Annotated in this window: 45 protein-coding genes and 2 pseudogenes (2 of these 47 cut by a window edge); 24 read left to right on the top strand and 23 right to left on the bottom strand. The window is 66.6% G+C overall.

The features are described from left to right. The 5 genes from SLQ33_RS10455 to SLQ33_RS10475 form a co-directional block, all read right to left on the bottom strand. Positions 1-770 carry the 5' portion of an aminotransferase class III-fold pyridoxal phosphate-dependent enzyme gene (locus SLQ33_RS10455; RefSeq protein WP_319453747.1) on the bottom strand. 2215 nt of this gene lie to the left of the window's left edge, so only the first 770 of its 2985 coding nucleotides appear in the window; it begins with the start codon at positions 768-770; its stop codon lies beyond the left edge, outside the window. Between the two features lie 51 nt (positions 771-821). After that, positions 822-2309, bottom strand: coding sequence for an APC family permease (locus tag SLQ33_RS10460; RefSeq protein ID WP_319453748.1), 1488 nt, complete (start codon positions 2307-2309; stop codon positions 822-824). 72 nt (positions 2310-2381) lie between these two features. Further along, positions 2382-4115 carry an NAD(P)/FAD-dependent oxidoreductase gene (locus tag SLQ33_RS10465; protein WP_319453749.1) on the bottom strand — a complete coding sequence of 578 codons (1734 nt, stop codon included), beginning with the start codon at positions 4113-4115 and terminating at the stop codon, positions 2382-2384. Then, a complete protein-coding gene (locus SLQ33_RS10470) occupies positions 4115-4471 on the bottom strand; it encodes a hypothetical protein (RefSeq protein ID WP_319453750.1) in 357 nt (118 codons plus the stop codon). Before SLQ33_RS10470 ends, SLQ33_RS10465 begins: the two co-directional genes overlap by 1 nt. A 48-nt stretch (positions 4472-4519) precedes the next feature. Further along, entirely contained in the window at positions 4520-5953 is a 1434-nt protein-coding gene (locus SLQ33_RS10475) for a gamma-aminobutyraldehyde dehydrogenase (RefSeq protein ID WP_319453751.1), read from the bottom strand. A gap of 744 nt (positions 5954-6697) precedes the next feature. On the opposite strand from SLQ33_RS10475, the gene SLQ33_RS10480 reads away from it, so the two are divergent. Then, the gene (locus tag SLQ33_RS10480) at positions 6698-10213 is read left to right on the top strand and encodes a DNA-directed RNA polymerase subunit beta (protein WP_319453839.1); all 3516 of its coding nucleotides are present in this window, start codon (positions 6698-6700) and stop codon (positions 10211-10213) included. 43 nt (positions 10214-10256) lie between these two features. Next, complete coding sequence (locus SLQ33_RS10485; RefSeq protein WP_319453752.1) at positions 10257-14207, top strand: DNA-directed RNA polymerase subunit beta'; 3951 nt, start codon at positions 10257-10259, stop codon at positions 14205-14207. Positions 14208-14331: 124 nt separating this feature from the next. Here the strand turns inward: SLQ33_RS10485 and SLQ33_RS10490 are convergent, their stop codons facing one another. Next, positions 14332-14958: a TetR family transcriptional regulator gene (locus SLQ33_RS10490; RefSeq protein ID WP_319453753.1), complete on the bottom strand. Its 627-nt coding sequence runs from the start codon at positions 14956-14958 to the stop codon at positions 14332-14334. 113 nt (positions 14959-15071) lie between these two features. Here SLQ33_RS10490 and SLQ33_RS10495 point away from each other — a divergent pair, with 113 nt between their 5' ends. Beyond that, positions 15072-17852: a carboxymuconolactone decarboxylase family protein gene (locus SLQ33_RS10495; protein ID WP_319453754.1), complete on the top strand. Its 2781-nt coding sequence runs from the start codon at positions 15072-15074 to the stop codon at positions 17850-17852. 90 nt (positions 17853-17942) lie between these two features. Here SLQ33_RS10495 and rnhA read toward each other — a convergent pair whose 3' ends face one another. Next, positions 17943-18413, bottom strand: a complete 471-nt coding sequence (rnhA, locus tag SLQ33_RS10500; RefSeq protein ID WP_319453755.1) for a ribonuclease HI — start codon at positions 18411-18413, stop codon at positions 17943-17945. 35 nt (positions 18414-18448) lie between these two features. Beyond that, the gene (locus SLQ33_RS10505; RefSeq protein WP_319453756.1) at positions 18449-19081 is read right to left on the bottom strand and encodes a glyoxalase; all 633 of its coding nucleotides are present in this window, start codon (positions 19079-19081) and stop codon (positions 18449-18451) included. Between the two features lie 276 nt (positions 19082-19357). Between SLQ33_RS10505 and SLQ33_RS10510 the strand changes: the two genes are divergently transcribed. Together SLQ33_RS10510 and SLQ33_RS10515 are read left to right on the top strand one after the other, a co-directional pair. Beyond that, positions 19358-22288: a protein kinase domain-containing protein gene (locus SLQ33_RS10510; protein WP_319453757.1), complete on the top strand. Its 2931-nt coding sequence runs from the start codon at positions 19358-19360 to the stop codon at positions 22286-22288. Between the two features lie 77 nt (positions 22289-22365). Further along, positions 22366-22761 carry a VOC family protein gene (locus SLQ33_RS10515; protein WP_319453758.1) on the top strand — a complete coding sequence of 132 codons (396 nt, stop codon included), beginning with the start codon at positions 22366-22368 and terminating at the stop codon, positions 22759-22761. Between the two features lie 86 nt (positions 22762-22847). Here the strand turns inward: SLQ33_RS10515 and SLQ33_RS10520 are convergent, their stop codons facing one another. Both SLQ33_RS10520 and SLQ33_RS10525 read right to left on the bottom strand, forming a co-directional pair. Further along, entirely contained in the window at positions 22848-23231 is a 384-nt protein-coding gene (locus SLQ33_RS10520; protein WP_319453759.1) for a DUF2255 family protein, read from the bottom strand. A gap of 10 nt (positions 23232-23241) precedes the next feature. Beyond that, positions 23242-24276: a zinc-dependent alcohol dehydrogenase family protein gene (locus SLQ33_RS10525; RefSeq protein ID WP_319453760.1), complete on the bottom strand. Its 1035-nt coding sequence runs from the start codon at positions 24274-24276 to the stop codon at positions 23242-23244. Between the two features lie 183 nt (positions 24277-24459). On the opposite strand from SLQ33_RS10525, the gene SLQ33_RS10530 reads away from it, so the two are divergent. After that, complete coding sequence (locus SLQ33_RS10530; protein ID WP_319453761.1) at positions 24460-25221, top strand: acyl-[acyl-carrier-protein] thioesterase; 762 nt, start codon at positions 24460-24462, stop codon at positions 25219-25221. A gap of 116 nt (positions 25222-25337) precedes the next feature. Here SLQ33_RS10530 and SLQ33_RS10535 read toward each other — a convergent pair whose 3' ends face one another. Both SLQ33_RS10535 and SLQ33_RS10540 read right to left on the bottom strand, forming a co-directional pair. Then, on the bottom strand, positions 25338-26012 hold the full coding sequence (locus tag SLQ33_RS10535) for a cutinase family protein (RefSeq protein WP_413467623.1): 675 nt from the start codon (positions 26010-26012) through the stop codon (positions 25338-25340). A gap of 76 nt (positions 26013-26088) precedes the next feature. Then, a complete protein-coding gene (locus SLQ33_RS10540; protein ID WP_319453762.1) occupies positions 26089-27303 on the bottom strand; it encodes an MFS transporter in 1215 nt (404 codons plus the stop codon). Between the two features lie 100 nt (positions 27304-27403). On the opposite strand from SLQ33_RS10540, the gene SLQ33_RS10545 reads away from it, so the two are divergent. After that, on the top strand, positions 27404-28570 hold the full coding sequence (locus tag SLQ33_RS10545; RefSeq protein ID WP_319453763.1) for an ROK family protein: 1167 nt from the start codon (positions 27404-27406) through the stop codon (positions 28568-28570). On the opposite strand, the gene SLQ33_RS10550 is transcribed toward SLQ33_RS10545, so the two are convergent. Continuing rightward, complete coding sequence (locus tag SLQ33_RS10550; protein WP_319453764.1) at positions 28554-29429, bottom strand: LLM class flavin-dependent oxidoreductase; 876 nt, start codon at positions 29427-29429, stop codon at positions 28554-28556. The two genes, SLQ33_RS10545 and SLQ33_RS10550, sit on opposite strands and share 17 nt — an antisense overlap. A 52-nt stretch (positions 29430-29481) precedes the next feature. Here SLQ33_RS10550 and SLQ33_RS10555 point away from each other — a divergent pair, with 52 nt between their 5' ends. Further along, positions 29482-30678, top strand: a complete 1197-nt coding sequence (locus SLQ33_RS10555) for an MFS transporter (protein ID WP_319453765.1) — start codon at positions 29482-29484, stop codon at positions 30676-30678. Here the strand turns inward: SLQ33_RS10555 and SLQ33_RS10560 are convergent. Beyond that, on the bottom strand, positions 30639-31865 hold the full coding sequence (locus SLQ33_RS10560) for a diiron oxygenase (protein WP_319453766.1): 1227 nt from the start codon (positions 31863-31865) through the stop codon (positions 30639-30641). The genes SLQ33_RS10555 and SLQ33_RS10560 overlap by 40 nt on opposite strands. Positions 31866-31933: 68 nt before the next feature. Here SLQ33_RS10560 and cobF point away from each other — a divergent pair, with 68 nt between their 5' ends. Continuing rightward, a complete protein-coding gene (gene cobF / locus SLQ33_RS10565; protein WP_413467624.1) occupies positions 31934-32734 on the top strand; it encodes a precorrin-6A synthase (deacetylating) in 801 nt (266 codons plus the stop codon). Here the strand turns inward: cobF and SLQ33_RS10570 are convergent. Then, positions 32679-33860, bottom strand: coding sequence for an alkane 1-monooxygenase (locus SLQ33_RS10570; protein ID WP_319453768.1), 1182 nt, complete (start codon positions 33858-33860; stop codon positions 32679-32681). The genes cobF and SLQ33_RS10570 overlap by 56 nt on opposite strands. A gap of 235 nt (positions 33861-34095) precedes the next feature. Here SLQ33_RS10570 and SLQ33_RS10575 point away from each other — a divergent pair, with 235 nt between their 5' ends. Then, positions 34096-35742: a GMC oxidoreductase gene (locus tag SLQ33_RS10575; protein ID WP_319453769.1), complete on the top strand. Its 1647-nt coding sequence runs from the start codon at positions 34096-34098 to the stop codon at positions 35740-35742. A gap of 6 nt (positions 35743-35748) precedes the next feature. Here the strand turns inward: SLQ33_RS10575 and SLQ33_RS10580 are convergent, their stop codons facing one another. Continuing rightward, positions 35749-36405: a helix-turn-helix domain-containing protein gene (locus SLQ33_RS10580; protein ID WP_319453770.1), complete on the bottom strand. Its 657-nt coding sequence runs from the start codon at positions 36403-36405 to the stop codon at positions 35749-35751. 1 nt (position 36406) lies between these two features. Then, complete coding sequence (locus tag SLQ33_RS10585; protein WP_319453771.1) at positions 36407-37408, bottom strand: NAD-dependent epimerase/dehydratase family protein; 1002 nt, start codon at positions 37406-37408, stop codon at positions 36407-36409. Positions 37409-37515: 107 nt separating this feature from the next. Here SLQ33_RS10585 and SLQ33_RS10590 point away from each other — a divergent pair, with 107 nt between their 5' ends. The 4 genes and pseudogenes from SLQ33_RS10590 (at position 37516) to SLQ33_RS10605 (ending at position 39169) form a co-directional block, all read left to right on the top strand. Next, entirely contained in the window at positions 37516-37917 is a 402-nt protein-coding gene (locus SLQ33_RS10590; protein WP_319453772.1) for a phage holin family protein, read from the top strand. Positions 37918-38004: 87 nt separating this feature from the next. Next, positions 38005-38280 carry a hypothetical protein gene (locus SLQ33_RS10595; protein WP_319453773.1) on the top strand — a complete coding sequence of 92 codons (276 nt, stop codon included), beginning with the start codon at positions 38005-38007 and terminating at the stop codon, positions 38278-38280. Between the two features lie 25 nt (positions 38281-38305). Then, positions 38306-38548 (top strand): annotated as a pseudogene (locus SLQ33_RS10600) (DNA-formamidopyrimidine glycosylase family protein); the annotation flags it as partial. A 147-nt stretch (positions 38549-38695) separates the two neighbouring features. Further along, positions 38696-39169 (top strand): zinc finger domain-containing protein, encoded by a 474-nt coding sequence (locus tag SLQ33_RS10605; protein ID WP_319453841.1) that lies wholly within the window; start codon positions 38696-38698, stop codon positions 39167-39169. Here the strand turns inward: SLQ33_RS10605 and SLQ33_RS10610 are convergent. Continuing rightward, on the bottom strand, positions 39162-39713 hold the full coding sequence (locus SLQ33_RS10610; protein WP_319453774.1) for a chorismate mutase: 552 nt from the start codon (positions 39711-39713) through the stop codon (positions 39162-39164). The genes SLQ33_RS10605 and SLQ33_RS10610 overlap by 8 nt on opposite strands. 83 nt (positions 39714-39796) lie before the next feature. On the opposite strand from SLQ33_RS10610, the gene SLQ33_RS10615 reads away from it, so the two are divergent. Both SLQ33_RS10615 and SLQ33_RS10620 read left to right on the top strand, forming a co-directional pair. Further along, positions 39797-40546 (top strand): SDR family oxidoreductase, encoded by a 750-nt coding sequence (locus tag SLQ33_RS10615; RefSeq protein ID WP_319453775.1) that lies wholly within the window; start codon positions 39797-39799, stop codon positions 40544-40546. Between the two features lie 60 nt (positions 40547-40606). Beyond that, positions 40607-41968, top strand: coding sequence for a cytochrome P450 (locus SLQ33_RS10620; RefSeq protein WP_319453776.1), 1362 nt, complete (start codon positions 40607-40609; stop codon positions 41966-41968). 59 nt (positions 41969-42027) lie between these two features. Here the strand turns inward: SLQ33_RS10620 and pgi are convergent, their stop codons facing one another. Continuing rightward, entirely contained in the window at positions 42028-43695 is a 1668-nt protein-coding gene (gene pgi, locus SLQ33_RS10625; RefSeq protein ID WP_319453777.1) for a glucose-6-phosphate isomerase, read from the bottom strand. Positions 43696-43744: 49 nt separating this feature from the next. On the opposite strand from pgi, the gene SLQ33_RS10630 reads away from it, so the two are divergent. From SLQ33_RS10630 to modA, 3 genes are all read left to right on the top strand, one after another. Beyond that, complete coding sequence (locus SLQ33_RS10630) at positions 43745-45193, top strand: NAD-dependent succinate-semialdehyde dehydrogenase (RefSeq protein ID WP_319453778.1); 1449 nt, start codon at positions 43745-43747, stop codon at positions 45191-45193. A gap of 146 nt (positions 45194-45339) precedes the next feature. After that, positions 45340-45747, top strand: coding sequence for a helix-turn-helix transcriptional regulator (locus tag SLQ33_RS10635; RefSeq protein ID WP_319453779.1), 408 nt, complete (start codon positions 45340-45342; stop codon positions 45745-45747). Then, positions 45744-46520 carry a molybdate ABC transporter substrate-binding protein gene (modA, locus tag SLQ33_RS10640; RefSeq protein WP_319453780.1) on the top strand — a complete coding sequence of 259 codons (777 nt, stop codon included), beginning with the start codon at positions 45744-45746 and terminating at the stop codon, positions 46518-46520. Before SLQ33_RS10635 ends, modA begins: the two co-directional genes overlap by 4 nt. A 9-nt stretch (positions 46521-46529) precedes the next feature. Here modA and SLQ33_RS10645 read toward each other — a convergent pair. Further along, positions 46530-46808, bottom strand: a pseudogene (locus SLQ33_RS10645) (chorismate mutase); the annotation flags it as partial. A gap of 222 nt (positions 46809-47030) precedes the next feature. Here SLQ33_RS10645 and pcrA point away from each other — a divergent pair. After that, positions 47031-49343: a DNA helicase PcrA gene (pcrA, locus tag SLQ33_RS10650; RefSeq protein ID WP_319453781.1), complete on the top strand. Its 2313-nt coding sequence runs from the start codon at positions 47031-47033 to the stop codon at positions 49341-49343. A 3-nt stretch (positions 49344-49346) separates the two neighbouring features. Here the strand turns inward: pcrA and SLQ33_RS10655 are convergent, their stop codons facing one another. Then, complete coding sequence (locus SLQ33_RS10655) at positions 49347-49913, bottom strand: hypothetical protein (RefSeq protein ID WP_319453782.1); 567 nt, start codon at positions 49911-49913, stop codon at positions 49347-49349. 31 nt (positions 49914-49944) lie between these two features. Then, positions 49945-50955 (bottom strand): M23 family metallopeptidase, encoded by a 1011-nt coding sequence (locus SLQ33_RS10660; RefSeq protein ID WP_319453783.1) that lies wholly within the window; start codon positions 50953-50955, stop codon positions 49945-49947. Between the two features lie 310 nt (positions 50956-51265). On the opposite strand from SLQ33_RS10660, the gene sucC reads away from it, so the two are divergent. The 3 genes from sucC (at position 51266) to SLQ33_RS10675 (ending at position 55027) form a co-directional block, all read left to right on the top strand. Continuing rightward, a complete protein-coding gene (gene sucC / locus SLQ33_RS10665) occupies positions 51266-52429 on the top strand; it encodes an ADP-forming succinate--CoA ligase subunit beta (protein ID WP_319453784.1) in 1164 nt (387 codons plus the stop codon). Between the two features lie 14 nt (positions 52430-52443). Continuing rightward, positions 52444-53346 (top strand): succinate--CoA ligase subunit alpha, encoded by a 903-nt coding sequence (gene sucD, locus SLQ33_RS10670; RefSeq protein WP_319453785.1) that lies wholly within the window; start codon positions 52444-52446, stop codon positions 53344-53346. A 145-nt stretch (positions 53347-53491) separates the two neighbouring features. Then, positions 53492-55027 (top strand): acetyl-CoA acetyltransferase, encoded by a 1536-nt coding sequence (locus SLQ33_RS10675; RefSeq protein WP_319453786.1) that lies wholly within the window; start codon positions 53492-53494, stop codon positions 55025-55027. A 312-nt stretch (positions 55028-55339) separates the two neighbouring features. Here the strand turns inward: SLQ33_RS10675 and SLQ33_RS10680 are convergent, their stop codons facing one another. After that, positions 55340-56188: an LLM class F420-dependent oxidoreductase gene (locus SLQ33_RS10680; protein ID WP_319453787.1), complete on the bottom strand. Its 849-nt coding sequence runs from the start codon at positions 56186-56188 to the stop codon at positions 55340-55342. 319 nt (positions 56189-56507) lie between these two features. Between SLQ33_RS10680 and SLQ33_RS10685 the strand changes: the two genes are divergently transcribed. After that, positions 56508-57671, top strand: the 5' portion of a protein-coding gene (locus SLQ33_RS10685) for an NAD-binding protein (RefSeq protein WP_319453788.1). Its footprint extends 588 nt past the window's final position; only the first 1164 of its 1752 coding nucleotides appear in the window; its start codon is at positions 56508-56510; its stop codon lies off the right edge, out of view.

Here is a 57671-nt window from a genome sequence, read left to right on the forward strand (position 1 = left end):
TAGGCCGTGGCGACGGCAAGCTCGGCGACGCGCACGGTGTAGAGCGCGTCGCCCAGATCGAGCACGCCGCTGATGGCCTGCCCGCCCGCGGGATCGCGCTGCACCAGAAGGTTGGAATCGTTGAGATCTTGGTGCGCGACACCGGGGGGCAGGTTCGGCAGCAGGGGCGCCACGGTGTCGAACCACCGCATCACCGCGTCGATGTCGGCCCGTCGATCCGGGTCGGTCACCGCGTCGATGCTGCTATCCACGACCGACCGGGCCCGACGCATGTCCCAGTCGTGCGTGATGGGTGCATGCGGTTCCGCCATCGTGGACAACGCCGTCGACATCCGCCCGGCGAGTTCGCCGAGCTCGATGAGCAGTCCGTCGGAATGCTCATCGGCCTCGGCTAGCGGCGTGCCCGGCAGCCAGGTGAGCACACGGATCATCCTGTCGCCCTGGCTGGTTGGCACGATCGCGCGCAAGTCGCCGTCGGTCGTCGGGATGAGTCGCGGCAACGGCAGCTCCGGTGCCTCGAGATGTAGGTGGGCGAGGATCTGCTGGTGCCAGGTCGCGGTCTCGAGGTCGGTGTCCGGAAGCGTGGACACTTTGATCAAGTAGTGCCCGCCGTCGACGCCAGTCACCCTGAGGTTCTGGTCGAACTCACCACCGAGCGTCACGGCGTCACTGACCTCAAGCCCGAACATGGTGTGCACCAATGTCAGTGCCTCGTCCGTGTCGAGCGGCTGTGCTCGGCGTAGATCGATGGCGCCGTCGGCGGCAGACATCTGAGTTCCCTTCGATTTGGATCCGGATCGCGGCGTTGCGGCACCGTGAGGTCAGGCGACGCGATCCCCAAGGGTCGAATTCAGCCGGTCGTACCGCTCCGGCGAGCGGACCTTGATGACGTAGGCGCCGACGACGCCGAGGGCCAGTGAGGCGAACAGCATCACGGTGAACATCACTTGAAGCCATCCGCCCGCACCCAGCAGTACGTCCATCCCGGTGATGGCGTACCAGAGGAACGGCAGCAGGCCTGCGGTGCCGAGCAGCGGCGCGATGAAGGTGTTCCACGGCCGCTTGTCGACTCCTGAGCGCCGGAAGAACACGAAGATCGCGACGCTGGCGATGGTCTGCAGCAGGATGATGCCGGCCGCACCGACGCCGGTCCACCAGGTGAAGAGCGTGGTGTACGGGTCGAGCCCGAGCGCCGCGAAGATCACCACCACGACCGCCACCATGGCGATCTGCACGTAGCAGGCCAGCGCGGGCGACTTCCGGGTCGGATGGGTCGTTCCGAGCCGCGACCAGATCACGCCTTGGCGGCCAAGGGAGTACAGGTAGCGGGCCACGTTGTTGTGGAAGGTGAGAATGGCGGCGAACAGGCTGGTGATCACCAACAGCTGGAAGGCCTCGGTGCCCGCTCTGCCGAGGATGTCGTCGCTGACGGCGAACACCAGATTGCCGGACTCGGTCTCGGCCAGGCTGACGACGCTGTCGACACCGACGGCGTTGACGATCAACCAGGCGGTGACGGCGTAGAAGACGCCCATGAAGATGACCGCCGCGTAGGTGGCGCGGGGCACCGTGCGCTTGGGATCCTTGGCCTCCTCGCCGTAGATCGCGGTGCCCTCGAATCCGATGAACGATGCGTGCGCGAACATCAGCGCAACGCCGATTGCGCCTGCGAACACCGCGGACGGGGCGAACGGTTCGAACGAGTACTCGCTGATCGGGGTCGGGCTGTTGAACAGAATGCCGACGTTGAGGATCAGGATGATCGCGGTCTCCAGGGTGAGTAGCACCGCCAGCACGCGCGCGCCCGCGTGGATCTGCCGCACTCCGAGGAACAGTGCCGCGCCCATCGCCAGGAATGAGAATACCCACCATGGGATCGCGGGTCCAGTGTGCTTCTCGACGAATTCGGCTGCGTAGTAGCCGAATCCGCCGATGACGCCGAGTTGGATCGCGTTGTAGGCGAAGATCGCCAGTGATGCCGACCCAAGGCCGAGCGGTCGGCCAAGACCGCGGGTGATGAATGCGTAGAACGCGCCGGCATTGGTGATGTGCTTGCTCATCGCGACGTATCCGACCGCAAAGAGGGTGAGCACGGCGGCCACCACGACGAAGGCACCTGCGATGCCGACGCCGTTGCCCGATCCGATGATCACCGGGAACAACGCCACTACCACGGTCAGCGGTGCGGCCGCGGCGACGACGAAGAAGACGATGCCGAGCACGCCGATTTGGTTGCGCGCCAGGGACGCCGAACCGTCGGGCGAATCCTTGACCGTGGCCAGTGACTGGGGATCTTCCTGGTGGAGCATGGTAGAGCCTTTCGAGCGGCGGGTTTCCTACGGTGATGGAGCGGGCGACGATGCCGGACGGGTGCGTAATACCTAGCGGTGCGGGGTGTTTCGGGAACTCTCACTTCTGGCCGCGAACTTGACGACCTTGCGGAACGCTGGGGTCGAGGCGACGGTGTAGCCGAGCTTCTTGCCTGCCTTGGTCTCCATGACGCGATCGATGACGCCTGCTCTGGGTGGGCGCGCGACCACCCGGTCTGCGGTGGGCGCGGGGGTGCCGTTCAGGTCGGCGACGACCACCTGTGCGGCGTTGTGCCCGCTGGCACCCATCACGCCGCCACCGGGATGGGTCCCGGAGCCGCACAGGTAGTAGCCCTTCACGGGTGTGCGGTAGTCGGCGAGCTCGGGAGTGGGTCTGGCGCTGAACAGTTGGTCGAAGAACATCGCGCCGTGGAAGATGTTTCCGCCCGTCAGGCCGTAATCCCGTTCGAGGTCCTTGGGCGTGATGATGACGCGATCGACGATGTGGTCGCGCAGGTTCGGTGCGTAGCGGTACAGCACCTCCTGCACTCGGTCGGCCCACTCGTCTCGGATGGCGTCCCAGTCGGTGCCGTTGAGTGTGAACGGAAGCTGTTGCACGCCAAGGGTCATGGTGTGCAACCCTGCTGGCGCCAAGGTCTCGTCGTGGGTGGACTGGATGACCGCCTCGATGACGAAGTCGTCGGGGATCTCGCCACGACGCTCTGCCTCCCAGGCGCGCTCGAAGTTCTCGATCGATGCGCCGAGGATCGCCTGGGCCTGATGCTGCGGGCCCTCGACCCCGGCGGGGAAGCCGATGTAGTCGGGCAGCTCGTCGATCAGAAGGTGGATGCGGGCCATCGAGCCGCGCGCGTCGTAGTTCTGAAGCTTGGTGGTGAGCTTCTGGTCGAGGGTGCCTTCAGGTAGCAGCGTCAGCATGGAGCGCTGCGGGTCGGCGTTGGAGACCACCGCGCGCGCCATGATCACTTCACCACTGGCGAGCTCGACACCCGTTGCAGTGCCGGACTTCACGACCACCTGGCGCACCGGCGCGTTGAGCCGGACCTGGGCGCCGTACGCCTCTGCGCTGCGGGCCAGCGCCTGGGTGATGCCACCCATGCCGCCCTTGACGAAGCCCCACTGGCCGAGCGTGCCCTTGAACTCGCCGACCGAGTGATGGCCGTAGACGTAGCTGGTTCCCGGGGTCGACGGGCCACCCCAGATCGAGATCATGCCGAAGAACGTGAACAGGCCCTTGATGTGCTCCGAGGTGAAGTACCGGTCGAGCAGATCCTTCGTGGACAGCAGTACGAGTTCGTTGAAGAGGTCCTCCGCGCCCGCGGCCTCGAACGCCGCCACCACCTGTGACCGACTCGGCGGCGGAGCCAGGAGGAAAGGCGTCAGGATCGACGCAAACTTCTTCACCCTCAGGCCGAAGTCGAGGAACGCCTGGGCATCCGCCTTGGAGAACCTCTCGAGCTCCTTGAGCATGCGGTCCATGTCCTTCCACATGAATAGGTGGCTGCCGTCGGGGAAGATGCTGATCTCACTGGCCTCGGTCTGATACATCTCCAGTCCGTACTTCTCGAGTTCCAGTTCGGCGATGATCTCGGGCCGCAGCAGGCTTGCGATGAAGGCGCACGACGACCAGGTGGAGCCGGGAATCAGCTGCTCGCTGGTGCAGGCGCCGCCGACGACGTCGCGGGCTTCGACGACGAGCACCTTCTTGCCAGCCCTGGCCAGGTAGCCAGCGGTGATGAGGCCGTTGTGTCCGGCTCCGACGATGACGGCGTCGTAGGTCGTGGTCACTAGTTGTCTCCGATGATCGGTCGGGTGAAGTAGGTGCGGACGGAGTTGGGATCGACGAGCTTGTTGAAAGCCTCCATCACCGGTTCGAACGCGGGGTCGTTGTCGCGCAACTGTTCCCAGGTTGGCCAATCGGACACCCGCATCACTTCGACGATGTCGGCGGGCGCCCCGTCGGGCTGACCGACCACGCGGTAGGCGTCGAATCCCGTCACGACGTCACCGAAGGCGAGGCAGGTGGGTCGGTCGACCTCGTTCGAGAATCGTTCGAACTCGGCCGGGTCGACGCCGGGCAGCATCGAGAAGAGGTTGATCGCAGTCACTCCGAACGGTGCTGCCGCGGGGTCTGGCTGGGTCATGGCGTCTCCCGTATCTCCAAGAACCTTTGTGGTAGTGATGAATTCGGATCAGGTCGCGAAGTTGATCATGATGTGCTTGATTTCGGTGTACTCCTCGAGGGAGTAGATCGACATGTCGTTGCCGTGTCCGGACTGTTTGAACCCGCCGTGCGGCATCTCCGAGACGATCGGCAGGTGGTCGTTGATCCACACGGTGCCGAACTGCAGCTTGCGGGCGGCCCGCATGGCGCGGCCGACGTCCTTGGTGAACACCGAGGCGGCCAGGCCGTATTCGACGTCGTTGCCCCAGGCGAGGGCTTGTTCCTCGGAGTGGAATCGGGTGGTGGTCACCACGGGGCCGAAGACTTCCTTCTGCACGATCTCAGAGTCCTGAGCAGCGTCGGTGACCAGCGTCGGCTGGTACCAGAAGCCGGGGCCCGCTCCCAAGCCGCCGACGGACAGCGAGGCCGGACCGGATTCGGTTGCGCGATCGACGAATCCGGCGATCCGGTCGCGTTGCTTGGCCGAGATGACCGGTCCCATCTCCGTCGACTCGTCCTGCGGTTCGCCCATGGCGACTTTGGAGACCGCGCGGGTCAGTTCGGTGACGAACTCGTCGTAGATGCCGTCTTGGACGTAAACCCGCGAGGCGGCCATGCAGTCCTGACCGGAGTTTCCGTAGCCGCCCTCGCAGATCTTGGTGATCGCCAGCTCGGCGTCGCAGTCGTCGAACACCAGAACCGGTGCCTTGCCGCCGAGTTCGAGGTGCAGGCGCTTGAGGTTGTCGGATGCGGCGCGGGCGACAACCTTGCCCGTGGCGGTGTCGCCGGTCAGCGAGGACATCCGCACCCGCGGATGGGATACCAGCGCCTGACCGACGGTGTCGCCGTGACCGGTAACCACGTTGAAGACGCCCGGCGGGAACAGGTCTGCGGCCAACTCGGCGAGCCGTAAGGCGGACAGCGGGGTCTGCTCGCTCGGCTTGAGCACGAGCGTGTTGCCTGTCATCAGCGCGGGACAGATCTTCCAGATCGCCATCACCAGCGGGAAGTTCCACGGTGCGACGCTGCCCACCACGCCGAGTGGGTCGCGTCGGATGATGCTGGTGTGGGTGGGGGAGTACTCGCCTGCCGCCCGACCTTCGAGCACTCTGGCGGCGCCTGCGAAGAACCGCATGTTATCCACGCCGAACGGGACCTCGTCGCGGGCGACGCCGATCGGCTTGCCGACGTTGCGCGATTCCAATTGCGCGAACTCCTCGGCGTGCGCCTCCAGCCGGTCGGCGAGTTTCAGCAGCAGCGCGGCGCGATCACCCGGTGTGGTGGCCGCCCACGCGTCGAACGCTTGCTCGGCCGCGGCCACTGCCTTGTCGACGTCGGCCGCAGCGCCGCGGGACACGGTGGCGAACTGCTCGCCGGTCGCAGGGTCGACGACCGGCTCGGTGGCGCCGTCGATGGCAGGTACGGCTTCGCCTGCGACATACATGAGGTGAACGTCAGTCATTGCGTGGTCTCTCCACTGGTGCCCGATGCTCGGCTCGAAGGAGGGAGACAAGCTCGAACTGTTCTATTGTTCAACAATTGATATGAGGAACTTAAGCACAGTGTGATGTGCGACGCAAGACGATTGCGGGACGCTGTTGATCCGAAGGTCGCGACCGGGCCCGGCGGTGCCGATACCCGCTCGAAGATGTGAAACCGAGCGAAACGGCGCCGGTGTCACCATCCCCACCGACACGGGCGCCGACCCACACGCTTACGTGTTGCCCGCGCCTCCGGCTCAGCTGTCCATCTTCGATCTCATCTTCAACGCGGTGCTGGACGCAACGCCCAGCCTCGTCGTCGCGCCGTGCGCCGCCGACCCCAGCGGCATGCTGAGCGAGTACACGGCTGAAGTCTTTACGGAAAACTCCACACAAAACGCGGCGCTATCTCTTGACGGACGGAGCCAAACGGGTCAATCTGTTGGGCAGCATGTATGCACGGGTTGAAGACGCCAGCCAGCGCCTTGTTTACTTTTGCGTGCGGTAGTTGAGGAATGCGCCGTCCTGCGCTATTGTTGGACGTTGCGCTGGCTGCATCCTGCCCACCTCACCCGCACTTGACACCGTAGTCCTAGCCTGAGCTCTGCTCAGTGACCTAGTCGTGTGCCGCGTGTGCGGAGGTTCGGACTGGAGAACGCCAGCCGAATCGACGCAGATAACGCGGCATGCGGACCGGCCTGGCCGGCACCGGATGGTCGCACCAGGTGCTGGAAGGACGAATCTTGGCAGTCTCTCGCCAGATCAAGTCAGTAGATACCAACAACCCCGTTCCGGGAGCACCCAACAGAGTCTCCTTCGCCAAGCTCCGCGAACCCCTCGAGGTTCCGGGGCTGCTCGACGTGCAGACCGACTCGTTCCAGTGGCTCATCGGTTCGGACCGGTGGCGTCAGCGGGCAGTCGACCGCGGTGACGTCGACCCCAAGGGTGGCCTCGAAGAGGTTCTCGAAGAGCTGTCGCCCATCGAGGACTTTGCGGGCACGTTGTCGCTTTCGTTCTCGGATCCGCGCTTCGACGAGGTGAAGGCACCCGTCGACGAGTGCAAAGACAAGGACATGACGTACGCGGCCCCGCTGTTCGTCACGGCCGAGTTCATCAACAACACCACCGGTGAGATCAAGAGCCAGACGGTCTTCATGGGCGACTTCCCGATGATGACCGAAAAGGGCACCTTCATCATCAACGGCACCGAGCGCGTCGTCGTGTCGCAGCTCGTCCGTTCGCCCGGTGTGTACTTCGACGAGAACATCGACAAGTCCACCGAGAAGAACCTGCACAGCGTCAAGGTGATCCCCGGCCGCGGCGCGTGGCTGGAGTTCGACGTCGACAAGCGCGACACCGTCGGCGTCCGCATCGACCGCAAGCGCCGCCAGCCCGTCACGGTGCTGCTGAAGGCGCTCGGCTGGACCAACGAGCAGATCGTCGAGCGGTTCGGCTTCTCCGAGATCATGATGGGGACGCTGGAGAAGGACAACACCGCGGGCACCGACGAGGCGCTGCTGGACATCTACCGGAAGCTGCGCCCGGGCGAGCCGCCCACCAAGGAGTCGGCGCAGACCCTGCTGGAGAACCTGTTCTTCAAGGAGAAGCGTTACGACCTGGCCCGCGTCGGCCGCTACAAGGTGAACAAGAAGCTCGGCCTGAACGTGGGCCAGCCGATCACCAGCTCGACGCTGACCGAAGAGGACATCGTCGCCACCATCGAGTACCTGGTGCGGCTGCACGACGGTGACAAGACGATGACCGCCCCCGGCGGCTCCGAGGTGCCCGTCGAGGTCGACGACATCGACCACTTCGGCAACCGTCGCCTGCGTACGGTCGGCGAACTGATCCAGAATCAGATCCGCGTCGGCCTTTCTCGCATGGAGCGCGTCGTGCGCGAGCGCATGACGACTCAGGACGTCGAGGCGATCACTCCGCAGACCCTGATCAACATCCGTCCCGTCGTGGCGGCGATCAAGGAGTTCTTCGGGACCAGCCAGCTGAGCCAGTTCATGGACCAGAACAACCCGCTGTCGGGGCTGACCCACAAGCGTCGCCTGTCGGCGCTGGGTCCCGGTGGTCTGTCCCGTGAGCGTGCCGGCCTCGAGGTCCGCGACGTGCACCCCAGCCACTACGGCCGCATGTGCCCGATCGAGACGCCGGAAGGCCCGAACATCGGCCTCATCGGCTCGCTGTCGGTGTACGCGCGGGTCAACCCGTTCGGCTTCATCGAGACGCCGTACCGCAAGGTGGTTGGCGGCAAGGTCACCGACGAGATCGTGTACCTGACCGCCGACGAGGAGGACCGCCACGTCGTGGCGCAGGCCAACTCGCCCACCGACGACAACGGCAAGTTCACCGAGTCGAAGGTCCTGGTCCGCCGCAAGGGCGACAAGGGCGACGAGGTCGAGTACGTCTCCTCGGAAGAGGTCGACTTCATGGACGTCTCGCCGCGCCAGATGGTGTCGGTCGCGACGGCCATGATCCCGTTCCTCGAGCACGACGACGCCAACCGCGCCCTGATGGGTGCCAACATGCAGCGCCAGGCGGTTCCGCTGGTGCGCAGCGAGGCCCCACTGGTGGGTACCGGCATGGAGTTGCGTGCCGCGATCGACGCCGGTGACGTCGTCGTCGCCGACAAGACCGGTGTCATCGAGGAGGTCTCGGCCGACTACATCACGGTGATGGCCGACGACGGCAGCAGGCACACCTACCGGATGCGCAAGTTCGCCCGCTCCAACCACGGCACGTGCGCCAACCAGCGCCCGATCGTGGATGCCGGGCAGCGCGTCGAGGCTGGCCAGGTGCTCGCTGATGGCCCGTGCACCGAGAACGGCGAGATGGCGCTTGGCAAGAACCTGCTCGTCGCGATCATGCCGTGGGAGGGCCACAACTACGAGGACGCGATCATCCTCTCGCAGCGCCTGGTCGAGGAGGACGTGCTTACGTCCATCCACATCGAGGAGCACGAGATCGATGCCCGCGACACCAAGCTGGGCGCCGAGGAGATCACTCGGGACATCCCGAACGTCTCCGATGAGGTGCTGGCCGATCTCGACGAGCGCGGCATCATCCGCATCGGCGCCGAGGTCCGCGACGGCGACATCCTGGTTGGCAAGGTCACGCCGAAGGGCGAGACCGAGCTGACCCCGGAAGAGCGGCTGCTGCGTGCCATCTTCGGTGAGAAGGCCCGCGAAGTTCGCGACACCTCGCTGAAGGTGCCTCACGGTGAATCCGGCAAGGTCATCGGCATCCGCGTGTTCTCTCGCGAGGACGACGACGAGCTGCCCGCCGGCGTCAACGAGCTGGTCCGCGTGTACGTGGCCCAGAAGCGCAAGATCTCCGACGGCGACAAGCTCGCCGGACGCCACGGCAACAAGGGCGTCATCGGCAAGATCCTGCCCGTCGAGGACATGCCGTTCCTTCCGGACGGCACGGCCGTCGACATCATCCTGAACACGCACGGTGTGCCGCGACGGATGAACATCGGCCAGATCCTCGAGACGCACCTGGGCTGGGTCGCGAAGGCCGGCTGGAACATCGACGTGGCCGGTGGCACGCCCGACTGGGCCGCCAACCTGCCGGAGGGGCTGTTGTCGGCCGAGCCGAACAGCATCGTCTCGACGCCGGTGTTCGACGGTGCCCGCGAGAACGAGTTGCAGGGGCTGCTCAGTTCGACGCTTCCGAACCGCGACGGCGACGTCATCGTCAACGCGGACGGCAAGGCCGAGCTCTTCGACGGCCGCAGTGGCGAACCGTTCCCGTACCCGGTGACGGTCGGCTACATGTACATCCTGAAGCTGCACCACTTGGTGGACGACAAGATTCACGCCCGCTCCACCGGCCCGTACTCGATGATCACCCAGCAGCCGCTGGGCGGTAAGGCGCAGTTCGGTGGCCAGCGGTTCGGCGAGATGGAGTGCTGGGCCATGCAGGCCTACGGCGCGGCCTACACGCTGCAGGAGCTCTTGACCATCAAGTCCGACGACACCGTCGGCCGGGTCAAGGTCTACGAGGCGATCGTCAAGGGCGAGAACATCCCCGAACCCGGTATTCCGGAGTCGTTCAAGGTGTTGCTCAAGGAGCTTCAGTCACTGTGCCTCAACGTTGAGGTGCTGTCGTCGGAGGGTCAGCGCATCGAAATGCGCGACAGCGACGACGAGGATCTGGAGCGTGCCGCCGCCAACCTGGGAATCAACTTGTCCCGCAACGAGTCTCCGTCCGTCGAAGACCTCGCCTAGTAATTACTGATTTACGAAATCCCGCAAGGGGAAAGGGAGTTACGTGCTCGACGTCAACTTCTTCGATGAACTCCGCATCGGCCTGGCCACCGCGGACGACATCCGTACGTGGTCCTTCGGCGAGGTAAAGAAGCCGGAGACCATCAACTACCGCACGCTCAAGCCAGAGAAGGACGGCCTGTTCTGCGAGAAGATCTTCGGACCTACTCGCGACTGGGAGTGCTACTGCGGCAAGTACAAGCGCGTCCGCTTCAAGGGCATCGTCTGTGAGCGCTGCGGCGTCGAGGTCACTCGCGCCAAGGTGCGTCGCGAGCGGATGGGCCACATCGAACTGGCCGCGCCCGTCACGCACATCTGGTACTTCAAGGGCGTCCCGTCGCGCTTGGGCTACCTGCTCGACCTGGCGCCGAAGGATCTCGAAAAGATCATCTACTTCGCCGCCTACGTCATCGTCGGCGTCGACACCGAGATGCGCCACAACGAGCTGTCCACGCTCGAAGCCGAGATGGTCGTCGAGAAGAAGGCCGTCGAGGACCAGCGTGACCTCGACCTGGCTGAGCGCTCGCAGAAGCTCGAGGCCGACCTGGCCGAGCTCGAGCGTGATGGCGCCAAGTCCGACGTGCGCCGCAAGGTGCGCGACGGTGGCGAGCGCGAGATGCGCCAGCTCCGTGACCGGTCCCAGCGCGAGCTCGACCGGCTCGACGAGATCTGGACGACGTTCACCAAGCTGGCCGTCAAGCAGCTCATCGTCGACGAGGTGCTCTACCGCGAGCTCGTCGACCGCTACGGCGAGTACTTCACCGGCGCCATGGGCGCGGAGTCGATCAAGAAGCTCATCGAGAACTTCGACATCGACGCCGAGGCCGAGTCGCTGCGCGACACCATCAAGAACGGCAAGGGCCAGAAGAAGCTCCGTGCGCTCAAGCGGCTGAAGGTCGTCGCGGCGTTCCAGAGCAACAGCAACTCGCCGCTCGGCATGGTGCTCGACGCCGTTCCGGTGATCCCGCCGGAGCTGCGCCCGATGGTTCAGCTCGACGGTGGCCGCTTCGCCACCTCGGACCTGAACGACCTGTACCGCCGCGTGATCAACCGCAACAACCGTCTCAAGAGGCTGATCGACCTCGGTGCACCCGAGATCATCGTCAACAACGAGAAGCGGATGCTGCAGGAGTCGGTGGACGCGCTGTTCGACAACGGCCGTCGTGGCCGGCCCGTCACCGGGCCGGGCAACCGTCCGCTGAAGTCGCTGTCCGATCTGCTCAAGGGCAAGCAGGGTCGGTTCCGTCAGAACCTGCTCGGCAAGCGCGTCGACTACTCGGGCCGTTCGGTCATCGTCGTCGGCCCGCAGCTCAAGCTGCACCAGTGCGGTCTGCCGAAGCTGATGGCGCTCGAGCTGTTCAAGCCGTTCGTGATGAAGCGTCTGGTCGACCTGAACCATGCGCAGAACATCAAGAGCGCCAAGCGCATGGTCGAGCGTCAGCGTGCACAGGTGTGGGACGTGCTCGAAGAGGTCATCGCCGAGCATCCCGTGCTGCTGAACCGCGCACCAACGCTGCACCGGTTGGGCATCCAAGCCTTCGAGCCGCAGCTGGTGGAGGGCAAGGCCATTCAGCTGCACCCGCTGGTCTGCGAGGCGTTCAACGCGGACTTCGACGGCGACCAGATGGCCGTGCACCTTCCGCTGAGTGCGGAGGCGCAGGCCGAGGCCCGCATCCTGATGCTGTCGTCCAACAACATCCTGTCCCCGGCATCGGGTCGGCCGCTGGCCATGCCCCGTCTGGACATGGTGACTGGGCTGTACTTCCTGACCACCGAGATCGAAGGCGACACAGGCCAATACGTGCCTGCCGCCAAGGATCAGCCGGAGTCTGGTGTGTACAGCTCGCCGGCCGAGGCCGTCATGGCCGTCGACCGTGGCGCACTCTCGGTGCGCGCCAAGATCAAGATCCGGTTGCTGCAGCAGCGGCCGCCGTCCGAGCTCGAAGCCGAGCTGTTCGGCGACGAGGGCTGGAAGCCGGGCGACGCCTGGACGGCCGAGACAACGCTGGGCCGGGTCATCTTCAACGAGCTTCTGCCGAAGGGCTACCCCTTCGTCAACCTGCAGATGCACAAGAAGGTGCAGGCGTCGATCATCAACGATCTCGCCGAGCGCTACCCGATGATCGTCGTCGCGCAGACCGTCGACAAGCTCAAGGACACCGGCTTCTACTGGGCCACGCGTTCGGGTGTCACCATCGCGATGTCCGACGTGCTGGTTCCGCCGAACAAGGCGCAGATCCTCGACGGTTACGAGGAGAAGGCCGACGTCATCGAGAAGAAGTACCAGCGTGGCGGGCTCACCCGTGAGGAGCGCACCGACGCGCTGGTGACGATCTGGAAGGACGCGACCGAAGAGGTCGGCGAGGCGCTGCGTGAGCACTACCCGTCGGACAACCCGATCATCACGCTGATCGACTCGGGTGCCACCGGTACGTTCAACCAGACGCGCACGCTCGCGGGCATGAAGGGGCTGGTGACCAACCCGAAGGGCGAGTTCATCCCGCGCCCCATCAAGTCCTCGTTCCGTGAGGGCCTGACGGTGTTGGAGTACTTCATCAACACCCACGGTGCTCGAAAGGGCTTGGCCGACACCGCGTTGCGTACCGCCGACTCGGGTTACCTGACCCGTCGTCTGGTGGACGTCAGCCAGGACGTCATCGTCCGCGAGCACGACTGCGAGACGGAGCGCGGCGTCAACGTCACGCTCGCCGAACTGCAGGGTGATGCTCTGGTGCGCGACGCGCACATCGAGACCGCCGCCTACGCCCGGACGTTGGCCAGCGACGCGGTCGACGCGAAGGGCAACGTCGTCGTCGAGCGTGGCCACGACATCGGCGATCCCGCGATCGACGCGCTGCTTGCAGCGGGCATCAGCGAGGTCAAGGTGCGCTCGGTGCTGACCTGCACGACGGGCACCGGCGTGTGTGCGATGTGCTACGGCCGTTCGATGGCGACGGGCAAGCTCGTCGACATCGGCGAGGCCGTCGGCATCGTGGCGGCGCAGTCCATCGGCGAGCCCGGCACGCAGCTGACCATGCGTACCTTCAAGCAGGAAGGTGGCGTCGGCGAGGACATCACCGGTGGTCTGCCTCGCGTGCAGGAGCTGTTCGAGGCCCGCGTGCCCCGCAACACCGCTCCGATCGCGGACGTGACGGGTCGGGTGCGCCTCGAAGAGGGTGAGCGCTTCTACAAGATCACCATCGTCCCCGACGATGGTGGCGAGGAAGTCGTCTACGACAAGCTCTCGAAGCGTCAGCGCCGCAAGGTGTTCAAGCACGACGACGGTTCCGAGCGCCTGCTGTCCGATGGTGACCACGTCGAGGTCGGCCAGCAGCTCATGGAGGGCTCGGCCAACCCGCACGAGGTGCTCCGCGTCCAGGGCCCCCGCGAGGTGCAGATCCACCTCGTCAAGGAGGTCCAGGAGGTCTACCGCGCTCAGGGTGTGTCGATCCACGACAAGCACATCGAGGTGATCGTCCGGCAGATGCTGCGTCGCGTCACCGTCATCGATTCGGGTTCGACGGAGTTCCTGCCCGGCTCGCTGACCGAGCGTGCCGAGTTCGAGTCCGCGAACCGTCGCGTGGTGGCCGAGGGTGGCGAGCCCGCCGCAGGCCGTCCGGTGCTGATGGGTATCACGAAGGCATCGCTGGCCACGGATTCGTGGCTGTCGGCGGCGTCGTTCCAGGAGACCACGCGAGTCTTGACCGATGCGGCGATCAACTGCCGCAGCGACAAGCTCAACGGTCTGAAGGAGAACGTGATCATCGGCAAGCTGATCCCGGCCGGTACTGGCATCGCCCGCTACCGCGACATCCAGGTGCAGCCCACCGAAGAGGCCCGGGCTGCGGCGTACACGATCCCGTCCTACGAGGATCAGTACTACAGCCCGGACTTCGGTCAGGCTGCTGGTGCCGCCGTGCCGCTGGACGATTACGGATTCAGCGACTACCGCTAGTCACCTTTCTGCGCGAGCAGAGGTAGAGGGCCCTCAATCATTGCGATTGAGGGCCCTTTGCGTCGTCTGGTGCGTGGCCGTCCGTGGCGGCAGGGCATGTCCGGATTCCGGAGCCATTGTCCAACTACGCTTTTCGGCGCGATGCCGTGCCCGCGCGCGCTCGCCCCGAGGCTTCGTAGCCCGCAGTCAGCCAGTACACGGTGCGGTCGAGGCTGGGAACGATGTCCGTGATCTGCAACTCGCCCGCCGCGAAGCGACCCAGCAGGCCGTAGATCACCGTGGTGAGAATGTTCTCGAGGTCGCGGACGAACTCGTCGTCGACGTCAGCAAGTACCGCCATGAACGACGGAACGGCGATGTCGAGTCCGCGGCGAAAGAGCTCGTCCCCACCCGGTGCGGCCCTGGCGCGGGAGAATGCCGTGAGCATCGCGGGATGCTGCTCCCACGGCTTGAAGATGGTGCGCAACAAGCGCGTCAACCCTTCGTAGACGGACTCGCCTGCCGGACGTGATTGGTTGACCAGGCCGGAGTAGCGATGCTCGTCCATCCAGCTCTGCAACGCGGCAAGAATCAGCTCGTCGCGGGTGGTGTAACGCTTGTAGATGGTGGCTAGCGAGGTCCGCGCCCGGCGTGCCACCTCACGCAATTGGACCGCGTCGTACCCCTCGGTTTCGAGTAGTTCGGCGACGATGTCGAGAATGCGGTCACGCTGCGCCGTCTGGTCCTTGCGGTCCGTTTCGACCTCGACCATCTCAGAATCCCCCCTTGCCGCATTTGAGTAACCCGGTTACCCTACCCGGTGTAACACAGTTACTCAGATCACATCGCGGTTCGCATGTGACGGGCGCAACGGAGCGAGGATCGATGAGTTCACTGGACGGCAAGGCCGCATTGATGACCGGAGTGGCCACGGGGCAGGGGCGTCGTCACGCCAAACGCCTTCACCACGCGACCGGGTCTTGCGGGCAGTGGCTTCGCGCGGGGGCAGTAGCGTTCGGGCTGGGTGTCGCCATCACGGCGGGAGCCGGTGTCGCCTCTGCCGACACCTCGGACGGCGGCAGCGACTCGTCGGGTGCTTCGGCGTCGGGCAGTTCCGCGTCTCAATCGGGTGGCTCGGCGTCGGGGAGTTCCGCGTCTCAATCGTCGGGTGGCAGCGACCCCGAACCGTCGGGTGGTTCGACATCGGGAACCGCGACGGCTCGATCATCGGATGGCGACTCCGAACCGTCGGGTGGTTCGACATCGGGGACCGCCACGTCTCAATCATCCGTGCAGCGAACAACTTCCGCGGCTTCGGACGAGGACCGCGATGATGACACCGATTCGGACGATTCCGCCGGCGAAGTCGATGGTTCCGAGGTCGAGACCGCCGTCGACGCTTCCGCAGCCGATGTCGAAAGTACCGGAGGCGCCGTTCACAGCGCCGCTGACCCGATCGTCGCCACGCCCGTGCCGACGGTCTCACCGGATCGTCCGGTTGCGCGGAATGCCACGGACCCCGCGACGTTGCCGATCGCGCTGTCAGCCGTAGTAGTGCCGACGGCGCCGAGCACCCCTGCTCCCGCGGCCGGACTGCTGGTCAACTCGCTGTTTGCCGTGGGTGGGCGTTGCGGTCTGATCTGCGACGGTGCGGATGGCACGCAGGCCAACCCGAACGGCATCGGCGGTGGCTGGATTCTCGGTAGTGGTGGTAGCGGCTGGGTAAGCACCGAGGTGGGTGTTGCCGGCGGTGACGGCGGGCACGGCGGTCTGCTGTTCGGCAATGGCGGCGCCGGCGGCGCAGGCGGCCTTGGTGCTGCCGGCGGTACGGGCGGCAATGCCGGTCTGCTGGGCGGTCAGGGCGGCAATGGTGGAGCTGGTGGGGCCGGACTGAATGGCGCCGCCGGCGTGACCGGAGTCAACGGCGGTCGCGGCGGTGGTGGAACCGCGGGCGGTAGTGGTGGTGCCGGTGGCAACGGTTCATTGCTGTTCGGCCGTGGTGGTGATGGCGGTGTCGGCGGCGCCGGCGGCATCGGTGGTGCCGGTGCTCACGGCATCGACGCAGCCATGAACAGTGACGAGGACGGCGGCCCCGGCGGTGCCGGTGGTGCCGGCGGGATTGGCGGCGTTGGTGGTGCCGGTGGGCAGGGGTCGTTGTTCTTGGGCCTTGGTGGTGACGGCGGTGACGGCGGTGCGGCCGGACGCGGCGGTGGCGGTGGCTACGGCGGCACGGGCGGGGCAACCGTCATCACCAGTGCAGGAAGTCCGACCGTCGATAGCGATGCGGTGGGTGGCGCGGCCAGTGCCGGTGGCGTGGCCGGCTTGGCGGGTGCCGGGGGGATCGGCGGGTCCGCTGGTCTGCTCGGCCAGGCCGGCTCTGCCGGCATCAGCGGTGCTCCCGCCGCCGCGGGCGCTGCCGGTGGCGCCGGTGGCGCCGGCGGTCTGTTTGGTCGGCTGCCGGAGCTTGATCTGGAAACCGCAACTCCCGCGCAGAAGGCACTGGCCGCTCAGATGCAAGCCATCAATGCCGCGCTAAAGGAGCGTTTCGGTGACCTGTTCACGGATGGTGACGACCTCATCGGCCCGCTCAACGCCTACCTCTACGACCCGACCATCGGAGCGGCGGTCTACAACCTCAGCAACACCCTCTCAGCGGCGACGGTTCCCATTCAGATCAGGGAGATCGTCATCCTCGCGGCAGGCGGGCTGTGGGGCTCGGAGTTCGAGATCTATGCGCATCAGAAGGTGGCGCGCTACTTCGGCGTTCCCGAGGATGCGATTGCGTCGTTGGCCAGTGGGCAGGCGCCGGTGGGACTCACCGGGAACCAGCTGATTGCGGCGCAGTTCGTGCAGGAACTCGTCTCGACCTACCGTGTCAGCGACGAGCTCTACCAGGCCGCTGAGGCGGCGTTCGGGCCGACAGGTGTCGTCGACATCATCCACGTCGCGGGCGCGTACCTCGGGGTGTCGTTGTTGCTCAACGCTTTCGAGATACAGGCGCCAGTGGTGGTCGGTCTGCCGGGTGTGCCGGCGACGCCAGCACCCCTGGTCGATATACCGGCAGACGGCGAAAACGGTTTGGGTGGTCGGCTGCCAATGCTCGATCTGGAAACCGCAACCCCGGCGCAGCAAGCACTGGCCGCTCAGATGCAAGCCATCAATGCCGCGCTAAAGCTGCAATTTGGTGACCTGTTCGGGAGCGTGGACGAGCTCGTCGGCCCGCTCAACGCCTACCTCTACAACCCGGTCATCGGAGCGGCGGTGTACAAGCTCAGCAACACCCTCTCAGCGTCAAGCCTTCCCATCCAGATCAGGGAGATCGTCATTCTCGCGGGCGGCGGACTGTGGGGCTCGGAGTTCGAGCTTTATGCGCACGAGAAGGTGGCGCGCTACTTCGGCGTTCCCGAGGACGCGATTGCGTCGTTGGCCAGCGGGCAGGCGCCGGTCGGACTCACCGGAAACCAGCTGATTGCGGCTCAGTTCGTGCAGGAACTCATCTCGACCCGTCAGGTCAGCGATGAGCTCTACCACGCCGCCGAGGCGGCATTCGGGCAGACAGGTGTCGTCGACATCATCCACGTTGCGAGCACGTATCTCGGGGTGTCGTTGTTGCTCAACGCATTCGAGGTGCCGGATCTATCCGAGGTGGGATCACCCGCGCCGTAGGCGAAGGCCCCGAGACCGATCAAACGAATGCCGCCCCGGCACCAGACGGGGCGGCATTCGCGGCTCTCGCTCCGCCGCAGGAGCGAGAGGTCATCCGGCGGCGTCGATCGCTTCCTGCATTCCGCGGGTCGCTAGTTCATCGGCCAACTCGTTGTCGGCGACACCGGAATGCCCCTTCACCCAGAACCACTCGACCTGATGCCGCGCGCAGGCCGCCTGGAGCCGTTGCCAGAGGTCGACGTTCTTCACCGGCTGCTTCGCGGCGGTCTTCCAGCCGTTGCGTTCCCAGCCGAGCACCCACTTGGTGATGCCGCTACGGACATAGGTGCTGTCGGTGTACAGGTGCACCAACACCGGCCTGGTGAGCGCCTCCAGCGCCATGATCGGCGCGGTCAACTCCATCCGGTTGTTGCTCGTCTCGCCGGACTCGCCACCGCACATCTCGCGGACGTGTTGACGGTGGCGCAGGACGGCCCCCCAGCCGCCAGGGCCGGGGTTGGGTCTGCACCCGCCGTCGGTGTGGATGACTACGGCGTCCTCGCGGTCTGCGGCGTCGGTCATGGGCCGAGAATAGGCACTGAGGTCGAGCAGTCGGCTCAGCGACGCGCTGAGATCATCGCCGACCGGACCGACATCCCAAACTCGCGATGCCGCAGCGTGGTGATGCGGCGTCCGGGCTGCACCGCGTCCTTGACCGGTGACGTGCGGTCACCGAAGAACGAGGCAGTCGCGTCGAGGTCCGCGACGACGTACGTCATCCCCCAGAGCGTGGACGGCCCCTCGCTCGCCGTCTCCGGCGAACCGACGACCTCGACGATGACCTCCCCCAACCGGAAGAAGATTTGGCGGATCGGTCGTCCGCCGAGTTCGCCCATCCGTTCCCGGCGCGGGTCCACGCCGACGGCGGCCAGTGACTCGACCGTCCGACCCAGGTCAGGTGACAACAGCACGACGTGGTCGATCGCGATGACGCCGTTCGGGTGCGTCGCCGGCGCGGCAGGGACATCGTCGGACCGCGTTGTAGGGACGCCGTCGAGGTCGTCGATCGAGCGGTCAGGCGGCAGGCCCCGCAACGACCACCCGACGATGCCGGTGCCGGTGTCACGCCCCACCAGCCGGATGCGAACGCCCCCGATCCGGCAGACGGCATCGGAATCGACGCTGAACCCGGCTCGCGTCCACGCGTCCGCTGGATCAGCGACCTCGAACTCGGCGACGGTGATGGTCATGGATGCGGCGTTCCCAACCTCGGGGTCATTGATACGGCTTGCCGAACGTACTCCGTCCCAGACCGATACGCGGAGTTGGTCGGCGACGGTACTCGATTCACGAATCAGCCTCGAACGCCTTGAACAACTGCAGAAGCGGGTGATGTTGGGCCAGCCCGAACAGCGGCCATCCGATCGTTTGCGAGCTGCGGCCACGAAGTGCAAACCCATGTCCCCGATGCCTTTGCTCGGTACCTTTGGAGCGAAGGTCCGCATTTCACGGAGGGCGGCTGCACCATGGCGGGTGGGATAGCGTCTGAGCTGGCAGCCGCCGGGTTCGAGGGCGCCGTCGAAGTCGGCCGGGGCGGCAGCGGGGTCGTGTTTCGCTGCCATCAGCGGTCGCTCGGTCGCAGCGTCGCGATCAAGGTGCTTTCGTCGGATCTCGACGATGATGAACGGGAACGCTTTCTGCGTGAGGGCTACGCGATGGGTTCGCTTTCCGGCCACCCGAACATCGTGAACATCCTGCAAGTCGGCGTGACCGAGAGTAGCCGGCCGTTCCTCGTAATGCCTTATTGCGCAGTGGGTTCCCTCACCGAGCGAGTACACCGAGAGGGCCGTATCCCTTGGCCGGAGGCGTTGCACATCGGAGTCAAGCTGTGCGGGGCGCTGGAAACCGCGCATCGGACGGGCACCCTGCACCGCGACATCAAACCTGCGAACGTGCTCGTCAACGATTACGGCGAGCCGCAACTGAGCGACTTCGGGACCGCGCGGATCGCCGGCGGGTACAAGACCGAGACGGGGTACTTCACCGGCACCCTCTCCTACACGGCGCCAGAGGTGCTCGCAGGCAATCCGCCGACCGTCGCGGCGGACGTGTACTCGCTCGGCGCCACGATTTACTCGCTGATCGCCGGAAATCCTCCGCACGAGCGCAAGCCCGACGAGGACCTGATCGCGCACTATCTGCGCATCACCTCGACACCCGTCCCGGACCTGCGTCCTACCGGAATTCCGGCCGATGTTTGCGCCGTGATCGAGAAGGCGATGTCTCGTGAGCCCGGTGACCGGTACGCGTCAGCGGACGAGTTGGGCCGCAGATTGCAGACGGCGCAACGGAACAACGGATTGACGGCGGATCCGATGGCGCTCAGTGAGCCAAGTGGTCATCCGGCTCAACTCGACAGCACGCAAGCGATGCCGTCGGAGTCGCACGCGCAAGCGGTTGCCGATTCGGCCGACGGCACAGCAGTGTCCGCGTCGCCGCCGACGGCGGGCATGTTGGCGCAGAATCCCGCGCCGACCGGTACGCCGAGAAACCGTCAGCGCAAGCGGGTAGTGATTGGCTCACTCGCCGTGGTAGCGGCGCTGCTTCTGGTGATCAGCGGTGTCTTCATGGCCACGTCATCGCGCGACACCCGCAGTGACGAAGCCGCCCCGAGTCAACCAAGTCGACCGACCGCTGAACCGCCGACCGCTCAACCGCCGCCCGCTTGGCAGCCGGTCGCGGACGCACGCGTCGCGCGCGAGGCGGTGGCGGCCACCCAGGCCGACGGCACGATCTGGATATTCGGCGGCACGGATCCCAACAACCGGGTGAGCGGGGATCACGAGGGCTTCGACCCTGCGATCGACAGCTGGAAGGCCGGCGAGCACCTACCCGTCCCAGTGCAGCACGCGATGTCAGTCACATGGAAGGGCACCCCGGTGGTGCTCGGCGGCTGGCGCACCGAAGGCGCAAATTCGAAGGTTGCGACGGACCGCGTGTGGCGGGTGGTCAACGGTCACTGGGCCGAGCTGCCGCCGTTGAGGCAGCCACGGGCGGCCGCGGCGGCGGCCGTAGTGGACGACCGCATCATCGTCACCGGTGGTGTGGACGCCAGCGGCGAGCTGCTGAACGACACCGAGATCTTCGACGGCACGTCGTGGAAGCCTGGTGCCGCCATGCCGACTGCCCGGCAGCTGTTGGGCGCGACGTCAGACGGCAAGCTGGTGTACGCGGTGGGTGGCACCGACGGAACCGCCGACCTGGCCGCTGTCGAGGCATACGATCCGGCCGCGGACACCTGGACACCCATGCCCGCGCTTTCGAAGGGGCGCAGCGACTTCGGCGTGGCAGTCACCGATGCACGGCTGGTGGTAGTCGGCGGCACGTCCTCGGGAGAGGTCCTCAAGAGCGTGGCCGCGCTCGATCTCACCACGGCGACGTGGACAGAGCTGCCCGACATGGCCACTGCCCGCCACGGGTTGGCCGTCGCCGCCGTCAGGAAGACCGTGTATGCCATCGGCGGGTCGACCGCTGTTGCCGATGGCCAGGTCACGTCGTCGGCGGAAGCGCTGAAGCTGGCGCCGCGCAGACCCCAACCCGCGGCGCAGTGGCGGCCGCTACCCGACGCACCGACCGCGAGGTTGATGATGGCGTCGACCGTGCTCGACGGGAAGATCTGGATCGCGGGCGGCATGCGCGAAGGCGAGACGCTCCAAACGGTGGAGAGTTACGACGCGCGCACGGATAAGTGGCAAACGCAACCACCGCTGCCGATTCCCCTGCACCATGCGACGGCGGCGGCGTACCGCGGTGAGATGGTCGTCATCGGGGGTGCCAGCGACACCCTCGCGGACGCGTCGAACAGAGTCTTCGCACTCCGCGACGGACAATGGGCAGAGCTACCGCCCCTCCAACATGGCCGGGCCGCGGCGGCGGCGGCCGTCGTCGGCGACAAACTCGTCGTCGTCGGCGGGCAGAACGACAAGCAGCTCGTCGCGCAGACCGAGGTGTTCGACGGGCAGAAGTGGACGCAGGCCGCCGACCTGCCGACCCCGCGCGAACACCTGGCCGCGGTGTCAGACGGTAGCTACGTGTACGCCCTGGGCGGGCGAAATCTGAGCGCCGACGAGAACTCGGCGGCCTTTGAGCGGTTCGACCCGGAATCCGAAAAGTGGGAGAAGCTCGCGGCGATGCCGACTCCGCGCGGCAGCTACGGCGCCGCGTTCATCGACGGCCGCATCGTCGTCGTCGGCGGCGAGGAACCGACGCGCGTCCTAGATACGGCCGAGATGTACGACATCTCCAACGGCACGTGGACCACCTTGGCGGCAAAGGGAACTCCCCGTCACGGCCAAGTGGTGGCTGCGGTTGGCTCCACCGTGTACTGCATCGGGGGCGCCGGCCGGCCCTCACATGAAGGGCCCATCGCCACCGTCGAGGCGCTCGACTTCACGTAGTGCCGCTGTCGCGCAGGGCAGCGATCGTGACGGCCCCGCGCCGGAACGTGGCCGGCTCCCGGACTAGCGTCGACCCTATGCTCGACCACGTCATCCTGGCGGTGAGCGACGTCGCTCGCTCCGTCGACTTCTACACCGCGACACTCGCACCGCTGGGTATCACGATCCGGGCCGACTACGACGGAACCGACGGCCCGCCGGGCCATCCGGATCTGAAGGGCTTCGGCAAGGACGGGCGGATGATCTTCTGGCTGCGCCAGGGCGAGGTCGGCGATCCCTCGACGCGCATCGGCTTCGTGGCTGACGGTCAGGCAGAGGTGGATGCCACCTACGCCGCCGCCATGGCCGCGGGCGCCATCGACGACGGTCCGCCAAGCGCGCGAGTCTATTACGACCCCCGCTACTACGCCGCCAACGTCTTCGACCCGGACGGCTACAGCCTCGAATTCGTGTACAAGAGTTGGCAGCACTGAGCGTCGGGACTCAGCGCTCGATCATCTCCATCTGCGCCTCGTCGTGATTGCGCTGGGCGGCTTCACTGAGCGTCGGCATCGCGTTCCTAATCGGATTGGTGGGGAACCAGTTTCAGCGTCGTCGACCGAGCCGTCGCGCTGGTGATCGATTCGACCGGCCCCGCATAGTGGCCGTACTTGCTCCGGTACGCGGCGTCGATCAGGTCGTCATCGGCGGGCGCGCTGCCGTCGACGAAGTCGACGTCCGCCGTGGCGTGCCCGGCGCTCAACTGACCGCGGTGTTGGACCTGGACGCCGCGAAACCACGAGGCGTCCGGTCCGTTCACGGAGCGGGTGTAGAGCTCGTCGCCGACCCGCACCGCCCACACGATCACCGGCGTCCGCAGCGAGCCGTCGCGGCGCATCCCCGCCACGCGCACCTCCTGGGCGTCGCCGTAGCGCGCGAGGTCGTCGGCCGTCCACGTCGTCATTTGAATTCTCCTAGGGCTGGATCAGGACTTTGAGGGATTCACGTTCGGCCATGGCCTTGTACCCATCCGGCACCTCGTCCAGGCCGACGGTGCGATCGAACACCTTGCCCGGCTGGACGGTGCCGTCGAGGATGTCGGGCATCAACTCCTCGATGTAGGCCCGGGCCGGGGCGGCCCCGCCCGTGAAGGTGACGTTGCGGAACACGGTGTCGAAACCGAGTGGGCCCTCGGTGTACTGCGGCACGCCGATCCGGCTGATCGCGCCGCCGGACCGGACGATCTTCACCGCAGTCTCGATGGACGGCAGGGTTCCGACGCACTCGAGTACGGCGTGGGTGCCGTCGCCCCGGGTCAGTTCCAGCACGCGTTCGACGCCCTCCTCGCCGCGGGCGGCGACGATGTCGGTCGCGCCGAACTCGCGGCCCAGGTCGGTCCTGGTGGTGTGCCTGCCCATCAGGATGATCTGCTCCGCGCCGAGGCGTTTCGCCGCGACCACGCCGCAGAGTCCGACGGCTCCGTCGCCGATGACGGTCACGGTGTGGCCGGGCTTCACCCCAGCGGTGACGGCGCCGTGGTGACCGGTGCAGTACACGTCGGACAGCGTCAGCAGCGACGGCATGAGCGCCGAGTCGGGCGCGACGGGAAGCTTGACCAGCGTGCCCTGGGCCTGCGGCACGCGGACCGCCTCGCCCTGTCCGGCGTCCACGCCGGGCTCACCCCATCCGCCGCCGTGGCGGCAGGCAACCTGCAGTCCTTCGGTGCAGAAGTCGCAGGTGTTGTCCGCCCACACGAACGGGGCGACGACCAGGTCGCCTGCGGCGAAGCCGGTGACCTCGGAGCCGACCTCCTCGACGATGCCGATGAACTCGTGGCCCATGCGGCGGCCCTGCTCGGTGGCGGGCATCGACTGGTACGGCCACAGGTCGCTTCCGCAGATACAGGCGGAGGTGACGCGCACGATGGCGTCGGTGGGGTTCTGCAGGACGGGGTCGGGCACCGTTTCCACGCGTACGTCGCCAGCCTCATACATGACGGTTGCTCTCATGGGAACCAGTCAACGTCGGTTCGCTGTGACGTGGCAGTGACTGTCGTTCCAGGTAACCGCAGTACCTCTCACGGGCTGCTCACGCTTCTGGCGTCCGACAGGATTAGGACGCTCGCCCAAGCCGTGCATTACCGTCGGTATCGCATTCACCCGTCCGGGGTGAAGCGCGACGAAGGAGCATCCGTGCCATCAGGGCAGGTCGACGAAGCCCACGAGCCGCTGAGCCCGTTGCCGGAACGCGGCTACGTCTACCGCACCGGATGGAAGCTCCTCACGGGCGACATCGACTCGAATCTCAACGCCAGGCTCGACGGGGTGGCGCGCTACATCCAGGAAGTGGGTGCGGAGCACCTCTACGACGCCGGGTTCGCAGAGATTCACCCGCATTGGATCGTGCAGCGCACCGTCATCGACGTCATCGAGCCGATCGAATGGCCAAGCGACATCGCCTTCCAGCGCTGGGCCGCGGGCATCTCGACGCGGTGGTGCGCGATGCGAGTCCGGCTCGACGGCTCCGAGGGCGGCCGTATCGAGACCGAGGGCTTCTGGATCAACATGAACAAGGACACGTTGACGCCGTCGCTCGTCACCGACGAGTTGTTCGAGCGCTTCGCGACGACCACGGAGAACACCCGGCTCAAGTGGCGACCGTGGCTGCCCGGACCAGCGTCCGGCGACGCGGTCACTCCGTTTGCGTTGCGCCACACCGATATCGATCACTTCCGGCACGTCAACAACACCGTGTACTGGCACGGTGTGCACGAGGTGCTCGCTCAGTACGCCGACGTCGTCGGGAGTCGCTACCGCTCCGTCGTCGAGTACCGCAAGCCGATCCAGTACGGGGAGGCCGTGGAGCTCCACTCGACGGTTCGCGACGGTGACGTGCGGTTCTGGTTCGTCGTCGACGGCGACGTCCGGGCGGCAGGGCTGTTGCGCAACCTGTAGTGGCCGAACGCCGAAGGTACGGTTGTTGCACACATCGCTCGAGTAGAGCCGTAAACAACCGTACTTTCGGCGAGCCTTCCACCGCATCAATTGATCAGTCGATCGGCGTCGTTGGTCTAGACCCGGCCGGCGACGTACGTAGCGGCCTGGTCGACCATGCCGTTGGACGTGTAGCTCGTATGGGCGGCGCCGTCATCGCCGTTGGAGCAGATCGGATCGCCCGGCGCGCATAGCTCGATGGTCTTGCCCGCGTACAGCGGCCCGACGTTGACCGGCGGAGAGTCGATCGCCTGCATGAACTGCGGGTCCGGCTTACCCCACAGTGCGACCGCCGCGACGTGGTCGGCCACGTCGGCAGGCATCGGCTTCGGAACGTCGGCGGGATCGACGCCACCTGGCACCGCGTTCGCCGTCACGAAGCCGATCACGGCCGCGCCCTGCGAGTATCCGGCGAGTACCAGCTTGGTGTTGGGGCAGTTGGCCGCGGTCTGCTCGATGTGGTTGCTCGCGTCCCTGATGCCGTCGACCGCGGTGGGGAAGTCGATGCTCGCCGGGTAGACGACGGCGTACACACCGAGCGTCTTGCCGCCGAGCTTGGAGCGCAACGCTTTGGCGAAGTCGTCGCCGATCCCGCCGAGGCCCTGAGGGGTGAACGTGCCGCGCGCGAACACCGCTTCGACGTCGGGGCAGGGTGCGGCTGAGGCTGCTGGAAGGCTGGCGGGCGAGACCAGAACTGTCCAGGTGGTCACCACCGCGACGGCGCAAAGTCGGGCAAGGCCGTGTGTGGTCACGGGTCCATGCTGGCACAGGCGGGAGAATTCACTGGTGAGTTCTCGGGCCTGGCCCTCACTCGCCGATCACCTCGCGCTAGACCCGTGACTTGCGCTGCAGCACGACGGACACCGTCAACACGACGATTCCCGCCACGGCGAGCAGCGCGCCAGCAGCGGCGGGAGCGGTGTAGCCGTAACCGGCGGCGATCACGATGCCACCAACCCAGGCGCCGGTTGCGTTGGCGATGTTGAGGGCCGAGTGGTTGAGCGCGGCGGCCAGCGTCTGGGCATCGTGCGCGACGTCCATCAACCGCGTCTGGAGTGCCGGACCGATCGCCGAACCCGCTGCGCCGATGAGGAAGAGCCCCGCCATCGCCGTCCACGGGTTGTGCGCGGCCAGTACGAAGAGCGCCAGCACGACGCCCAACGCGGAGATCGAGACGTACAGCCCGCGGAGCACCGAGATGTCCGCCATCTTCCCGCCGACGAGGTTTCCGATCACCATGCCGAGACCGAAGACCATGAGCGCCAAGGGAATCAGTCCGCGTGAAAGGCCTGCGACGTCGGTCAGCGTGGTGCTGACGTAGGTGTACACGGCGAACATGCCGCCGAATCCGACCATGCCGACCAGCAGCGCGAGCCACACCTGGACGCGCTTGAGCGCGCCGAGTTCGGTCACCGGGCTGGTGACGTGCATCGCGCGCATATTCGGCAGCCAGAACCAGAGCGCCGTCAAGGTGACGAGTCCGACCGCGACGACGAGGCCGAACGCGGCGCGCCAGCCGAAGGATTGGCCGAGCCACGACGCGACGGGCACCCCGACGACGGTCGCGACCGTGAGGCCGGTCAGCACGTGGGCCACGGCCTTGGCCCGATTCTGCGGGCCCATCAGGTGGGCGGCCACCAGCGCGGCGATGCCGAAGAACGCGCCATGTGGAAGGCCCGCGACGAATCGGGCGGCCATCAGCGTGCCGTACGTCGGGGCGAAGACGCTGACCAGGTTGCCTAGCGTGAAGACGACCATCAGGCCCAGCAGGAGCGTCTTGCGCTCCATGCGCGCGGTCAACGACGCGATGAGCGGGGCGCCGACGACCACGCCGAGCGCGTACGCGGAGATGACGTGACCGGCCGTCGGCTCGGTGACGCCCAGGCTCGAGGCGATGTCCGGCAGCAGGCCCATTGCGACGAACTCGGTGGTGCCGATGCCGAACCCGCCGAGTGCCAGCGCGAAGACCGCCAGCCAGCGCACCGACGGGGCGGGCGAGACGACGGACTGCGGGCGGGTGTGCCGGTCCAGGGTTCGAGTCACGGGCTCAACGGTAGAGCTACATATGCCCGATCGCAAAGTGACTTTTGTATTTCGACGGCCAAAGTGGCGCAGCTTACGATTTGCGTGTTCAATCGATCACATGGCCAGTGTCGGCGACGTCTTCACCCTGATCCGGGAACTGCGTGACACCACGCGCGCCGAACTCGGTCAGCTGACGGGTCTGTCGCGCACTGCCGTCGCGGCCCGGGTCGGGGCCTTGGTCGAGGTCGGGCTCGTCGCCGAGAGCGAGCGGGCCCCGTCGACCGGCGGCAGGCCCGCCACCATGCTGACCTTCGACGCCGACGCGGGCGTCGTGCTGTGCGTGGCCATCGGGATCAGCCGCACCCGCATGGCGGTGTGCAACCTAGCCGGCGAAATCGTGGCCACGTCCGACATCGATCAGGAGGTCGCACTCGGACCCGACGACCTCATGCCCGACGTGGTGAAGCGGCTCGACGTGCTTCTCGAGGACTACCGCGACGTTGCGGTGTACGGCGTGGGGCTCAGCCTGCCCGGCCCCGTGGACCGCGATCGCGGCTGTAGCCGCGACTCACCCATCCTGCGGGGCTGGGACGGCGTGGCATTGCGCCCGTACTTCGAGGACCTGCAGGCACTTTCGGGTGTTCCGGTGCTGCTCGACAACGACGCGAATGCCATCGCGCTCGGCGAGCGTGGCGGGGAATTGCAGGGACTCGACGACCTGTTGGTGCTCAAGGCCTCGACCGGGCTGGGCGCGGGCATCATCGCGGGCGGCGCGCTACAGCGCGGTGCCGCGCAGGCGGCCGGCGAGTTCGGGCACAACAAGATCGCTGCGGCAGAAGGACTTCCGTGCCGATGCGGTGACACCGGCTGTCTGGAGGCGATCGCTGGCGGCTGGGCGTTGGTGCATCAGTTGCAACGGCAGGGGCGTTCGGTCCGCCACATGCGCGACGTCGTCGAACTCGTCCATGCAGGTGATCCGGAGGCGCGTCGGTTGGTCCGCGACAGCGGTCGACACATCGGCGAGGTGATCGCGGCCGCGGTCAACCTGCTCAACCCCGCGGTGCTCGTCGTGGCGGGGGACATGGCGGCGGCCTACGACGTCTTCGTCGCCGGTCTTCGGGAAGCGTTGTACCGCAACGCCACTGCGATGGCCACGCGGGAGCTTCAGGTGGTGCCTGCCGCCAATGGCGGGCACTCGGCGGTGGTCGGCACCGCGGCGATGGTGCTCTCCGACGTGCTCAGCGCACGCGCGGTCGACCAGCTGGTGGTTATGCCTTCGCGATGACGTTCTCCGCGAACCACTCCAGGTTGCGGATCTTGTCGTCGAGCGGCTCGGTGTCGGTGCCCATGATGTAGGGGATGCGGAAGCCGACGATGACGTCGGTGACGCCCTTGTCCTCGAGTCGCTTGACGCCGTCGAGCGTGAAGCCGTCGATCGAGATGACGTGGATCTCGAACTCTTCGGCGAGGCCGATCCGGTCCTCTTCGTCCCGGTACTTCTGCAGTTTGGCGAGCAGCGGGTCGAGTTCGGTGGGGTCGCCGCCGCCGTGCATCCAGCCGTCGTTGCGGGCGGCGCGTCGCAGCGCGGCGTCGGCGTGACCACCGACCAGGATCGGAACGGGCTTCGTCGGGGCGGGCGTCATCTTGAAGCTGGGGATGTCGTAGAACTCGCCGTGGTATTCGAAGTAGTCGCCTGACGTGAGGCCCCTGATGACGTCGATGCACTCGTCCATCCGCTTGCCGCGCTTGGCGAACGGCACGCCCATGATCTCGTAGTCCTCCGGCCAGGGGCTGGTGCCGACGCCAAGGCCGAGTCGGTTGTCGAACATCGCCGCCAGCGAGCCGGCCTGCTTCGCGACGAGCGCGGGCGGCCGGATCGGAAGCTTGAGCACGAAGATGTTGAAGTGCAGCTTCGTGGTGACCGCGGAGAGCGCACCGATCAGCGCGAACGATTCGATGAACGACTTGCCGTCGAGGAATTCGCGATTTCCGTCCTCGGTGTACGGGTACTTCGAGTCCGACACTTCGGGGTAGGCGATGCTGTCCGGAATGGTCATCGCGTGGTATCCGGCCTCGTCGGCGGCCTTCGCCAACGGGATGTAGTACTTGGGATCGGTCATGGCTTCCGCATAGGTGAACCGCATGCGCCCGATACTAGAACACGTTCTAATTTTGGAAGTAGGAACGTCCGGCATTATGGGCCGCGTGCGCAGACCCTGGCTCACCCGGAACGTGCGCGTGCTCTCGGCCGTGTCGTTTCTGCAGGACACGGCCAGCGAGTTGCTCTACCCGCTGCTGCCGATCTACCTGACCGCGGTGCTCGGTGCGCCGCCCGCCGTCGTCGGTGCCATCGAGGGCGCGGCCGAGGGCGCGGCGTCGCTGACCAAGCTCGCCTCCGGTCCACTCGGTGACCGGTTCGCCCGCCGCCCGCTCATCGCGACAGGCTACGGGCTGGCAGCACTCGGCAAGGTGATGGTGGCGGCCTTCGGCGCATGGCAGGGCGTCCTCGCGGGGCGCGTGGTCGACCGGCTCGGCAAGGGGCTGCGCGGCGCCCCGCGGGATGCGTTGTTGGTGGCCGACGTCGACGACGCCGCCCGCGGGCGGGTGTTCGGGTTCCACCGCGCGATGGACACCGCGGGCGCCGTGGTCGGACCGCTGTTGGGCTTGGTGGGCTACGAACTGCTCGACCACCAGATCGCGCCGCTGCTGTGGGTCGCCGTCGTGCCCGCGGTGCTCAGCGTCGCGCTGGTGTTCCTGGTCCGCGAGCCGCGCCGCGTCGTCACGGCGGTCAGGGCGGGCATCTTCTCCCGGGTGCGCGACCTCCCCGGCGGATATTGGCGAGTGGCGGTGCTGCTCGTCGCGTTCGGCGTCGTCAACTTCCCCGACGCGCTACTGCTGTTGCGGCTCAACGAGATCGGCTTCTCCGTCGTCGAGGTGATCCTGGCCTACGTCGGCTACAACGCGGTCTATGCGCTGTCGAGCTACCCGGCGGGGCTGCTCGCGGACCGCATTCCGCGACCCGCCGTGTTCGGAATCGGGTTGGTGTTCTTCGCCATTGGCTACGGCGGACTCGGGTTGACCGACGACAAGCTGAGCTCTTGGCTGCTGATCGGGGTTTACGGGTTGTTCACGGGATTCACCGACGGCGTTGGGAAGGCGTGGATCTCGTCGTTGGCCGGCAAGGACGTCCAAGCGAGCGCGCAGGGCGTCTTCCAGGGTGCGTCGGGCTTCGCGATGCTGATCGCCGGTGTGTGGGCGGGCCTGCTGTGGGGCGCGGACGGGACGCTGCCGCTGTTGATCTCGGGTGCGGTCGGCGCCGTGTTCGCCGTCGCACTATTGGGGCTGGCCTGGCGTCAGGCGAAGGGCGGCGCGCCCATTCCAGTCACCGAGTAGCCGCCCTGCGGCGTGCGCTCGGCGATGCGTGCCGCGGCGGTGCGGCCGTTTGCCGTCAGCAGCGCCTCCGGCCGCTTGAGCACGTCGTCGGGCAGTGCGCCGAAAACCGTTCCGCGCCAGTGGTACTTGCCGTCGATCGGATCGACGTGGCCGGTGAGCCGCACCCGGACGGAATGGTCGTCGTCGGCGACCCGGAGGTTGGCGGGGCCGTCATAGAGCTCGGAGAAGTCGTCGGCAACCGCCGCGGACGAGGGTGGCACCGGTGCCGCAGGCGGCAGGAATCGCGTGCGCCGCCACATCCGGCGCGCGATCGGACCCATCAGCCCGACCTCGTCGAGGAAGGCGGCCAGCGGCGCGAAGCCCATGCTCTGAACCTCGTGGCGGTGCGGGCTGCGCCGCGCGATCCGACGTGCCTGGCGGGCGGGCAGCCCGGTACGGCGGTAGGGCACCTTGTTGGTGAACAGGAACCGGAAGAAGTACCCGCCGACGCCGTTGAGGTTGGCCACCCACCACCGGTTGAGCCGCGGCATGTCCCCGACGCGCCCGCGCACGCCGTCGCGCGCGAACTGGATGTGCCGGGCTTCCTCGGTCACGTGAATCCGCATGAGCCGCTGCACCATTGGCTGCAGTTCGGAGTCGTCCATCATCTGCCGTTGCAGCGAGTCGAAGATCTCCTCGCCGATCAGCGCGGCGATCCACAGCAGCGAACCCTTGAACGTGAGCGGCAGGGCGTTGATGATGATCCGTTGGTAGCGCCGGGGCTGGATCGGCTTGGCGGCCACGCGTTCGATGGCCTTGCCGAACATCACCATGTGGCGCGTCTCGTCGCCCATTTCGGTGAGCGCGTAGTGCGTTGCGCTGGAGGTGGGATCCGCGTGCATCAGGTCGCGCAGCAGCGCCTGGTTGAGGATGTTCTCGAACCAGATGCCCGCCGAGAGCGTGTTGACCAGTTCCTGGCGCGACAGCTCTATCTGTTGGGCGCGCGTCATGGCGTCCCACATCGGCGTCCCGTACAGCGACACCACCTTGGGCGGTAGGAAGAACTTGTCGGGATCGATCGGCGCTTCCCAGTCGATGTCGACGACGGGCTCGTAGTACTTCTTGACCGAACCCCGCAGCAGGCGTTCGGAGAATTCCTCGCGCGTGGGCGCATTGGTACGGCGGGTCGCTTCGGGGGAGAGAGTCATCGTTGACGTCCGTTCAGCTGGCAAAAGTGCGCCGATATGCTTTGCAACCTAATGACGCCAGACTCGAGATGTCAATACCCCGGGTACCGGGTACTGGTGGTTCCGTGAGCCGCCGGATTCACGTCATCGGAATCGGGGCGGGCGATCCCGACTACGTCACCGCCCAAGCGGTCGCCGCACTCAACGAGGTCGACGTCTTCTTCGCCATGGACAAGGGTGAGGCCAAGGACGATCTGGTGGCTCTGCGGCGGGAAGTCTGCACACGATTCATCCGCGAACCCGGGTATCGCTTCGTCGAACTCGCCGACCCGTCCCGCGCGAAGAAGGGCGACTACCGTCAGGCCGTCGCCGACTGGCATGCCGCACGGGCCGACGTGTGGGCGCGTGCCCTGCTCGACGAACTGCCTGATGGCGGGGTCGGGGCTTTCCTCGCGTGGGGTGACCCTTCGTTGTACGACAGCACGTTGCGGATTCTCGACCTCGTCGCCGCGCGCATCGACGTCAGCTATGACGTCGTCCCCGGCATCACCGCGATTCAGGCGCTCACGGCGCGACATCGCATCCCGCTCAACGACATCGGCGAGCCGGTACTCATCACGACGGGTCGCCGCCTGCGCGAGGAGGGCCTGACGGGGACGGCGGTCGTCATGCTCGACTCCGACTGTGCCTTCCTCGGTTGTCCCCCCGAGACGCGAATCTGGTGGGGCGCCTACCTCGGCACGCCGAACGAGCTCTTGGCGGCTGGCACGGTCGGCGAGGTGGGTGAGCAGATCTCCGCGATGCGGGCGCAGGCAAGGCAACGGCACGGATGGATCATGGACACGTATCTGCTGCGGCACGCACCGGCTGGGGGATCGCCGCCAGGGTGATGTCGCCGCCGTAGTGGGCGAGCACGCGCCAGTCCATGACGCGGCGCCACAGCGGAGGGACCAGCGCCAACAGCATCATCGTGGCGTAGCCGGTGGGCAGTTGCGGCGCCTCGTCGGAGTGCCGCAGCGCCTGGTAGCGGCGGATCGGGTGGGCGTGGTGGTCGGAGTGGCGCTGCAGTTGAAACAGCACGACGTTGGCGACGACGGTGTTGCTGTTCCAGCTGTGAGCCGCCCCGACGCGTTCGTAGCGCCCGTCGGGTGCCTTCTGGCGGCGCAGCCCGTAGTGCTCCAGGTAGTTGACCGTCTCCAACATGCAGAAGCCGATGATCGCCTGGCCCACCAACCACGGCAGCACCGTCGCCCCGAACCACGCCACCATGACCGCGAACAGCACCGCTGTCATCAGCCAGGCGTTGAGCACGTCGTTGCGAAAACTCCAGGGCGACTTGCCTAGTCGTCCAAAGCGGGCGGCTTCGATGCGCCAGGCCGAACGCAACCCGCCGACCACCGAGCGGGGGATGAACCGGTACAGGCCCTCCCCGAATCGGGAGCTGGCGGGATCCTCGGCCGTTGCGACGCGCGCGTGGTGGCCGCGGTTGTGCTCGACGAAGAAGTGGCCGTAGCCCGTCTGCGCCAGTGCGATCTTGCTGAGCCTTCGCTCGAGTTTCGCCCGACGGTGGCCCAATTCGTGCGCGGCCGAGATGGCCACCCCGCCGACGATGCCGACCGTCGCCATGAGACCGACCTCGTCGACGAACGACATCTGAACCCAACCGCCACCCGCCCACAACCAGCAGGCGAACACGAACGACAGGTACTGGGCGGGCAGGTACAGGTAGGTGATCCAGCGGTAGAAGCGATCGGACTCGAGCCAGGTCAACGCGCGATCGGGGGGATTCTCCGAGTCGGCGCCGACGAGGTGGTCGAGCACGGGGATGACGACGAAGGCCAGCAGTGGGCCGAACCACCAGAAGCCGCCCCAGCCCGTCGCGTGGACACCGAGCCAGGATTCGAACACGAGCATCGGCACCAACGAGCCGAGTAGCCAGAGATAACGCTTGGGGTCTCGCCAGCGCGCGCCGACCTGGCGTTCTACCGCCGAGGTGCTTTGTCGCTCAGGTCCCATCGCTCGATCCCGTACTCGGTATTCAGCATTGCTAAGACAATTACCGCAAACTATAGAGGTGCGGTAACGTCTATTCAACTCGTAGGGAAACTTGCTGACGCGAAGGGGCAAAATTGCACGACATATGGCCTTCATTGAGGTTGATCCAACGGTCGCGATAACGCGTCGCCTTACGAACTGTGCACAATATTGCAGATCTAGTTAATTATCTATCATTCGCTTCAAGGAGGGGAAGATGCCGACCCTCTCGAGAAGGCGCTTCATCGGCGCCGCGGCCGGGGTAGCCGCCACCGCAATGGGTGGCGGGTTGCTGACCGACATGGCCTTACAGAGTTCCCGGCGCCACTACCCGGCGATCGTCGTGGGCAGTGGCTACGGCGGCGGGGTGTCGGCGTTGCGGCTCGGCCAGGCCGGGGTCGAGACCCTCATCCTGGAGAAGGGCAGGCTGTGGAACGCCACCGACGACGACGGCAAGCGGTTCACCCGAATGCTGCCCGCAGACACCCGCGCCGGCTGGTTCTCCGACGTCCCGCCCAGCCTGGTGCCGTCGTTTCAGGGCATCTCGATCGACCAGGTGGCCAAGAGCGCACCGTCGTCGCAGCCGGTGCAGGCCGGCATCTGCGACAAGTCCGTCCACGGGGCGCACAACGTGTTCCGCGGCATCGCCGTCGGCGGCGGTTCGATGGTCAACGCCGCGATCGCGGCGGTCCCGACGCCCGCGCAGATCCAAGAGGCCTTCCCCGATATCGGCGTCGCGCAATTCCTCAAGATCTACCTCGAGCGCGCCAAGTCCACGCTGCGGATCAACTACCGCGACATGGACTGGTTCGAGCGCACGCCCTACTACCAATACGCCCGCGTCGGAAGGCAGTACGCCGCTGCGGCCGGCTACCAGGTCGACTACAACGGCAGCGCCTACAGCTTCGACTACATGAAACAGGAAGAGGCCGGCCTGGTTCCGCGGTCGGCGCTGGACTTCGAGCAGCAGTACGGCAACAACCACGGGCGCTACGGCAGCGTCGACCAGACCTACATCGCCGCGGCGCTGGCCACCGGCAAGGTCCACCTCGAGGCGCTTACCGAGGTCACCGCGATCCGGCAGGAGCCCGGCGGCGAATGGGTGGTGTCCACGCGGCGCATCGACCGGTGGGGCAAGGAACTCGGACGTGACGAAATCGGTTGCGACCAACTCCATCTCAGCGCGGGTGTACTCGGTACCACGCAGCTCCTGCTGCGTGCCCGCGAGACCGGCACGCTCCCGCGGCTCAGTGCGGAACTCGGCCGCGGCTACGGCAACAACGGCGACGTGATGGTCGCGCACCAGCTGCGCGACACCGATCCGGCGGGCACGCAACAGTCGCTGATGGGCATGATCAACCTCGACGGCCGCAACGACCCGGAAAACCCGGTCTACGCCAGCATGTTCTCGCTCCCGCTTCCCGTGGAAACCCATGCACTGGGCTACTACGTGATGGTCAAGACGGGCGATCGCGCCGACATCGCCTACGACCGCGCCTCGGACTCGGTCACCATCCAATGGCCCGACGGGCACACCGAACATCTGCGCGAGCGTGCGAAGAAGGTGTTCGACCGGGTGGTCGCTGCCAACGGCGTGGACTACCGCGACGACATCTTCGAAGGAGAGGTGTTCGCCCCCAACACCGTCCATCCCCTCGGCGGATGCGTGCGGGGCAAGGCCACCGACGGCTACGGACGCGTGTACGGGTACGACAACCTCTTCGTCAACGACGCGTCGCTGATCCCTGGGCACGTCGGCTGCAATCCGTTCATGACCATCACCGCGCTCGCCGAACGCAATATCGAGGGAATCCTGCAGGGCCGCCGCAGTTTCGACGATGCCCTGCTGCGCAGCGTCGTCTAGTCCGGCTCACCGCTGCGGTGGCGTGAACTTACCGACGGTGATGATCGCTTCCACCGCGTCGAGCGGGGGAGCCGAAACCTCGAGTGCCGGACGATCGGTCGCGCGCAGCCCGTCGAGCATCAGATGCAGGTACCGTCGCCAGAGCCCGGGCTCGATGCGGCGGCTGAGCTCGTACGCGGGTCCCATCATGACCAACAGCGCGGCGACGTCCTGCGCGGCGGCGCCGGGGCGCACGACACCGGCCCGGACGGCGCGGTCGAACAACTCGGCGACTGCCGCGATGATCAAGGGCCACAGCCTTTCCTGTGCCCGCGCATCACCGTGGCCCGTCAGCGCCTCGTAGAGCCCGCGGTCGGCGGCCTGGCGCTCGGCCGTCCGTTCGAAGAAGTCCACCAACGCGTTCCACGGATCCTCGATCGTCAGCGCGTGTCGGGCATCGGTGACGATCTGTTCGGTGGCGTCGGTGAGCACCTCGGCCGCGATGGCCTGCTTGTTCGGGAAGTGCCGGTAGGCGGTGCCGACGCCGACCCCCGCGTGGCGGGCGATGTCGTCGAGCGTCGCGCCGAAGCCGTGCTGCGCGAACACCTCCCGCGCCGCCGAGACCAGCAGGGCTCGGTTGCGCACCGAGTCCTTCCTGGCCGGGCGGGGTTGTTCGGCAGGCATGTCAGACGACTCCGTGAGCGATGAGGCTGGTGGCGCAGTCGAGCACCGTGTCCGCGGCGGGCCTCGGATGCCAGTCCAGCAGCCGGGCCGCCTTCTCCGTGGTGTGCCGGTTGCGCCTGCCCAGCGACACGGTGATGTCGCGCAGTGGCGGGTCGAAGACCGACGTCAGGCGCACCAGCCAGTCGGGGAGTTGTCGCGTTGACACCTTGGCCGCCGCCGGGCCGAGGCCGTCGCGCAGCGTCCTCGCCATGTCGCGCATCCAGGTGAACTCGCCCGTGGCGAGGAATCGTTGGCCAGCCGCGGCATCCGACGTCATCGCCCGGACGTGTACGTCCGCGAGGTCGCGGACGTCGACGATCTCCAAGCCGATCCGGGGACTGCCGGGCATGGCGCCCTTCAGCATTCGCTCGACGATGCTGACTGAGCCGATCGCGTCGGTCGACAGGATCGGACCGAATACCGCGCCGGGAAGAATCGTCGTCAAGGTCATCGAACCGTCGTAGGTGACCATGAAGTCCCACGCCGCCCGCTCGGCGACGGTCTTCGCGCGCCGGTAGGGAATCAGCTTCGGATCGTTCGGGTCGGTCCACAGCGTCTCGTCGGTGACACCCTCCTCGGTGTAGGACGAGGGACTCGCCGCGTTGGCCGCCGACGTCATGACCACGCGGCGCACCGTGGCCGCGGCCGAGGCGCGCAGCACGTTGAGCGTCCCGTCGCGGGCGGGCGTGAGCATGTCGTCGCCCGACAGTGGGGACGCGACGTGAAGCACGTAGTCCACGCCGTCGACCGCGGCGTCCCATCCCTCGGGCGAGGTGAGGTCCACGATGGCGAAGCTCAACCTGTCGCCGGGATCGGCGACCGTGGCCACCGCATCGCGCACGGACGCTTCCTTCGCGGTGCCGCGGACGGTGGTCCGGACGCAGAACCCGCGCTCGAGAAGTTTGGCGATGCACCACCCCGCGATGTAGCCGGTTCCGCCGGTCACCAGAACCGTCTCCGTCATCACTCCTCCTCGTAACGGAGATCGACTCTCCGTTTTGTGGCCCACGCTAGCACGAACGGAGATCGAACCTCCGCTCGTGCTGGGAGCGCTGTGGAAGGATCTGCCGCATGGGGCAATTTCTGATTCGCGCCGGGTTCACCGGCATCGCGTTGTGGCTGGTCACGATCCTCGTGCCGGGCGTCGACATCGTCGGCGGTGAAGACAATCTGATCAAGCGGATCGGCATCATCTTCGTCGTCGCGCTGATCTTCGGCGTGGTGAACGCGTTCATCAAGCCGATCGTTCAGTTCATCTCGATACCGCTCTACATCCTCACGCTGGGGCTCATCCACATCGTCATCAACGCGCTGATGTTGTGGATCACGTCGTGGATCACCGAGCACACCACCCACTGGGGGTTGTTCATCGACGACTTCTGGTGGACGGCGATCTGGGCCGCGATCGTGCTGTCGATCGTCAGCTGGCTGCTGTCGCTGGTGTTGCCGGATGCCGACCGAGTCAGCTCCTAGCGCGAAAAGTGTCCGGTTGCGGCTGACTGGCCGCTCCTAACGGTGAACGCGGCACACCGGGTGTCGCGACCAACCGGAGGAGTGACCATGAATTCCTACGACACGCGCCGCAACCACCTCGTCTCGATCATCGTCGGAGCCGCCGTCGCGCTCGCCGCGCTGCTGGGCACCGCGGCCCAGGCCGACGCCGAGCCGATCAAGGAATCGACCATCAAGAGCGAGTGCAAATCGGCTGGCGGTTCGTACTCGAGCGTCAACAAGCAAGGCACTCGGTTCTCGACGTGCAAGTACAAGGACAACGAGGGCAACGGCTACGTCGACTACTACGCCGACGGCGAGTATTACTCCACCCACCCGGCGTAGTGCTCACTCGGGCACACTGGATGGCATGCCCGAACTACCCGAGGTGGAGGCGTTGGCCGACCATCTCCGTCGCCACGCCGTCGGACTCACCGTCGGGCGGGTCGACGTCTCGGCCTTTTCGGTGCTCAAGACGTTCGACCCGCCGACCACCGCGTTGTACGGCCAGGCCGTCACCGGCGCCAACCGCTGGGCCAAGTACCTTGGCCTGCAAGTCGGTGAACTGCACCTCATCACCCACCTATCGCGGGCAGGCTGGCTGCGCTGGTCCGAGAAGTTGGCCGCAGCGCCGTTGAAGCCCGGCAAGGGGCCAATCGCGCTGCGGGTCCACCTCGGAACACCCGGTGAGGCACCGGGTTTCGACCTCACCGAGGCCGGCACGCAGAAGCGGCTTGCGGTCTGGTTGGTCGACGACCCGATGAAGGTCCCGCAGATAGCCGCGCTCGGCCCGGACGCGCTGACGTTGGACCCCGACGGGCTTGCCGCTGCCTTGAAGGGAAACACCGCCCGGATCAAGAACGTCATCACCGACCAGAAGGTGATCGCCGGCATCGGCAACGCGTACAGCGACGAGATCCTCCATGTCGCGAAGCTCTCGCCGTTCGCAACGGCGGGCAAGCTGACCGACGCCCAACTCGCCGACCTGCACGACGCGATGATCTCGGTGCTCACCGACGCGGTGACGCGCTCCGTCGGCCAAGGGGCGGCCACGCTCAAGGGCGAGAAGCGTTCCGGCCTCCGCGTACATGCTCGCACCGGGCTGCCGTGCCCGGTCTGCGGTGACACCGTGCGCGAGGTGTCGTTCGCCGACAAGTCCTTTCAGTACTGCGCGACGTGCCAGACCGGCGGCAAGGTGCTGGCCGACCGGCGGATGAGCAAGCTGCTCAAGTAGTGCAGTACGAACGGGTGGCCGACGTCAGCGCCTGCCGGTAGAGCCCGTCGAGCTGGCGTGCCGCGGCGACCGCCTCCGTCGCCTCGTCCAGTTCGACTGTGCACGACGGCCCGTGTAGCGCATCCCGTTGCAGCGCAATCTCGTCCACCATCAGCTTGTTGAAGCCGTCGATCGCCGCGCGCGACTCGGACAGGTCCGGGGCGGCGGTCGGAGCGAGCTTTGGGTCGAACTTCCACTGGCCGAAGCGCGTGTACTCGATGGCCTCGGTCGCGCCGATCTGGTTCTCGAAGATCGCACGGACGTAGTCGGGGTCGATGCCGTGCGCGGCCGCGTCTGAGCCCACGCTGTCCAACACTTGGTTCGCTCTCGCAGTGTCCGTGATCGGGCCACCCTCGACCCACTTGTATGCCGCGACCGCGTCTGCCGTGGCCAGCCGCTGCGCTGCGGTATCGACGAGCACATAGAGCGGTTCCGGTGGGTCGGCGTGGGCGGCAGGCGCGGCGGTCAGCACGGCGGCGACGGCCAGGACATTGATGAGCCTCACGACCTCCGATCTTCGTCTCATACCCGCAGGCGCGTGGCGCAGCGCGTTTCTTGACAGCTGTCGAGTCCGGTTATCCTGCTCGAATGACTCGGCAGAAGATCCTCATCACCGGTGCGAGCTCGGGACTCGGTGCGGGCATGGCGCGCCAGTTCGCCGCCAAGGGCCGCGACCTCGCGCTGTGTGCGCGTCGCATCGACAACCTCGACGAGTTGAAGGCCGAACTCACCGCGCGTCATCCCAACATCACCGTGGCCGTCGCCGCCCTCGACGTCAACGACCACGAGCAGATCCCGAAGGTGTTCGGAGAACTCTCCGACGTACTCGGCGGGATCGACTGCGTCATCGTCAACGCCGGCATCGGCAAGGGCCACCCGCTCGGCGGCGGGAAGCCGTGGGCCAACAAGGCGACCATCGAGACGAATCTCGTTGCGGCACTTGTTCAGATCGAGACGTCGTTGGAGATGTTCAAGAAAGCGGGCGGAGGCCACCTGGTGCTGGTGTCCTCGGTGCTCGGCAACAAGGGCGTGCCCGGCGTCAAGGCCGCCTACGCCGCGAGCAAGGCCGGCGTGACGTCACTGGGCGAGTCGCTGCGCGCCGAGTACCCGTCGGGGCCCATCAAGATCACGGTGCTCGAACCCGGCTACATCGAGTCCGAGATGACGGCCAAGTCCGCGTCGACGTTGTTGATGGTCGACAACGAAACCGGCGTCAAGGCCATGGTCGACGCCATCGAGAAGGAGAAGGGCCGCGCCGTCGTGCCCGGGTGGCCGTGGTGGCCGCTCGTCGAACTGATGAAGGTGCTGCCGCCGCGCTTCACCAAACGCTTCGCCTGACCTGTAGGCAATCTTTCGGAACTGTCTACTCGACGGCCCGGGCCTTCCTATCCTCGAACCATGTCGGATCGAACGGATGTGGACGAGCGGCGCGAGGACCACGGCTACCACTTCGACCGCCACACCCCGCAGTACCGGGACCGGTTCGCCGAGATCGCCTCGGAGATGCACGAACGCTGTCCGCTCGCGTGGACGGACACCTACGGCGGGCACTGGGTGGCGGCCGGCAACAAGGAGGTCTTCGAGCTCGCGCGGTGCCCACATGTCTCCAATGACAACGACATCGACGGCGCGCGCAAGGGCTACGTCGGCATCACCATTCCGCGCGGAGAGGTCAGCACTCAGTTTCGCGGCGGCATGCTCGAAATGGACGACCCCGAGCACCACGAGTACCGGACGCCGCTGAACGCGTACCTGTCGCCCGCCGCGGTCCAGCGGTGGGTTCCCGTCGTCGACGAGATCGTCAAGGCGTGCCTCGACGAGAAGATCGAGAGCGGTCGGATCGACTTCGTCGACGACCTGGCCAACATCGTCCCCGCGGTGCTCACCCTCGGCCTGCTGGGGGTGCCGTTGCGCGACTGGGAGATCTACTGCGAACCCGCCCACGCGTCGGTGTACACGCCAGCCGACTCTCCGGACTACCGCCGAGTCGCCGACCTGGCGATCGCGTCGGCCATGGGCATGATGAGCCACGTCGCCGAGATCCGGGATACCCCGCGGCACGGGCTGATCGACGCGCTGGTCCGGTGCCGAATCGACGGCGAGCCCGCGCCCGACAGCGAGATCTTGGGCATGCTGATGTTGCTCATCGGCGGCGGCTTCGACACCACCACCGCGCTGACGGCGCATTCGTTGGAGTGGCTCTCGCAGCACCCCGACGAACGCGAGCGGCTCAGCCGCGAACGCGACATGCTGCTCAACCCGGCGACCGAGGAGTTCCTGCGCTACTTCACGCCTGCGCCCGGCGACGGTCGCACCATCGCCGAGGACGTTGAAGTCGACGGCGTGGTGCTCAAGGAGGGCGAGCGACTCTGGTTGTCGTGGGCGATGGCGAACCGCGACCCCGAGCTCTTCGCGAATCCCGACGAGGTCGTGCTGGACCGGACGGGCAACCGCCACTTCAGCTTTGGGCTCGGCATTCACCGGTGCATCGGGTCCAACGTCGCCCGGACGGTCTTCAAGTCAATGCTCACCGCCGTGCTCGACCGGATGCCCGACTTCCACTGCGATCCCGATGGTGCCGTGCACTACCAGACGATCGGCGTCATCCAGGGCATGCAACATTTGCCGGCGACGTTCACCCCGGGTCCGCGGCTCGGTCCCGGACTGGACGCCACCCTGGAGAAGCTGCAGCGCATCTGCGACGAACAGGACCTCGCCGCCCCCATCACCGTCCACAAGGCCGCCGCAGTCATCGACTAGCCCCCTTGCGATTTCGGCGCGCTTTCGCCCGCTCACCGTCCGTAAGCGCGCCGAAATCACTAGCCTGCGCGGCCCCGCTCGACGCGGTAGTGGCGCACCAATGCGTCGGTCGAGGAGTCGGATTGTTCGGGCGGAGCCACATCGTTGATCAGCACCGGCAGCAGCGCCTTGGCCTGAGTCTTGCCGAGCTCGACGCCCCACTGGTCGAACGAGTCGATGCCCCAGATGACGCCCTCGGTGAACACCTGATGTTCGTAGAGCGCGATCAACTGGCCCACCACAGACGGCGTGAGCTTGGTCGCGAGAATCGAAGTGGTGGGCCGGTTTCCGGGCATCACCTTGTGCGGGACGACGTTGGCGGGGGTGCCCTCTGCGGCGATCTCGGCCGCCGTCTTACCGAACGCCAGCACCTGCGTCTGGGCGAAGAAGTTGCTCATCAACAGGTCGTGCATGCTGCCGGTGCCATCGGCCGTCGGCAGATCGTCGGTGGGCTGGGAGAACCCGATGAAGTCCGCCGGGATCAGCCGGGTGCCTTGATGCAGCAGCTGATAGAACGCGTGCTGACCGTTGGTTCCCGGTTCACCCCAATAGATTTCGCCGGTCTCGGTGGTCACCGGGCTACCGTCGGCGCGCACTGACTTGCCGTTGGACTCCATCGTCAACTGCTGGAGGTAGGCGGCAAAGCGGGCCAAGTCGTTGGAGTACGGGAGCACTGCCCGCGCCTGAGCGTCGAAGAAGTCGTTGTACCAGAGTCCGATGAGGCCAAGCAGCGCAGGAACATTCGCCTCCAGCGGAGCGGTGCGGAAGTGTTCGTCGACGACGTGGAAGCCGGCCAGGAACTCGGCGAAGCGCTCCTTGCCGATCACCGCCATCACCGACAGGCCGATGGCCGAGTCCACCGAGTACCGGCCGCCGACCCAGTCCCAGAAGCCGAACATGTTGTCGGTGTTCATGCCGAAGTCGTCGACGAGCTTCTTGTTGGTGGACACCGCGACGAAGTGCTTGGACACCGCGGCGTCACCGAGCACGTCGGTCAGCCACCGCCGCGCGGCGGTGGCGTTGGTCAGCGTCTCCAACGTCGAGAACGTCTTGGATGCGACGATGAAAAGCGTTGTGGCGGGCTCGAGGTCGGCCAACGTGGCGACCAGGTCCGCCGGGTCGACGTTGGACACGAACCGCGCCGAGATGCCAGCGTCGGCGTAGTGCCGCAGCGCCTGGTACGCCATCACCGGGCCGAGGTCCGAGCCGCCGATGCCGATGTTGACGACGGTCTTGATGCGCTCACCCGTCGCGCCCGTCCACTCACCGTTGCGCAGCCGGTCGGTGAACGCACCCATCGAGTCGAGCACCGCGTGCACGTCGGCCACCACGTCCTGCCCGTCGACCACCAACTCGGCGCTGCGCGGCAGCCGCAGCGCGGTGTGCAGCACCGCCCGGTCCTCCGAGGTGTTGATGTGCACGCCGGAGAACATCGCGTCGCGCCGGCCTTCCAGATCGGCGGCCTTTGCCAGGTCGACCAGCAGTTTGAGGGTCTCCCGGGTGATGCGGTGCTTGCTGTAGTCCACGTACAGGTCACCGACGGTCAGGGTCAGTTCGCGGCCCCGGGCGGGGTCCTCGGCGAAGAACTCGCGCAGGTGTTTGGCGCCGATCTGATCGTGGTGCCGCACCAACGCGTTCCACTCCGGAGTAGCTGAGATGTCGGGGAGTTGAACTTGTTCGGAGGCCATATTGCGACCCTAATGCGCGGCGCCTTTCGAGGGTGTAAATGATGGATGCATGGACACTGCAAAGCTGCTGTCATCCGTTCCTACCGGCATCTGGATCGGCGGTGAGGAGCGAGCTGGCTCGTCGACGTTCGACGTGCTCAATCCGGCGAATGACGAAGTGCTGATCAGCGTCGCCGACGCAGGAGCCGAGGACGCCATCGCCGCGCTCGACGCCGCGTGCGCGGTGCAGGCCGAATGGGCCGCCACGGCGCCCCGCGAGCGCGGCGAGATCCTGCGCTCGGTGTTCGAGGCGATCACCGCCAACACCGACGAGATCGCCGCACTGATGACGCTCGAAATGGGCAAGGTGCTCGCCGAGAGCAAGGGCGAGGTGAAGTACGGCTCGGAGTTCTTCCGCTGGTTCGCCGAGGAGGCGGTGCGCATCGGCGGCCGCTACACGCCAAGCCCGGCGGGCACGGGCCGCATCATCGTCACCAAGTCGCCCGTCGGCCCCTGTTACGCGATCACGCCGTGGAACTTCCCGCTGGCCATGGGCACCCGCAAGATTGGCCCGGCCATGGCGGCCGGTTGCACGATGATCGTCAAGCCCGCCCAGGAGACGCCGCTGACGATGCTGCTGCTGGCCAAGCTGATGGACGAAGCGGGCCTGCCCAAGGGCGTGCTGTCGGTGCTGCCGACCACCAAGCCCCGTGACGTCACCACCGCGCTGATCGACGACGGTCGCATCCGCAAGATGACGTTCACCGGGTCGACGGGCGTGGGCAAGGCGCTGGCGAAGCAGGCCTCCGACGCGCTGCTGCGGCAGTCGCTGGAGCTCGGCGGCAATGCACCGTTCATCGTGTTCGACGACGCCGACGTCGATGCTGCGGTCGACGGCGCGATCCTGGCCAAGATGCGCAACGGCGGCGAGGCGTGCACCGCGGCCAACCGCTTCCACGTCGCGAACTCGGTGCGCGAGGAGTTCACCGAGAAGCTCGTCAAGCGGATGAGCGAGTTCACGCTGGGCAACGGGCTCGACGCGTCGTCGACGCTCGGGCCGCTGATCAACTCCAAGCAGGTCGCGACGGTTCAGGATCTGGTGTCGGACGCGGTGTCCCGCGGCGCGACGCTCGCGGTCGGCGGGGTGGCGCCGGGTGGTCCGGGCAACTTCTATCCCGCCACCGTGCTGGCCGACGTGCCCGCCGACGCGCGCATCCTCAAGGAGGAGGTCTTCGGGCCCGTTGCGCCGATCGCCGGCTTCGAAACCGAGGAAGAGGGGATCGCCGCGGCCAACGACACCGTGTACGGCCTGGCGGCCTACATCTACACCAAATCGCTGGACCGCTCGCTGCGCGTCGCGGAGGCGCTCGAGGCGGGCATGGTGGGCATCAACCGCGGCGTGATCTCCGATCCCGCTGCGCCGTTCGGCGGCGTCAAGGAGTCGGGCTTCGGTCGCGAAGGCGGCTCGGAGGGCATCGAGGAGTACCTCGACACCAAGTACATCGCGTTGACGAACTAGCGCGCTCGCCGAAGGTACGGTTGTTGACGCAAAACCCCAGGTGGGGGTGTCAACAACCGTACCTTCGGCGCTGACCTCGCCAGCCCTGCTCCGCATCTGCGGAGATACTGAACGCTTCTTTCCGATTTTGCGGATACGATCCGTCGGTGCCGACGATCCGGATCAGGGAAGCCGCCGAGCTGCTCGGCGTCAGCGACGACACCGTCCGCCGCTGGATCGACGACGGAAACCTGTCGATCACCACCGACGAATCAGGCCGCAAGGTCATCGCCGGTGAGGAACTGGCTGCCTACGTCAGCGCGAACTCCGGGCGTGTCCCGCAGGACCCCGTCGGCGTCGGCAGTTCGGCCCGCAACCGGTTCGCCGGCCTCGTCACCAAGGTGACCACCGACAAGGTGATGGCCCAGGTCGAAATGCAGTGTGGACCGTTCACCGTCGTATCGCTGATGAGCACGGACGCCGTGCGCGAACTCAAGCTCGAACCCGGCAGCGTCGCCGTCGCCGTGGTCAAGGCCACCACCGTCATCGTCGAAACCCCTGGAGGAAATTCATGAAACGCGTTGTCGGGCTGGTCTTCGCGGCCCTGCTGTCCGTGGCACTGCTTAGCGGCTGCGGCTCGTCGACGAAGACGTCGTCGTCGAGCACCGCCGCGCCGACGAACCTCGTGGTGTTCGCGGCTGCGTCGCTCAAGCAGTCGTTCACACAGCTCGGCGAGCAGTTCAAGACCGACAACCCCGGCTCGTCGGTGGAGTTCTCGTTCGCGGGCTCGTCGGATCTGGTCACCCAGCTGACCCAGGGCGCAAAGGCCGACGTCTTTGCCTCGGCCGACACCAAGAACATGGACAAGGCCAAGGACGCCGGACTGCTCGCGGGCGACCCGGTGAACTTCGCGACGAACACCCTGACCATCGCCGTGGCGCCAGGAAACCCCAAGGGCATCAAGTCGTTTCAAGAGCTCACCAAGGACGGACTCAACGTCGTCGTGTGTGCGCCGCAGGTGCCGTGTGGGTCGGCTACCGAGAAGGTCGAGAAGGCGACGGGCGTCGAACTGAAGCCGGTCAGCGAGGAGACGTCGGTGACTGACGTGCTCAACAAGGTGACGACCGGTGAGGCCGACGCAGGCGTGGTCTACGTGACCGATGTCGCCGGCGCGGGCGACAAGGTCACCGGCGTCGAGTTCCCGGAGTCGAAGGACGCCGTCAACACGTACCCGATCTCGTCGCTGAAGGACTCCGCGAACGCCGAAGTTGCGAAGAAGTTCGTCGAGTACGTCACCGGTGAGGCCGGCCAGAAGGTGCTCGATCAGGCCGGGTTCGGCAAGCCCTAACGTGCGGGGCTAGTGCCCGAGCCGGCCGCGGCCCATGCGCAGCAGCAGCATCGCAAGGTCCTTGCCGTCGGGGCCAAGCTCGCTGTAGCGCTCGATGACCTTCATCTCGCGGCTGTGCACCAGGCGGGTGCCGCCGGACGCCATCCGGACCTTGCCGATGGCCTGCGACACCTCGGTGCGGCGCTTGACCGCGGCGAGGATCGTGGCGTCGAGCTGGTCGATCTCGAGGCGAAGGTCGTCGATGTCTGCCATGGGTTCAGTTTCCACGCTCACGGTGGGCTCCTTGTCGTGTAGGGCCCTGCGGTTTCATCCGGTTCCGGCCTCACACAAGAAACGAGCCCCGGATCCGGATGCGGACCGCGGGGCTGAAGTGAAAGCAGTTAGACCCCGGATACCGCTGGCCGGTATCCGTAGAAAAATCGTCCCTGCTGATTGAGCACGGATTGAGTGTGCCACCACTAGCCGCGTCGGCGCAAAGGTGTCGCCATGCGGCGGTAAGTTCGACACGATATGTCGATCGCCACCGAAACCGATGAGCTCCTTGACAGCCTCAATGATCAGCAGCGTCAGGCTGTGCTCCACGAGGGCTCGCCGCTGCTGATCGTCGCAGGCGCAGGGTCGGGCAAGACCGCCGTGCTCACCCGCCGCATCGCCTACCTGCTGGCCGCCCGTGACGTCGGCGTCGGCCAGGTCCTGGCCATCACGTTCACCAACAAGGCCGCCGCCGAGATGCGCGAGCGCGTCGTCGGGTTGATCGGCCCGCGCGCCAAGTCGATGTGGGTGTCGACGTTCCACTCGACGTGCGTGCGGATCCTGCGCAACCAGGCCTCGCTGCTGCCCGGGCTCAACTCCAACTTCTCGATCTACGACGCCGACGACTCCCGGCGCCTGCTGATGATGATCGGCAAGGACCTCGGACTGGACACCAAGCGGTACTCGCCGCGGCTGCTTTCCAACTCGATCTCCAACCTCAAGAACGAGCTGATCGACCCCGAGCGCGCCACCGCCGAGCTGACCGAGGGCACCGACGACCTCGCCCGCATCGTCGCCCAGGTGTACGGGGAGTACCAGCGCAGGCTGCGGGCTGCCAACGCGTTGGACTTCGACGACCTCATCGGCGAGACCGTCGCCGTGCTGCAGGCCTTCCCGCAGATCGCGCAGTACTACCGGCGCCGCTTCCGGCACATCCTGGTCGACGAGTATCAGGACACCAACCACGCCCAGTACATGCTGGTGCGCGAACTGGTCGGCCACGACCTCGAAGACGGTGACGTCCCGCCCGCGGAGCTGTGCGTCGTTGGCGACGCCGACCAGTCGATCTATGCATTCCGCGGGGCCACCATCCGCAACATCGAGGACTTCGAACGCGACTACCCCAACGCGAGAACGATTCTGCTGGAACAGAATTACCGTTCCACGCAGAACATCCTCTCGGCCGCCAACGCCGTCATCGCCCGCAACTCCGGACGCCGCGAGAAGCGGCTGTGGACCGACGCGGGGGAGGGCGAGCTCATCGTCGGCTACGTCGCCGACAACGAGCACGACGAGGCGCGTTTCGTCGCCGGGGAGATCGACGCGCTGAGTGACCGCGGCGAGATCACCTACAACGACGTCGCCGTCTTCTACCGCACCAACAACTCCTCGCGCGCAGTCGAAGAGGTGTTCATCCGGGCGGGCATCCCCTACAAGGTCGTCGGCGGCGTTAGGTTCTACGAGCGCAAGGAGATTCGCGACATCGTCGCCTACCTGCGCGTGCTCGACAACCCGGGCGACGCGGTGAGCATGCGGCGCATCCTGAACACGCCACGGCGTGGCATCGGCGACCGGGCCGAGGCCTGCGTCGCGGTGTACGCCGAGAACACCGGCGCCAGCTTCAACGACGCCTTGCAGGCCGCGGCCGAGGGCAGGGTGCCGATGCTGAACACGCGCTCGGAGAAGATGATCGCCTCGTTCGTCCAGCTGCTCGACGAGCTGCGGGGCAAGCTCGGCGACGAACTCGGCGACCTCGTCGAGGCCGTGCTGGACCGTACCGGATACCGGCGCGAGCTCGAATCCTCAAGCGACCCACAGGACTTGGCGCGGCTCGACAACCTCAACGAATTGGTCAGCGTCGCACACGAATTCAGCATCGACCTGGCCAACGCTGCGGCCTTGCGTGAAGAGTCTGACGAGGTGCTCGACGAGGACATCCCCGACACTGGTGCGCTTGCCGCGTTCCTAGAGCGGGTGTCGCTGGTCGCCGACGCCGATGAACTGCCCGAGCACGGCGCGGGCGTCGTCACGATGATGACGTTGCACACCGCCAAGGGGCTCGAGTTCCCGGTGGTCTTCGTGACCGGCTGGGAGGACGGCATGTTCCCCCACATGCGCGCGCTCGGCGATCCGACCGAACTGTCCGAGGAACGGCGACTCGCCTACGTCGGCATCACTCGGGCCAGGCAGCGCCTGTACCTGAGCCGGGCCAAGGTCCGGTCGTCGTGGGGCCAGCCGATGCTCAACCCGGAATCCCGGTTCCTGCGGGAGATCCCGCAGGAACTCATCGACTGGCGTCGCACGGAAGCGCCCGCCTCGGGGCTCAGCGCGCCGGTCAGCGGGGCGGGCCGGTTCGGTACCCCTCGCCCGTCGCCGGCACGCACGACGGCGGCGCGCAACCGACCGATGATCACGCTGGAGCCCGGCGACCGCGTCACTCACGACAAGTACGGGCTCGGCCGGGTCGAGGAGGTGTCCGGGGTCGGCGAGTCGGCGATGTCGCTCATCGACTTCGGCAGCGCCGGCCGAGTGAAACTGATGCACAACCACGCGCCGGTGCAGAAGCTCTAGGGCTCAGTGCCGGCACCAGCGGCCGGTGGCGGGCAGCAGCGCGAGCACGATGCTCGCGACGGGCAGCACGGGGATGGCGTAGACGGTCGGCGGCAGGCTGGCGCCCGCGACGAACAGTCCGGCGAAGATCATCAGCGCGACGATGGCGCCGACCACGACGAGCAGCCGACCAATGCGGCGCCGCAGCAGCAGTGCGATCAGGCCGCCGATGGTCGCCGCGGCCGACACGGTGGTGAGGAAACCGATTGCCACGCAGAACAATCCGTCCGTTCGCCACCATCCGGCGACCAGCGACGTCGCGATGACGGCCGTGGCCCATCCGCTGAGGATGCTGACCGCGGCGGTGGCCGAGGCCGCCCGCGGGCTGGGTCGGACGGGTCGTCCCGCTGCGCCGACCGCAACGGGTGTGGCGCGCGGCAGGTAACCGGTGGCGGATTCGTCGGCGGGCACCGGTGCTGGGACGAACGTCGTGGCGGCTTCGTCGTTCGACGGTTCGGGCAGCGCGGGGAACGAGCCGGTGGGGAAGCGCCGGATGATGTTGGTTCGGTCGGGAGGTCCGCCGGATGTCACCAATCCAGCCTAGCCAGCCCGGTAGGGGCGGTCAGCCGACGTACTTGCCCGGTGTCAGGCCCCGCTGTGCCAGCCACGGCACGGGGTCGACGCGGTCGGTGCCGCTGAGCAGCACCTCGAAGTGCAGGTGCGGTCCGGTCGAGTTGCCGCGGTTGCCGATGGTGGCAATCTGATCGCCAGCCATCACGCGCTGCCCCTTGCTGACCAGCCAGGTGTTCACGTGCCCGTAGAGCGTCACGGTGCCGTCGGCGTGCTTGAGCTTGACCCAGGCGCCGTAGCCCGCCGTGGGACCGGCGTCGATGACGACGCCGTCGGCGGCCGCCACGATCGGCGTGCCGATGGAGTTGGCGATGTCGATGCCGCCGTGCAGGACGCCCCACCGGTAGCCGAAGCCGGACGTCCAGACGCCCCGTGTGGGCATCACGAACAGGGGCCGCTGTAGCCGGGCCTCGCGCTCGGCGCGTTCTGCTGCGAAGGCGGCGCCGTTGGCGAACTCCTCGTTGTGGGTGGCCGCACTGGCGACCGGGGCGATGGACACGATCTGCATGCCGTCGACGGAGCCGGTGATCGCCGAGCCCTCGACGAAGGCGTTGGGTCCCGCCGCGACCATGGTGTCGTCGGCCGGAGCGCTGGGGGCGTTGGCCATCGAGTAGCCCGCGGCAGCGGTAGCGCCGACGGCCATCGCGGCTGCGACGAGGCGGCCCTTGACGTGGCCGCCGTCGAGCTTGCGATGTGAGCCGCCGCTGCGGCCCCTGATGTCGATGATGTCGGTGGCGGCCATGCCGTCACTGATGTCGGTGTGGCTGGCGCGGTAGGCGCGCGGCTTCGGCTCGTCACCGGTGCGGGCCTGGAACTCCGACGGCACGGCCAGTCGGAACGGCACCAGGTCGTCGGTGTCGTGGAGGTCGTCTAGCTCGGGGGCGCGGATGACGCGCGATTCGCGGTCGAACGCGGAGGAGTTGGAAAAGTCCAGGTCATCGAGGTCGCCGAACTCGTTGAACGGGATTATGTCGGTGATTGTGGCGTCGTAAGCGCTCGGCATGGCACCCCTGGGGGACCTTGACGAACTGTGCGCTGCCAACCGAAATATCCTTCTCGCCGTGACCTTAACGTTATCGAGACCACAGGCACGTTAACCAAAATCCAATGTTGGTGGCAACCCGTGCAGTAATTCCGTCAGTGATTGTGATCTGTATCACTACGATCCGCGGGTGAGATGTCCCACATGAGTGGTAGGCGGTTGGGGCAGCCTCGGCGGGTGTGGATAAAGTTCCCACGAGCCGGTAGAGGCGCAATTCCCCGAAACCCTCAAGCAGTCAGTCAAAGAGTCAACGCAGACAGACAGTGAGCCAATGGATCTCTTCGAATACCAGGCGAAGGAACTGTTCGCCAAGCACAACGTCCCAACCACGCCGGGCCGGGTGACCGACACCGCGGAGGACGCCAAGGCGATCGCCGAGGAAATCGGCAAGCCCGTGATGGTCAAGGCGCAGGTCAAGGTGGGTGGACGCGGAAAGGCCGGCGGCGTGAAGTTTGCTGCCACGCCCGAGGACGCCTTCACGCACGCCACGAACATCCTCGGCCTCGACATCAAGGGCCACGTCGTGAAGAAGTTGCTGGTCGCCGAGGCCAGTGACATCGCGGAGGAGTACTACATCTCCTTCCTGCTCGACCGCTCCAACCGCACGTATCTCGCGATGTGCTCCGTCGAGGGCGGCATGGAGATCGAAGAGGTCGCCGCCACCAAGCCCGAGCGGCTCGCCAAGGTGCCCGTGGACGCCGTCAAGGGTGTCGACCTGGCCTTCGCGCGTTCGATCGCCGAGCAGGGCCACCTGCCCGCCGAGGTGCTCGACGCCGCCGCTGTCACCATCCAGAAGCTGTGGGAGGTCTTCGTCGGCGAGGACGCCACCCTGGTGGAGGTCAACCCGTTGGTGCGCACGCCCGACGATCAGATCCTGGCGCTCGACGGCAAGGTCACGCTCGACGGCAACGCCGACTTCCGCCAGCCCGGTCACGAGGAGTTCGAGGACAAGGACGCCACCGATCCGCTCGAGCTCAAGGCCAAGGAGAACGACCTCAACTACGTCAAGCTCGACGGCGCGGTCGGCATCATCGGCAACGGCGCGGGGCTCGTCATGTCGACGCTCGACGTGGTCGCCTACGCCGGCGAGAAGCACGGCGGCGTGAAGCCCGCCAACTTCCTCGACATCGGCGGTGGCGCCTCGGCCGAGGTGATGGCCGCGGGTCTGGACGTCATCCTCGGCGACAGCCAGGTGAAGAGCGTGTTCGTCAACGTCTTCGGCGGCATCACCGCCTGTGACGCGGTGGCCAACGGCATCGTCGGTGCGCTGAAGAAGCTCGGCGCCGACGCGAACAAGCCGCTCGTCGTCCGGCTCGACGGCAACAACGTCGAAGAGGGTCGTCGCATCCTCGCCGAGGCCAACCACCCCCTGGTGATCCAGGCCGACACCATGGACGCCGGGGCCGACAAGGCCGCCGAGCTGGCCAACAAGTAAGGGAGCCAACAACAATGTCTATCTTCCTGAACAAGGACAGCAAGGTCATCGTCCAGGGCATCACCGGCGGCGAGGGCACCAAGCACACCGCACTGATGCTGAAGGCGGGCACGCAGGTGGTCGGCGGCGTGAACGCGCGCAAGGCCGGAACCAAGGTGTCGCACAAGGACAAGGACGGCAACGACGTCGAGCTGCCCGTGTTCGCCAGCGTCGCCGAGGCCATCAAGGAGACCGGCGCCGACGTGTCGATCGCCTTCGTTCCGCCGGCCTTCTCCAAGGATGCGATCATCGAGGCCATCGACGCCGAGATCCCGCTGCTCGTCGTCATCACCGAGGGAATCCCGGTGCAGGACAGCGCATATGCGTGGGCCTACAACGTCGACAAGGGCGAGAAGACCCGCATCATCGGACCCAACTGCCCCGGCATCATCACCCCCGGCGAGTCGTTGGTCGGCATCACGCCCAACAACATCACCGACAAGGGGCCGATCGGCCTGGTGTCGAAGTCGGGCACGCTGACCTACCAGATGATGTACGAGCTGCGCGATCTCGGCTTCTCCACCGCCATCGGCATCGGCGGCGACCCGGTCATCGGCACCACCCACATCGACGCCATCGAGGCGTTCGAGAAGGACCCCGAGACCAAGGTCATCGTGATGATTGGCGAGATCGGTGGCGACGCCGAAGAGAAGGCCGCGGCTTACATCAAGGCCAACGTGAGCAAGCCCGTCGTCGGCTACGTCGCGGGCTTCACCGCGCCGGAAGGCAAGACCATGGGCCACGCAGGCGCCATCGTGTCCGACGGTGCGGGCACCGCTCAGGGCAAGCAGGAAGCGCTGGAGGCCGCGGGCGTGAAGGTCGGCAAGACGCCGTCGGAGACCGCCGCGAAGGCCCGCGAGATCCTCGCAAGCCTGTAGTTCTTTCGCCGAGACTGCGGCCAGATCGCGAATCCGTCGAGATTCACGATCTGGCCGCAGTCTCGGCGTGGGGCAACGCCCGGGATTGGAACACGTTCCAGTTTTCGGTTAGCGTGGCAAACTAACAGCTGCCTGGAGGTTTGTAATGCCCGTCGATCCCCGCACCCCGGTCATCGTCGGCGTCGGTCAGTTCACCGAGCGCATCGACGACGCCGATTACCGTGGCATGTCCTCGGTGGAGCTGGCCACCGAGGCCGTTCGTGCCGCGTTGGCCGACACCGGTGTGGACGTGGCCACCGTGGCGCAGGCGATCGACGTGTTCGCGGGATTGCGCCAATTCGAGATCTGCACACCCTTCGAGAAGCCGCCGCTCGGCGCGTCCGACAACTACGTGCGGTCGGTCGCCCGGCGCGTCGGCGCCGATCCCGCGCGCGCGGTGCTCGAGCCCATCGGCGGCAACGGCCCGCAGAAGTTGGTGACGGAGTTCGCCGGAGCCATCGCAGCGGGCGACGTCGAGGTGGCGTTGGTGCTCGGCTCCGAGCCGGGCTCCACGACGAAGTACTTCGCAAACCGTGACGACAAGCCGGACTTCACCGAGGAGATCGGCGGCCAGCTCGAGGACCGCGGCTACGGCTTCGAGCAGTACATGAGCGAGTACACCGCGGGGCACGGGCTGACCGGCGCGCCAGTGCAGTACGGACTGCTGGACAACGCGCGCCGCGCCCGCTTGGGCCTCGGCGTCGACGACTATCGCCGAAAGATGGCCGAGCTCTTCGCGCCGTTCTCGAAAGTCGCTGCCAAGAACCCATTTTCGTCGTCGCCGGTGGAGCGTTCAGTCGAGGAGATTCTGACCGTCACCGACGAGAACCGGATGATCTGCGACCCGTACCCACGATTGATGGTGGCCCGCGACACCGTGAATCAGGGCGCGGCCCTCTTGGTGATGTCGGTGGCGGCGGCCCGCAGGCTCGGCGTTCCCGAGGAGAAGTGGGTGTACCTGCGCGGGCACGCCAGTCAGACCGAGCAGGATCTGTTGGACCGCGTCGATCTGAGCGTGAGCGTCTCGGCGAAACAGGCTGTGGCGGAAGCGCTCCGGGTTGCCGGTATCGGCATCGACGACGTGACGACCTTCGACCTCTACAGCTGTTTCCCGTTCCCGGTCTTCGCGGTGTGCGACGAGTTCGGGCTGGCGCCCGACGACGCGCGAGGGTTTACGCTCACCGGCGGGCTGCCGTACTTTGGCGGGCCTGGCAACAGCTACTCGCTGCATGGCATCGCCGAGACCGTCGCTGAAATGCGCGACAAGCCAGGGAAATTCGGTCTCGTCGGCGCCAACGGCGGCGTCATGAGCAAGTACTCGGTCGGCGTGTATTCGACGGAACCCGGCGATTGGGCGCCCGACCGCAGTAAGGCGCTTCAGGACGACATCGCCGCGCTGCCGAAGGTCGCCGTCACCCGTAACGTCGACGGCACCGGAACCATTGAGACCTACTCGGTGCGCTACGACTGGCCGGTGCGCACCGGCATCATCATCGGCCGGCTCGACTCCGACGACAGCCGGTTCATGGCCATCACCGATGACGAAGAGCTGGTGGCGTTGATGAGCGACAGCGATCCGCTCGGCACGCGGATCGCGGTGACGTCGACGGACGACGGCACCAACCGCGCTTCTTTGGCCTGATCGGCTCGGGCGGGAACGTCACTTCGACCGTCGACGCGGCACACGTCCCTTTGACTGGAAACGGGTGGGGCTTGCGCCGCCTTCTCGCTTGACGCGACGGTTGGCGTGCGGGTCGTCGAACACTCGGACGATCAGTGGGCTGATGCTGTGCATGGCATGAACTGTCAGCTCCAGAACTGATGCCGTCATGCGTAGTCGACTACGCGACTATCTCGCCTCGCTACGCAGCTCGACCACTTCGGCTGCGCCTAGGGTTGTGATTTCACGTCGATCACGACCCTGAGTGCAGTCGGAACGACGTAATCGACGGCGTCAGACCAGCGCGGCGAGCTTGCCCGCGAGCCGCTCCACGTACGCCCCGACCTCGGCCTCCGGCTTGTCCGGCAGCCCGAACAGCACCTCGGTGACGCCGAGCTCGGCCCAGCGGGCCAGCTTGTCGGGGTCGGGCTTGAAGTCCAGCGCGACGATCTGCGGGGCGCCATCGCGGTCGGCGGCGACCCAGGTGTCCTGCAGCAGCTTCACGGGTGTGTCGATGTCGAAGTCGCGCGGCGTGGTGATCCACCCGTCGGCCGACTTGGCGATCCACTTGAAGTTCTTCTCGGTGCCGGCCGCGCCGACGAGCACGGGGATGTGCGCCTGGACGGGCTTGGGCCACGCCCACGACGGCCCGAACTTGACGAACTCCCCGTCGTACTCAGCTTCCTCCTGGGTCCACAGCGCACGCATGGCTTCGAGGTACTCGCGAAGCATGGTGCGCCGCCGCCCGGGCGGAACGCTGTGGTCGGTGAGTTCGTCGGTGTTCCAGCCGAATCCAACGCCGAGGGACACGCGTCCGCCGGAGAGGTGGTCGAGGGTGGCGATCGACTTGGCCAGGGTGATGCAGTCGTGCTCGACGGGCAGGGCCACGGCCGTCGACAGCCGAACCCGCGTCGTCACCGCCGCGGCGCCGCCCAGCGACACCCACGGATCCAGCGTCCGCATGTAGCGGTCGTCGGGCAGCGACTCGTCACCCGTCGTCGGGTGCGCCGCCTCCCGCTTGATCGGGATGTGGGTGTGCTCGGGCACGTAGAACGTCTCGAAGCCATGGTCGTCGGCAAGCTTGGCGGCCGCCGCCGGAGCGATCCCGCGATCGCTGGTGAAGAGTACGAGCCCGTAGTTCATGAACAGAATTAGAACGTGTTCTAGTCCGCGGGCGCAAGGCGGCCCCCGGGATACTCGGGTAGCCGGCTCCCATTCACTCGAAGTTTCGGGTAGTGAACTACTCAGTTCGCGGTGCTAGCGCACCCCCACGATCTGATCCGTGTACGAACGAAGATCGATCGGCGCCAAGCTCATCGAGTGGGTTCGTCGCTACGCCCCCAATGAAATCGCAGGCTGGATAGTCCAGCTTGCGGAAACCGTCGCACAGCAAACCGGGTCCCCGAGCGCGACACCGGCTTACAGTTGGTCGGCTCATTAGTTCTCGGCGTGGGGGAACCTGATGTTGGATGCGTTGAAGTCGCCCGGCACAGACAAACGGCTGTGGCTGACGGCGGCCGTGATCGCCGTTGCGGCCTTCGTCCTCGGCTACCTCGGATACCGCCGCCAATTCGCTGGCGGTAACTGGACGGACCCGATTTATCACACGCTCGCGCTGTTCGTCTTGAACTACACCGGGCCGCCCCCGTCGGGTCTGGACTGGCGGGTCGACTTCGCTCGGTTCCTGGCCCCCGCGGCAACTGGCTTGGTGGGCTTTACCGCGGTGTACACGCTGTTCAGACAGCAGTTGCGGGAGATGCGCGTGCGACGTTGGAAGGACCACGTGGTGGTCTGCGGGCTGGGCTACAAGGGCTACACGTTCGTCCAGCGACTGCACGACGACGGCTTCCGCGTCGTCGTCGTCGAGCACGACGGCGCCAACCCGACCATCGACGACTGCCGCGAGCTCGGCGTCCCCGTCATCGTCGGTGATGCACAGTACGACGCGATCCTGCGGCGGGCGGGCGTCCATGGTGCGAAGTGGTTGCTCTCGGTGTGCAACGACGACGCCGTCAACACCGAGATCCTGTTGAGTGCGCGCACCGTCGTCGCCGACCGCAGCCACGGCACCCTCAAATGCCTTGCCCAGATTAGCGATTCCCAGCTGTGCGGGCTGTTGCGCGTCTCCCAGATCGACCAGCACGACGGGACCTGGGCGGCCGACTTCTTCAACACCGACGACACGTCGGCAGCCCTCATTCTGAGGAAGTATCCGATCGCGACGAAGGACGACAAGCCGCCGCACATCCTGGTCGCGCATCTCGACCCGCTTGGTCAGCAGCTGATCGTTCTCGCGGCGCAGAAGTGGATGAGTCAACGCAAGCACGCCGTGCAGACGCGCGAAATGCCGCTGGTGGTGACCGTCGTCGACGACGCGGCCGCGGCCGGTGTTGGAGCCCTCGAGCGTGAGCATGCCGTGGTGAGGGACGTATGCACGTTTGTCACCACCTCGGCGTCCGCGGGGGGCATCGCAGAACTCGAGGACGCGTACGCCAGGGGCGACCACCCGAACCCCACCGTCGCGTACGTCGCCGCAAGCGACGACGACGACGGTGTCGCAACCACACTCCTGCTGATGCACCACCTCAAGCCACCGATCAAGGTGGTCGCCGCGCTGTCGCGCACG

The organism is Mycobacterium sp. RTGN6, assembly GCF_033804605.1.
Lineage (GTDB): Bacteria > Actinomycetota > Actinomycetes > Mycobacteriales > Mycobacteriaceae > Mycobacterium.

Excerpts from the sequence above, each read along its gene's own strand:
- SLQ33_RS10475 (WP_319453751.1), bottom strand. The coding sequence starts at position 5,953 with ATGACTGACGTTCACCTCATGTATGTCGCAGGCGAAGCCGTACCTGCC.
- SLQ33_RS10505 (WP_319453756.1), bottom strand. The coding sequence starts at position 19,081 with ATGACCATCACCGTCGCCGAGTTCGAGGTCGCTGATCCAGCGGACGCG.
- modA (WP_319453780.1), top strand. The coding sequence starts at position 45,744 with ATGAAACGCGTTGTCGGGCTGGTCTTCGCGGCCCTGCTGTCCGTGGCA.
- SLQ33_RS10680 (WP_319453787.1), bottom strand. The coding sequence starts at position 56,188 with ATGAACTACGGGCTCGTACTCTTCACCAGCGATCGCGGGATCGCTCCG.
- sucD (WP_319453785.1), top strand. The coding sequence starts at position 52,444 with ATGTCTATCTTCCTGAACAAGGACAGCAAGGTCATCGTCCAGGGCATC.
- cobF (WP_413467624.1), top strand. The coding sequence starts at position 31,934 with ATGTCAATACCCCGGGTACCGGGTACTGGTGGTTCCGTGAGCCGCCGG.
- SLQ33_RS10595 (WP_319453773.1), top strand. The coding sequence starts at position 38,005 with ATGAATTCCTACGACACGCGCCGCAACCACCTCGTCTCGATCATCGTC.
- SLQ33_RS10580 (WP_319453770.1), bottom strand. The coding sequence starts at position 36,405 with ATGCCTGCCGAACAACCCCGCCCGGCCAGGAAGGACTCGGTGCGCAAC.
- SLQ33_RS10555 (WP_319453765.1), top strand. The coding sequence starts at position 29,482 with ATGGGCCGCGTGCGCAGACCCTGGCTCACCCGGAACGTGCGCGTGCTC.
- SLQ33_RS10630 (WP_319453778.1), top strand. The coding sequence starts at position 43,745 with ATGGACACTGCAAAGCTGCTGTCATCCGTTCCTACCGGCATCTGGATC.
- SLQ33_RS10660 (WP_319453783.1), bottom strand. The coding sequence starts at position 50,955 with ATGCCGAGCGCTTACGACGCCACAATCACCGACATAATCCCGTTCAAC.
- pcrA (WP_319453781.1), top strand. The coding sequence starts at position 47,031 with ATGTCGATCGCCACCGAAACCGATGAGCTCCTTGACAGCCTCAATGAT.
- sucC (WP_319453784.1), top strand. The coding sequence starts at position 51,266 with ATGGATCTCTTCGAATACCAGGCGAAGGAACTGTTCGCCAAGCACAAC.
- SLQ33_RS10675 (WP_319453786.1), top strand. The coding sequence starts at position 53,492 with ATGCCCGTCGATCCCCGCACCCCGGTCATCGTCGGCGTCGGTCAGTTC.
- SLQ33_RS10590 (WP_319453772.1), top strand. The coding sequence starts at position 37,516 with ATGGGGCAATTTCTGATTCGCGCCGGGTTCACCGGCATCGCGTTGTGG.
- SLQ33_RS10520 (WP_319453759.1), bottom strand. The coding sequence starts at position 23,231 with ATGACGACGTGGACGGCCGACGACCTCGCGCGCTACGGCGACGCCCAG.
- SLQ33_RS10570 (WP_319453768.1), bottom strand. The coding sequence starts at position 33,860 with ATGGGACCTGAGCGACAAAGCACCTCGGCGGTAGAACGCCAGGTCGGC.
- SLQ33_RS10545 (WP_319453763.1), top strand. The coding sequence starts at position 27,404 with ATGGCCAGTGTCGGCGACGTCTTCACCCTGATCCGGGAACTGCGTGAC.
- pgi (WP_319453777.1), bottom strand. The coding sequence starts at position 43,695 with ATGGCCTCCGAACAAGTTCAACTCCCCGACATCTCAGCTACTCCGGAG.
- SLQ33_RS10490 (WP_319453753.1), bottom strand. The coding sequence starts at position 14,958 with ATGGTCGAGGTCGAAACGGACCGCAAGGACCAGACGGCGCAGCGTGAC.
- SLQ33_RS10525 (WP_319453760.1), bottom strand. The coding sequence starts at position 24,276 with ATGAGAGCAACCGTCATGTATGAGGCTGGCGACGTACGCGTGGAAACG.
- SLQ33_RS10585 (WP_319453771.1), bottom strand. The coding sequence starts at position 37,408 with ATGACGGAGACGGTTCTGGTGACCGGCGGAACCGGCTACATCGCGGGG.
- SLQ33_RS10575 (WP_319453769.1), top strand. The coding sequence starts at position 34,096 with ATGCCGACCCTCTCGAGAAGGCGCTTCATCGGCGCCGCGGCCGGGGTA.
- SLQ33_RS10620 (WP_319453776.1), top strand. The coding sequence starts at position 40,607 with ATGTCGGATCGAACGGATGTGGACGAGCGGCGCGAGGACCACGGCTAC.
- SLQ33_RS10560 (WP_319453766.1), bottom strand. The coding sequence starts at position 31,865 with ATGACTCTCTCCCCCGAAGCGACCCGCCGTACCAATGCGCCCACGCGC.
- SLQ33_RS10460 (WP_319453748.1), bottom strand. The coding sequence starts at position 2,309 with ATGCTCCACCAGGAAGATCCCCAGTCACTGGCCACGGTCAAGGATTCG.
- SLQ33_RS10510 (WP_319453757.1), top strand. The coding sequence starts at position 19,358 with ATGGCGGGTGGGATAGCGTCTGAGCTGGCAGCCGCCGGGTTCGAGGGC.
- SLQ33_RS10550 (WP_319453764.1), bottom strand. The coding sequence starts at position 29,429 with ATGCGGTTCACCTATGCGGAAGCCATGACCGATCCCAAGTACTACATC.
- SLQ33_RS10615 (WP_319453775.1), top strand. The coding sequence starts at position 39,797 with ATGACTCGGCAGAAGATCCTCATCACCGGTGCGAGCTCGGGACTCGGT.
- SLQ33_RS10605 (WP_319453841.1), top strand. The coding sequence starts at position 38,696 with ATGAAGGTCCCGCAGATAGCCGCGCTCGGCCCGGACGCGCTGACGTTG.
- SLQ33_RS10470 (WP_319453750.1), bottom strand. The coding sequence starts at position 4,471 with ATGACCCAGCCAGACCCCGCGGCAGCACCGTTCGGAGTGACTGCGATC.
- SLQ33_RS10515 (WP_319453758.1), top strand. The coding sequence starts at position 22,366 with ATGCTCGACCACGTCATCCTGGCGGTGAGCGACGTCGCTCGCTCCGTC.
- rnhA (WP_319453755.1), bottom strand. The coding sequence starts at position 18,413 with ATGACCGACGCCGCAGACCGCGAGGACGCCGTAGTCATCCACACCGAC.
- SLQ33_RS10495 (WP_319453754.1), top strand. The coding sequence starts at position 15,072 with ATGAGTTCACTGGACGGCAAGGCCGCATTGATGACCGGAGTGGCCACG.